The sequence below is a fragment of the Campylobacter helveticus genome (assembly GCF_002080395.1).
In the GTDB taxonomy this organism is placed as follows: Bacteria; Campylobacterota; Campylobacteria; order Campylobacterales; family Campylobacteraceae; genus Campylobacter_D; species Campylobacter_D helveticus.
The window spans coordinates 1,477,286-1,534,328 of record NZ_CP020478.1; the positions used below are offsets into that span (position 1 = coordinate 1,477,286).

Genomic DNA, 57,043 nt, shown 5'->3' on the forward strand with positions numbered 1-57,043 from the left:
TTTGAACTTAAAGAAAAATACTTGCACACATTTATCCAAAATTATCTGCCGCGTGAGCGTATTTTTATTTTTCCGCTTAAAAATATCAACATCTTTCACGCACATTTAAATCCCGGACTTGAAAGCATTATCGCAAAAAGTCTCGGTTGCACTAAGCTTGTCGTGGGACAAAATCACAGCGGACTTGGAATGTTTTATGATGCAAACCAACCTAAAAGCATACTTGATGAATTCTCAAAAGACTATGGCATAGAAACGATTATTTTGCCTGAATTTGTCTTTTGCGATGCGTGCAAAATGATAGTCTCAACACGATCTTGTCCTCACGGCACACATCATCATTTGCACTACAACGCCAATTCTTTGAAAGATTTACTAAGAGCGGGTATAATCCCCCCTGCAGTTTTTATGCGTAAGGAAATTTCAAGCCTTATTCTAAGCGCACTTTTTCCACAACGCTTAAAAAATTTGCAACAAATTTATCAAAATCTCTTCCCAACAGATGGGATTTTAGAATATAAAAGTGATGAGGAATTTTATCAAAAGCTTTTAGAAATTCATCAAATGACTTATATGGTGTGAAATGCAAAAATTTTATTTAACATTTTTTTATTCTGGTTGTGCTAAAAAAGCTCCTGGCACTTTTGGCACTTTAACGGCGATGATACCAGCCTTTTTTGTGCTTAGATACTTGGGTGAGCAAACGCTTTTTTTACTTTCCATTTTAATCTTCATCGCCTCCATACGCGTCATTGATGATTATGAAAAAAAGACGCAAAAACACGATGATAAGCACATCGTTATTGACGAAGTGGCTGGAGTGTTTTTAGCTTGTGCCATTGCTGCAAGTGCGCAAAATTCGCTTTTAAATTTTGTGTTAGCCTTTGTATTTTTCCGTCTTTTTGACATCACAAAACCCTCCATTATCGGCAAGATAGATAAAAAGGTCAAAGGTGGCTTAGGCGTAATGCTTGATGATATGTTAGCTGGGCTTTTTGCGGGGCTTTTATGTGCGGTGATTTATGGATTTTTACTCAAATTTAATCTACTTTCTTGGGACATTAATTTAGAAAGCTTGTTTTAATTTTTACTTAAATTCAGTCTATTTTAATTTTAATTTTATATAATTTGGACTTTAATTTTAAAAGAAGGAAATTTTATGGCAAATCATAAATCAGCCGAAAAAAGAGCAAGACAAACCATCAAAAAAACCGAGAGAAATAGATTTTATAGAACTAGACTTAAAAATATCACTAAAGCTGTGCGTGAAGCTGCTGCAAACAACGACAAAACAGCTGCTAGTGAAGCTTTTAAGATCGCAAATAAAAGCATCCACGCTATGGTTAGTCGTGGCTTCCTTAAAAAACAAACTGCCGCACGCCGCGTAAGCAGACTTGCCCTTTTAATCAACAAAATCGCATAAATGTTAGCGGAGAAATTACAGCCTTTCCTTAAACGCTATGAGGAGTTAAACACTCTTCTTAGCGATACAAATATTATCAGTGATATAGAAAAGATGACCGCTCTTTCCAAAGAGCAAAAGAATTTAGAACCCATAGTTTTAAAAACAAAAGACTATTTTAATACACTCACTCAAATCGAAGATAATAAAGCTCTTTTAAATGACGCAGAATTTAGCGAACTTGCCAAAGAAGAATTAAAAAATTTAGAAGAAGAAAAAATCAACTTAGAAGAAGAAATTAAAATTCTACTTCTTCCAAAAGACCCCAACGATGAAAAAAATATCTTCCTCGAAATTCGTGCAGGAACTGGGGGAGATGAAGCATCTTTATTCGTGGGAGATTTGGTAAAAGCTTATGCAAGATATGCGGATTTAAAAGGCTATAAGATAGAAATTGTCAGCTCAAGTGAGGGAAGTGCTGGGGGCTTTAAAGAGCTTATAATGCTTGTAAAAGGGGCTGGAGCTTACTCAAGACTTAAATTTGAAAGTGGCACACATAGAGTGCAAAGAATCCCACAAACCGAGTCGCAAGGTCGCATTCATACCTCAGCCATCACGGTGGCTATAATGCCAGAGGTTGATGATATAGAAATTCAAATCAATCCAAACGACCTTAAAATCGATGTTATGCGTTCCAGCGGACACGGGGGACAAAGTGTAAATACCACAGACTCAGCCGTTCGTATCACGCACATACCAAGTGGCTTGGTCGTTGTCAATCAAGACGGAAAATCCCAGCATAAAAACAAAGAAAGTGCGATGAAAATCCTCAAGGCAAGACTTTACGAAATGCAAGAAAACGAAAGACTTGCAAAAGAAAGCGAAGCGCGTAAATCTCAAGTGGGAAGTGGCGATAGAAGTGAGCGCATCCGCACTTATAATTTTCCCCAAAACCGCATTAGCGACCACCGCATTAACCTTACTCTTTATAGGCTTGATGCTATAATGGAGGGCGGACTTTTTGATGAGCTTATCGAGCCTTTAATCGCTCATCATCAAAGCGAAGCTTTGAAAGCAGAAGAGTTGTAGCTAAATCCTATAAACCCAATAAAACTTTGTTATATTTCAGCATTCTTTCTTGCAGAGCAACTTTATAGCGGATATTATCAGTATATTTTAAGACCACTTCATCGCCTATCAAATTATCAAGCGCTGCATCTTTATCTCTAAAATCAAGCTTTATCGCCTTTTTAGCATTCTTATCAAGGGTAAAGATTTTATGAGAATTTGCATCGATATAAATGAGATTTTGCCAATTATCAATCGCTTTTAGCGCATCAATATCCTTTGCATAATAAAATGGCACAATATGGTGGAGTTCAAAACATATATCTTTTTGCACTTCGTGTTGCTTAAAATATTCTTGCTTAATGATACTACTTCGTTTAAATGCGATATTTTCACCATTTATACTTGCCTTAAGCAATAATCTTTGTTTGTTCCTATCATATTCAAACAATGCCATTAAATCAAAGCTATCAAATAGCGTTTGTGTTTCATTTTTCCAATTATGAAAATCTCTTTTTTGTGTTTTATTTCCACTAAAATTTTTAGGCACACAAAATTCATTTACCACTTCTTCTACAACTTTCTGCCTAGCTTTCAAGCTTCTAAATTCATTGATAAAATCTATAATTGCATCTTTTGTTAGAATCTTTCCCTGATAATCTTTGCCTAAAAAACTTACAAAAAACATCATTTCACTTACGCTTATATATTGAGGACTAAGGGCATTGATTATATCTAGCATATCTTGTGCTATCCCACCAAAAACAAAATCTAATGCAATTCCTAAATGTCTTTGCTCTTCAAAAATATTTCTAGATTCTAAGAACTCTAAGCCCCTTTGTGTAATTTTCACATATCTATAATTGCGATAAGTTTTGCCAATATCGCAAAGTTTTTGCTTATGATTAAACCTATCAATAAGCCCCATTCTTTGCAAATTTACAAAAATAATTTTTCGCATACCCATATCTGTAATGCTTTTTTGGATTGTCAATAAATCCTTATTAACATTTTGGAGATATTCACAAAACTCTAGCTCATCGCCACTATATCTATAATCATCATAAATATCGCCTTGTGTGTGTAAGAGCAATTTATCTTTTGGTAAGTGCTTTAGCACAATTTTGATATATTCTACACTCCAGCGATAATGTTGCAATTTATGCAAACCCCTATAATCATCTCTAAGCACTCTGTGATAAAGAAACTTCAAACATTCTAAAGCAGGATTTATACCCAATAATGCACTTTTGAAATCAGTCATTTAACACTCCTTTATATTTAAACTAGAATCCACATATTCAATACTCTCTTCACAGCCGATAAAATTCCGCTCTAAATCCCTTGCCACTAGGCTTGTCATTCCACTTCCGCTAAATAAATCTAGCACTAAATCTCCCTTTTTAGAACTCGCCTTTATCATTCGCTCAATCATCTCTTTTGGCTTTATGGTTGGGTGGTGGAGCTTTTGCGTTTTGCCATTTACTTTTTGCTTGTGTCTTTGACTAGTGATTTCCCATACATCAGGGCAGAGTTTGCCATTTTCATTTGGATACCATCTTTTGCCATTTTTTAGGATTCCATTTTTTTTAGCGTGTTCTATGCGACTTGTTGATTCATAAGGCACACGGATAGATTCAGGATTAAAATAATAATTTTTAGAATCCATTGTGTAAAATAAAATAGATTCTTGGTTATTTACAAAGCGTTTTTTTGTATAACTTAAGCCGTCTTTTTTATACCAAGTGATGAAGTTTTGAAACACAGCTTTTTCTTGTAAGTAATGCAAAAATAATGCACAATGATAAGGGGTATTAAAGATATAAAAACTCCCGCTTTTTTTCATTTTAACTAGCATTAAATCTATCCATTTATAGCTAAATTCTAAAAATTCTTTTTCATCTTTAAAGCTATCCCAACTTGCTATTTTTAGATTATAAGGTGGGTCAATTATGGCTAAGTCAATGCTAGAATCTGCCAAAGATTCTAAAAAGCTAAAGCAATCTCGTATATAAATTTTATTGAGCATTTTCTTGCCCTTGTATTGCAAATAATCCAAGCTTTTCTTCAATCACGCTTTTGTAATGCGGATAAATCTCATAACCTATGAAATTCCGCCCTAGCTCCTTTGCCACTTTTAGCGTTGTCCCACTCCCAGCAAAAGGGTCTAGCACAATATCCCCTATAAAAGAGTAGAGTTTTTAATAAGGCGGTAAGGGATTGCCTCAGGCATAATAGCAGCGTGTTTGCCAAAGGCAGAATCTGCTTTATTTGGTATAGGTATATCCCAGATTTGCTTGGTAAATTGCACCCATTCTTTTTGAGTGAGTTTGCTTTGCTCTTTTAGCTCTTGTGGTGTGTTTTGCGGCTTGCCATCTTTGACATAGATAGTAATAAATTCGCTTGTATTTTGCGCGTAAAAATTGCGTGGGTAAGGGTAGCTACCAAACATCAATTTTTTAGTGGTATTGGTGCGATTCCATATATATAAATCAAGTAAAAAGAGAGAAGTAGATTCTAAAATGCTATGTTGTATATCGCTTTGTAAGTCAAAAATATGGCGATTATAATGCGTTCTCAAATCCTTTTTAAACATCGGCATTAAAGGCACATTGATGCACAGCTTGCCATTTGGCTTTAGCACCCGCTCACATTCACGCCATACTTTTAAAAGCTCTTTAATGTAGGTTTTGTAGTCTGTAAGACTACCTAAATCCCCCCCCCCCCGCAACTGCGGAGTGTTTTACATTTTGATAGCCATCTTTTGAGTAGTCTTTGATATTAAAATACGGCGGACTTGTGATGATTAAATCCACACTGCATTCACTCACTTCGCTCATATTTTGACTTGATTTATAAAAGATTGTATTCATATCAATTAAAAACCCTTTATCGTATTTACTGGTTACAAAACTCATATTCTAACATTCAAAACTAAATTTCCTCATAAATCTTTAGCACAAATTTTTTGCCCTCATAGTAGAAAAAAGCTGGAAATTCCTCATTAGAGCAAATGCGTAAAAGATTAAACTGCTCTCTTAAACTTTTATCTATGTCAAGCTTACTATCTTTAGCACTTCTTTTAGGGTAAAAACTCTCTTTTCCGCTTTGTTTTTGAGGCTTTAAATTTGGATAGAATTTTACAAATTCCTCACAAAGATCAAGACTAAATAAAGCTTGTTTTTGCCTTAACTCATCGTAAAGTTCATTGCCTCTAAGCTTAAGCGTTTTTTGAAGATAAATATCCCCACTATCCACCCCAGCACTTGCCTCAAAAAGACTAAATTCAATGGTATTTTTCCCCTCCAAAATTTGATGAAACATAGGCGACCAGCCCTTTCCTTGCGGAAGTTTAGAGGCGTGGATGACAAGGTTGTGTTTGTTGTGAGTGAGTAAATTAGGCGGGATAATTCTATGGTAAGATAAAATAAAAACAAGCTCATAGCCCCTCACTTTCTCATATGAGTCAAAAAAATCTGCCCCAAGTTTTTTAGCAAATTCCAAAGCCTCTTTATAAAACCACTGATTAGGTGAAGTAACAAGAGCGATTTTCACGAAGCCATCCTTAACGGAAGGCTACCCCCCCCCCCCCCCCGTGTTTTACAAACATAAAACATTTTTTCGTCCTCATTAACAATTTTAAATCCGCTTTTAAGATATAAATTTAAAGCCTTTTCATTTGTCTTAAGCACACAAGCCTTAAGCTTTTGCACCTTTAAATTTTCAAAAGCATAACGCATTATTTCACGCATTAAATCCGCCCCCACGCCTTTAACACCCGGTTTTGCATAAAGTCCAAATTCACAAGAGCTTGGCGTAATGTCAAATAGATGGATTACACCTACACTCTCATCATCTTTCAAAACTACAAAATACGCCTTACTTGCGTCATTTTTAAGCCTTTTTACAAAATCTAAATGTTCTTTTAAGCTTATATTTTGCGTTTTCATAAAACGCGCCACACTTTTATCATTACGCCATTTTAGCACCTCTTCAAGCTCGGCTTGATTTAAGGCTTTAAAATTCTTAAGGCTTATCATCGATACTCAACCTCATAGTCTTTTTCCAAAAGCCACTTAGCTATTTTTTCTTGATTTTTATGTGTGCAAATGGCTTTGAAATTTGCCTTTAAAAGTAAGGCTTCACTGACAAGGCTAGAAGCTTGAATGATAAGTTTTTTACTCTCGTTCATCGCCTTAGCAAAATGCTCCAAATCCACAGCTAGACTAATGTTTGGCGAATTTTGTGCTAAATGTTTTAAGGCTTTTAAATTTTTATTTGCACTTGTGGTGGCGATTAAAATTTTAAAACTTTTAGGGAAATCTAGAGCGATTTTAGCAGAGAAATTTTTAGAATCCGTGCCACCCATACAAATGAAAATATCCCAAATTTTCTTACGCTTTTTCTTCGCCTCTTCGTAAAATTCCTCCCTTATCAAAGCGTAAGAAAATCCACATCTAAGCTCACAATTAAGCGGAACTAAATTCTTATAAAGGGCAGGTTTGGCATAGGCATTGACATTAAGCAAAATATCGCAAAAATGCGGCTTTATCTCATCATCAAAGCTCAAAATTTGCACCTCACACATCGCCTTAATCGCCCTTTCATCTTGCTCACTAAAAGCATAATTATCAATGACCAAAAGCGTAAAACCCTCATCCTCGATAAGAGAGCAAAGCTCATTTAAACTTGAACTTTCAAGCAAAAAAACCTCATTAGGAATTTTTCCTATGATATTACCCTCAAGCTCCAAACACGCAAAGCTTACCTCGTGTCCCAGCCTTTCATACTGCTTGGCTAAAATAAGACAACGCTGTATATGCCCGTGTCCTATTTTAAAAGAACTATCCGCACGAATGAGAATTTTCATTAAAATCCTTATTTAAAATAAAAAGTCTTTTGGCAAATTCTAAATCTTGCGGCATATCAATATCACAAACCAAATTTCTAGGAAGCAAATATACGCCAGAATGGGGCTTAAACATAATAAAATCCTCTTCAAGCCACGCCGTTTTTTTACCAAAATAAAACGCCCCAGCATCGTGATACGCTTTTTTTAAATCCTGCGAACGCGCAAAATACTTACTTTCATCAAACATATGAATTCTTTTTTCATCATCCAAACAAAACGCCCTTTGGATAGGATAGTCAAATTCCGTAGCACTTAAGAGAAATTTAAATGCACCTTTTGCAAATTCCTCGTAAGCATTTTGCAAAATTTTAGCGTTGATTAAAGGGGCTGTTGCGTAAAGACAGCAGATATTTTCATAATCTTTCCCAATTTTTTGAATCACGCTTTGAATCACCTTTGTGCTTGAGCTATAATCATCGCTTAATTCCCTTTCTCTTAAAAGCACCTTCGCACCAAAATTTGAAGCAACTTGCAAAATTTCCTCATCATCACTAGAAACCACAACGCTCTCAAAAACACCGGAATTTAAGGCATTTTTGATGCTATAAGCTATAAGAGGTTTGCCACAAAAATCAACAATATTTTTACGCGGAATTCTCTTAGAACCCCCACGAGCAGGGATAATGCAAAGATTTTTCACTCCTACTCCAAAATTTCAGCGATTAGCTCGAGCGGACTTTTAAAAATCGCCTCGCTTTGATTTTGACTTAAGGCATTTGAAATTTGCATTCTACAAGCAGAACATTCCGCACTCACTACCCTAGCACCGCTCTCATCTATCATCTTGGCTTTTTTAAGCCCCACTTCTAAAGCCCTTTCATAATAATCACTTTGCATACTCACACCCCCAAAACCACAACAAGCATTAGAATCACTCATCTCAACAAAGCGGTAATTTGCCTTTAAAAGTTCTCTTGGCTCTTTAAACACCCCTTGCATTTTTTTTGCGTGGCAAGGGTCGTGGTAAGTCAGCACAAATTCTTTCTTGCCCTTAGTTTGCAAAAGCTTTAAAAGAGGCGTTTTTTCATAAAAATACCAAGTCGCAAGTTTAATTTTAGGGGCGATTTTCGCTGCTCTTTTCGCCCACTCCTCTTCTTTTATCATTGTGAAAAAATGCTCCAAATCCACACTAAGCATAGCCGAGCAAGTCGCTTCAGGCACGATGATATACTCTAAACTCTCAAGTTTTTTTTCAAAATACTCCACATTTTTCTTTGCTAAAATTTCAAGGCTTTTAAAATCTCCCGTAAAAAAATGCGGCGCTCCACAGCAAACCTGCCCCTTCATCAAATCCACATTAATTTTTAACTCTTTAGCGATTTTAAGCACGGCATTAGCTGTATCTGTATAAAAATAATTTGCCAAACAACCCACAAAAAAGCCCACGCTTTTCTCTCCGCCATTATCGATAAATTCGGCATTTTGATTTAAAAAACTTTTGTGATGAAAACGAGGTAAAAGTCTGCCTTTTTTGATGAAAGGTAAAGAAAATTTCGCCCTCATACCAGAATTTTGCAAAGAAAACGCACAACTTTGAAAAATAAAACCAAATTTCGCCGCTATATCAAGGGCTTTTCGTGTGCGTAAAAAATAAAATATAAGCTTTTTATACCACGCTATGCCAAATTTCTTAGCTATATCGTAACGCACCGCCTCAATGGCATTATCAACCCTAATGTGCGAAGGACAAACCTCCACGCAATTCGTGCATAAAAAACACGATTCAAAAACTTGCTTCGCTTCCTTATCAAGCTCCAAATTTCCCTCTTTATACGCAGCCAAAAGGTCTAAAAACCCACGCGGAGAATTGATTTCATCACGCTTTATTTGGTGTATCGTGCAGATTGGAATACATTTGCCACATTTTACGCAGCTTTGAGAAAATTTAGCAAAATCCATTAAAGCGTCTTTGAAAATACTTTTTTATCTTCACTGATGTTTTTTAAATACGCATCAAAACACATTGCGATATTTCTTATCAGCATAGAACCTGTTTCATTGACCCTTATAAAATCCTCATCAATGCTTACAAACTCGCTATACTCTTCAAGTGCTTTTAAATCTTCTTTAAAATACACCCTAAAATCAATCCCAAATTCGCGCTCAATCCCCCTAATGTCAAGCTTAAAATTCGCCATCAAAGCCATAATTACAGCCTTTCTAAGCTTGTCATCTTCGCTTAATAAAACCCCTCTTTCAAAAGGTAAAATTCCCCTTTCAATCGCCTCTTCATAGGATTTTAAATCCTTAAAATTTTGTGCATAATGCCCTTGTCCCTCGCCGATACTTGTAAGCCCAACGCCCACTAAATCCACTCCCCCCTTAGTCGTGTAGCCTTGAAAATTCCTATGCAAGGTATTATCCTGTAAAGCCTTAAAAAGCTCATCATCTTCTTTAGCAAAATGGTCCATTCCTATCATTTTGTAATGATTCTGCCCTAAAAATTTCTCACTATACTCTAAAATTTGAAGTTTTACATCAGGGCTTGGCAGGGTATTTTCGTCAAATTTTCTCATATTTTTCTTAAGCCAAGGCACATGAGCATAATTAAAAATAGCCAAGCGGTCAGGATTTAAAAGTATGATTTTTTCTAAAGTTTGCTTAAAACTTTGCAAATTTTGAAAAGGCAAGCCATAGATTAAGTCGATATTAACGGACTTTATCCCCCTACTTCGCATTTTCAAAAGGGCTTCTTTAGTAAGTTCGAAAGATTGAATCCTATGAATTTCTTTTTGCACCCTTGCGTCAAAATCTTGCACCCCAAAACTCACGCGGTTAAAACCATTTCGCACCATAACATCCGCCTGGGCGTCATCTAAAAAGCGCGGGTCAATCTCACAGCTAATTTCCGCTTTTGTGTCAAAATTTGGAAAAGTGCTTTTGATTTTTAAAATTAAATTTTCTAAATCCCCAGCGGAAAAAAAGGTCGGTGTGCCTCCTCCAAAATGCATTTGCACGACATTTTTTTGTGTGTCTAAAATCGTGCTTAAAATTTCAAGCTCTCTAAAAAGATATTTTAAATAGCGTTTTTTACTTTCCTCTTTTGCGGTATAAATGACATTACACCCACAAAAATAACACGCACTTCTACAAAAAGGCAAATGAAAATACAAAGAAAGCTCTCGTTTAGAATCTTTTAAACATCTTAAATACTCTTCATAAGTAAAATGTGTGCCAAATTCCACAGCCGTAGGGTAAGAAGTGTAACGCGGACCAGCCTTAGAATACTTCACAAAGGCTTTATAATCTTTCATTTTGCAAACTCTCCATCATCATATTCATATCGATAAACAAATTTGGGTATTTCCTTTTCAACTCGTCCATTAATCTATCTAAGTCCATATTAATCTCCGCTACGCCCGTTCTTTGTGAAGTTTTCTCAATGGTATCCATCGCTACAGCCCAAGCATCATTAAAATCCACAGGCATTTGCTGATAAATCGCCTTTTCAAGCTTAAGCTCAAAAATTTCTCTTTGATGTTTCCTAATGGTTTCAAGCAAATTACTAAGACTACGCAAGGAAATAAGTGCGTGAGTTTCCTTATTTTCATCGATGATAAACCAAGGCTCAACCCTATTTAATTTACTATTTTTAAGCCTTAAATTAAAAGTTGTTTTATCCTCATTAGGAAGCATTTCAAATATCGTCAAATCCTGCTTTTTCATACCTAAATACTTGCTAAAATCATTAATCTCAGCCACAGCATTTTTTGGTTTTTTTTCTACGCTTTTCTTCACTTCTTTCATCTTTTCTCCCTTTCTAAAAAACACAACAATGCCTTAACAACAAAAAGGCGGTTTCTCGCTTCTTCAAAAATCACCTCACTATGTGCCTCAAAAAGCTCTTCACTCACCTCATAACCCCTATAAGCAGGTAAGCAGTGAAGCAATATCGCATCTTTTTTAGCCACACTCATCGCCTCTTTATCGATGATAAAGCCCTCAAAATCCTTAAGCTTTTGTTCCTTTTGTCCCTCTTCACCCATAGAAATCCAAGTATCTGTAATCACCACTTCTTTATCTTTTATCGCTTCGAATTTATCATTTGTAAGCGTGATTTTTGCTCCGCTTTTTTCTGCACTTTTTTTAGCAAATTCTAAAATTTCAGGGCGGATATGATAATTCTTGGGCAAAGCTATGCTAATTTCAAATCCAAGTATCGAAGCGGCGATAAGCCAAGAATGACACATATTATTACTATCACCCACAAAGGCTATTTTACCCTCTTTTTGGAATTCTTGCATTGTGAGTAAATCGCCCAAAATTTGCGTTGGATGATACAAATCGCTTAAAGCATTTATCACAGGGGCTTTTGAGTATTTTGCAAATTCCTCCAAGCTTTCGTGGCGATTGACCCTAAGCATTACAAAATCAACCATCCCCCCAATCACCCTCGCCGTATCTTTAATAGGCTCTCCTCTGCTAAGCTGCAAGTCATTTGCACTCAAAAATAAAGCCTTGCCACCAAGTTGTGTTATGGCTAACTCAAAAGCCATTCTCGTGCGTGTGGAATTTTTTTCAAAAATCATCGCTAAAGTTTTATCCACTAAAAGCTTTTGGGGATTTTTCTTAAGAGCCGCAGCGTGGCTTACAAGAGCTAGAATTTCTTCTTTACTAAAATCTTTTAAGCTTAAAAAATGCCTCACGATTCTTTCCTTAAAATTTCTGCAAGTTCTTTAGCGTGATAAGTGATGATAAGCTTTGCTCCCGCCCTTTTAAAAGCTATCATTGTTTCCATTAGCATTTTTTCATAATCTATTACACCTGCCTTTTTTGCAGCTTGAAACATCGCATATTCTCCACTTACATTATAAACGCAAAGCGGTAAATTTGAATTTTGTGCGATTTCTTTGACTACATCTAAATATGCAAGGGCAGGTTTTACCATTAAAATATCCGCCCCCTGCACCTCATCTTCTAGGCTTTCCATTAGAGCCTCTTTACCATTGTGAAAGTCCATTTGATAACTTTTTCTATCTCCATAACTTGGAGCGGAATTTGCCACTTCTCTAAAAGGACCATAGTAACTTGACGCAAATTTGGTCGAGTAGCTCATAAGTGGTAAATTTTCATATCCTGCCTTATCTAAAGCCTCACGCAAGGTTGCGATAATGCCGTCCATCATTCCACTTGGCGCTATCATATCCACCCCTGCTTTAGCGTGGATTAGGGCTTGTTTGGCTGAAATTTCTAAAGTCGCGTCATTATCCACGCTTTTACTTTTTGGCTCTATAATGCCACAATGTCCGTGGTCGGTGTATTCACAAAAACACAAATCACTAATGATGAAAAGTTGCGGATAATCCTTTTTAATAGCCCTTATAGTCCTTGCGATAAGGCTATTTTCATCAAGCGCTTCACTCCCACAGCTATCCTTTTTCCCCTCTTCTATCACGCCAAAAAGAATAATGGCTTTTATGCCAAGTCCTACAAGCTCTTCACACTCTTTTAAAATCATATCTAAGCTCATTTGAAAAACGCCGTTCATCGAGGAAATTTCCGCTTTTACCCCACTCCCCTCAACGACAAAAAGAGGGTAAATTAAATCCTGAGTTTTTAAGGAATTTTCCCTTAACATTAGCCTTAAATTTTCATTCATTCTTAATCTTCTAAATCTTTTAAACATAATCTTGTCCTTTTTTTGTTAAAATCCAATTTTAACATAAATTAATTAAAGGTTATCAATGGATATTAAAATTTCAAAAGTTGCAAATTTACCAAGCAAATGGGGGCAGTTTCAAATTCAAAGTTTTAAAGAGGGAGAAAAAGAACATCTTTGCATTTTTAAGGGAAAGCCAAGTGATATTTTAAATTTAAGAATTCATTCAGAGTGCCTTACGGGTGATGGTTTGGGAAGTTTAAAGTGCGATTGCGGGGAGCAACTTGAATTTGCCCTAAAATACATCGAAAAAAACGGCGGTATGGTCATTTACTTAAGGCAAGAGGGGCGTAACATCGGGCTTTTTAATAAGGTCAATGCCTACGCCTTGCAAGATGAGGGCTTAAACACCATAGAGGCAAACGAGCATCTAGGCTTTAAGCCTGATGAGAGGACTTATGAGGTGGTGGATTTCATACTAAATTATTATCAAATTTCACAAATTAATCTCATTACAAATAATCCTAACAAGCTTAATTTTCTAAAAACAAAGCTTATTAAACGCATTCCTATACTTATCAAAAGTAATGAATTTAACGATGCTTATCTTAAAATCAAGCAAGATTCTATGGGACATTTAAAGTGAAATTTTTGCCAGATTATGACAAAAAACTTTTTGAAAAAAGGGTAGAAATTTATAAAAATTTACTTAAAAAATTTAATCAAATTCACAATCTCACCCATTTTAAAAACATCGATGAAAACATACAAGATAGCATAGAAATATTAAATTTCATCGACCTTACAAAGGCTCAAAATATCATTGATATAGGAAGTGGAGCGGGCTTTCCTGCCATTTTTTTAAGCTTTTTGCTTGATAGTCGTTTTTATCTTTTTGAGCCAAATGCCAAAAAATCTGCCTTTTTAAGAAGTGTAAAAGTAGAATGTGAGCTTAAAAATCTTACCATTTTTAAAGAAAAAGTTCAAAATCATAAAGCACAATTTAAGGCTGATTTTATCACATCAAGAGCCTTGATGAAGGCAAAAGATTTAGTCCAAATTTGTCAAAATTTAAGCGATGAAAACACAAGCTTTATCCTTTATAAAGGAAGCGAGGCTAAAAAAGAAATGCAAGACTTTAAGGATTATCAAATTTATGAAAATAAATGGCGTAAATACTGCGTTTTTACATTTAAAAATTTCACACGCAAAATTTAAAGTTTTTTTACAACTTTCTCATACGCCTTTTTTTGTTTCTCCTGCCATAACACCACGCTTTTTATACACTCTTTTTGGATAGCTTTGATAAAAGATTGCATAAAGTCAAAATCAATTTTATTATTTGTAATAGGTAATAAAATGATATGATTTTTTAAATCTTCTAATTTATATCCAGCTTGTTGCCCATCAAAGATTGACACAAATTTTTGAATATATGAAATAAAAAAATACATTACAAATTTATTTTTATTTTCAAATTTTGGCGTCAGCTTATTAATATTTTGAGAGCAATAATAAGGCTCTTTTTGTAATTTTACATATTTATATTGTCCTATTACCGTAGCTGTTATTGTATTTTCTACATTTGGTTCAAAATTTTGTTTTGCAATCTTTCCTTTCACTCCATTATTTTGATTAACTCTACCGACAAAATTTATACCCTCATCAACAAATTGAATTTTGTTTTCATCAAGTGATTTTGTGCCGACCACTTCAAACAACTCGCCGATTTTAAAGCTTTGCCACTCAGGATGAGGTGAGGATCCACACTCAAGGCAAAACGCTTCATACTCACTAAGGGTAAATGTTACCCCCCCCCCCCGTTAATCACGGCATCATAAGCTTTTAGCTTAGTCTCCCAGAAGGCATAAATTTTTTCTATGTGCTGTTTTTCTATGGCTTTGATGAAAGTTTCCATAAAGGTAAAATTTATCGTGCCAGAATTTAAAATAGGCAGCAAAACGCACACATTTTTTAAAACCCCCACATTAAAAGAGCTACTCCCCCAGCTAAAACTAGAAAAAGCCCTTTTCATCACAGCGATAAGAAAATTTGCTTTATATCTATCTAAATTACCCTTTTTAAAAGTAAAGATTTTGATTTTATCACCTGTAAAATAGGGGCTTGTTTGATAAAAAATCGTAGCCGTATCTTGCCCAAAGCTTATCGTATTTGCTTCGTTTAAAAAGGCTTCATCTTTATCAATATACCCACGAATTCCATTATTAGAATCCCCTCTTGCCACATAAGGATATTTTCCATTAAACCTAAGTTCATTAGCATTAAATTTTTTCTTAGGTGTGCTTACCTCAAACAACTCCCCAAGCTTAAATTCCCTCCACTCTATGCCATCTTTCGCACTGCTAGCTTCTAGCTCTTTAGCGCATAAGGTGCTTAAAGCGGCGTTAGCAAAGCCCTCCCACGAATTTTTAAGCGGCGCTTCGCACGCCGCGCCGCTTACTCTCTCTCTCTCTCTCTCGTTTGGTATGCTTAGATTCTCAAAAGCTTTTAGTGCGTCTTTTTCTTTTTGGCTTAAAGTATAATCATTTAAGCCTGTAACCTTAAGATAGGCTTCAAGTTCTTGAAGACGCTCGGCTTCAAGTTCCTTAATGTAGCTTTCCATAAAGTCAAAAGCAATTTGCTCGTTTAAAACGGGCAGAGAGATAAACTCCTTGGAAACCTTAGCCCAGCCTGATTTGTTGTTCCAGTTGTATTTTTGCAAGATTTTTTGCAAAAGTGAGGTAAGGTAAAGATAGCAAAGTGAGCTTAACTCCGCACCATCTTGCATAAATTCACTCCTAAAACGCAAAGCATACGCATCCTGCAAGATAGCAAATTCATGCGGCTGATAAAAGGCCGGCGCATCGCCATTTGCCGCCACTGAAATGACATTTTTTAAAATTTTAGCTCCCATTCGTGGCATATAGCAGGCTATGCCTTGATTTACACTTGTGCAAGTAATGGCGGGTAGGTCGCACTCTGCACTCGGCTCTGTGGGTAAATTTCCCTTCGCATAGCCGTGTTTTGTAGGCTTAATGTGCTCAAACAACTCTCCAAGCTTAAATTCCCTCCACAAGCCCCCGTTTTGCTTGAAGTCTTTTTCAAGCTTTGCTAAACGAGGGCTAAGGGCGTTTCCCTCCAGCCCACCTTGCATAGAATTTTGATTTTTTAGCACATTGCTTACTTCCCACGCGAGATACTCACTCACGCATTTTTTAAAGTCCGCTAAAGTGGGCGTTGTGTCTATCTTTTTGTGTTGAGAGTAAGTCCAGTCTCTGCCCTCTAAATTTATCGTGTCTTCTATATAAAAATCTTTATAGTAGTGAAGATAGCCGCTCCCATATAGCACAACATTGATAAGCTCTTCATATCTCGCTTTAGCGTTATCTGTGTCTTTGAGATTTGTGCTTGCTTTTGCCTTTTTGCGTGCGGCTCTTGTGTAGCCATCGCTAGAGAAATCAATAAATTTTACCATTTGCTTCACATTATGAGCCTTACCCACTTCAAAGACATAAATGGCTGTTTGCACACTGCTTTTCCCTGCAAACAAATCACTTGGCATTTTAATGCTTGCTAGTAGGGTGCTATGCTTTAAAATATCGGCAGTGTAGGGAAGTCCATTACCACTGCCTGCATTTTCTTGGATAATCACACACGCCCTGCCTTTGCTCATTTTCCTTAACGCCCTTTCCACAAAGATAAAGCCCTTGCCACTTGCAGAATAGGGGGGATTTAGCAAAAACACATCAGCGGGGAAACTCTGCCCCTTTTTATCGCCTTGCTCATAGCTTCCATTAAAATCTTTCAAGCTATCTTTATGCAAGAGATTCGCCGAGCCATCATCAAGCAAAATCATATTTAAGATACCAAGCAAGTAAATATCACTTCGCTTTTCTATCCCTAAAAGTTGATAGGCTTTGATGTGAGCGATTTTAGCTTCTATTTCTTTTGGGCTTTGCAGATTTTGTGCGTCTTTTATCATCGCATTCATAGCCGAGATGAGAAATGCCCCAGAACCAGTGGCATAATCCCACACAAAAGAATCTTTATTCACCCCTGTAAGAGAGACCATCATATCTACTACATAGCGAGGGGTTAGCACTACATCATTTTTTTCATTATCAGGGACTTCAAGCCATTTTGTAATGGAATTTAAAAAGCCTACCTGCGATGTCGGCAGTTTGAAGCTTTTTAACAAGGGGGAGGATATTATCAAGCACGATTTGATAAGTCTTTTTTAAAGGACTTTCATCACTACTATGGAGCAAGTTCTTTGTATAGGAGCTTGGTGTATGAAGCTTGGAGTGGATAAAGGCGGATTCTAAATCATTAATAACCATAGCGACTTTTTCTTGTGGGAGATTTTTCTCGCATAAAAAATCTTTGATTTTATTTAGGAAAATCTGCCCATCATTTGAGTTAGCCCCTTGCTCACATTTTAGCTCTTCTACTTTTAGGGGTGCGATTTTGCCTTTTACGCCTTGTGCTGCCATAATCATACCCACAAGCAAAGCTACGCGCGTGTTTGGATTGATATTTAAAAGCTCATCGTGTAAGAATTGATTGAGTGCGTTGAGCTTAGATTCTATATCGCTTTCTAAGTTTTCTATCGCATTTTCACGCTCTTTTTCGCTTAAAGATAAAGAATCTAGCTTTGTAATAAAACTCTCTAAATGCTCTTTAGAAAAGCAACTTAAATCGCTAAAATCGCCAATTTTCTTAGGGACGGAGAGATTTTTACGATTAAGATAATAAAAAGCATATTGAGTTTTTAGCTCACTGGCATCTTCATAGCCATTAATACCAAGTGCGATAACTTCATCATAGCTATGTGTATAATCTAAAATCGCATTTGCGTAATGCACTGCACCGTTAAGAGCATATTTATTAATATTATCATAATGTGGTTCGCCCTTATTGTTGATATTTTCTATTTCTCCATTTTTAAGCTTTTCTAATCTACCTTTTGTGCCTTTGACTTCTATCATCACGGGGATTTTTCGCCGTGTCTCTGTGGTAAGAAAAAGCTTAATATCTGGGTAATTTTTCCCACTACCACCACTTTTGCTAGGGTATTTAGCAAGGGCAGAATCTATATCACTATTAATGGATTCTGTCTTTGTATAGTAAGGTATGCCAAATTCTCCTAGCTGCTGCTTTGTCCTATCTTCTATGCGTTCTTCTATACTTGCCATTATTTTCCTTTAATATTTGCTTATTTTATAGCTCCCCACAAAAAAGTGGGGATTATCAAGGTTCAATGTCTTGCGAGGTAGTTTGTATCGTAGTTATTATCGATAAAATCGGGATTTTCCATCATAGAAAGATGAAAATCACGCGTAGTTTTAATCCCCCCAACGATAAGCTCATTTAAAGCCACTTTCATTTTAGAAATAGCCGTATTTCTATCCTCCCCCCACACGACAAGTTTGCCTATCATCGAATCATAATAAGGTGGCACCGCATAGCCCTCATAGCAGTGGCTTTCCATTCTCACATTACGCCCTGCTGGTGGGATATATTTGGTGATTTTACCCGGACTTGGTAAAAAGGTCTTAGAATCTTCAGCGGTAATACGACACTCTATACTATGTCCGCGTAGCTTAATGCTTTCTTGAGGAGGCAAGGCATAGCCCTCGGCAACCTTTATCATCAATTCTATGATGTCTATACCGCTTACCATTTCACTCACGCAATGTTCAACTTGCAAACGCGTATTCATCTCAATAAAATAAAAATCCAAATTTTTATCGACCAAAAATTCAAAAGTCCCAGCACCCTCATAACCTATGGCTTTTGCTGCTTTTACAGCCGTTTCGTGTAGTCTCGCCCTCGTGCTTTCATCAAGTAAAATCGCCGGACTTTCTTCGATAAGCTTTTGATGACGCCTTTGCATAGAGCAGTCTCTTTCACCTATGTGTATCACATTACCAAAGCTATCTCCCACAACTTGCACTTCGATATGACGCGGATTTTGGATATATTTTTCCATATACATCGTTCCGTCTCCAAAAGCCGTCATCGCTTCGCTTTCAGCCGACCAGTATGCTTTTTCTAAATCTTTTTCATTTTCCACCACGCGCATACCACGCCCACCGCCTCCAGCAGCCGCTTTTAAGATGACAGGATAGCCTATTTCTTTAGCAAGTTTTTTCGCCGCCTCAGCCCCGGCTAAAGCCCCATCGCTTCCGGGTATCACAGGCACACCAGCCCTTTGCATTACCTGCTTTGCTTTGCTTTTATCGCTCATTAAATTCATCGCCTCAACCGAAGGTCCTATGAATTTAATATTATGCTTGGCACAAATTTCGACAAAATTTTGATTTTCACTTAAAAAGCCATACCCCGGGAAAATCGCATCCGCCTCCGCAATCTCCGCCGCCGTGATAATCGCCGGGATATTAAGATAGCTTTCAGCACTTCTCGCCTTGCCTATGCAAATGTTTGCGTCCGCATACTTAAGATAAAGGGCGTCTTTATCCGCTTCAGAATAAACGCAAATCGCTCTTTTTCCCATTTCTTTAATGGTTCTTAAGGCTCTTAAAGCAATTTCACCGCGATTTGCTATTAAAATGCTTTTAATTTCCATTTATAGTTTCTCCACCGCAAATAAAGGCATACCAAATTCCACAGGCTGCCCATCAGCGACCAAAACTTCCACTATGCGACAATCAAATTCCGCCTCTATCTCGTTCATTATCTTCATCGCTTCAATAATGGCTATGGTATCGCCCTTTTTCACATTTGCACCCGCTTTGACAAAAGGCGCAGCACCCGGGCTTGGAGCTTGGTAGAAAGTGCCGACCATAGGGCTAGTAATGCTTGGTTGATTACTCTTGCTTGGACTATGGTGCGTTTCATTGACAACATTGACATTTATAGGCTGTGGTGTGGCAGGGGGAGGACAAACAGGAGCTGGAACATCGCAGCACATATCCCTTTCAAGCTCTATTTCAAAGCCATCTTGCTCTTTAATCTTAATCTTGCTGATATTTGCCTCAGCAAATAAATTCACAAGTTCTTTAATCTCTTCTTTAGTCATAAAAAATTCTCCTATATTTAAGACTTTAAAATGTTATTATATAAAAAAATTGTAATTTAAATTTAAAATTGAATTTTTTTGATAGAATTAAATATGTTTCATCGTAAGATGAGATAAATTTTTAAAGGAGGCACATATGAAGAAATTATTACTTTGTATGATTGCATTTTTAATGGTAGGGGCGAGTATGGCAGAAGCTAAGCCTAGGGTTGCTATTTTAGCCACAGGTGGAACGATAGCTGGTTCTATCGATAGTGCGGTGGCTACGACAGGTTATACAGCTGGAGTTGTGGGTGTCGATGTGTTGATTAAGGCTGTGCCTGAAATTCAAAACTTAGCGAAAATTGAAGGGCAGCAAATCGCAAATATCGATAGCTCAAATATGCGTGATGAAATTCAGCTCAAACTTGCAAAAGAGATTAATAAGCTTTTTGCGAGTGGCGTTGATGGTGTGGTTATCACTCACGGCACAGATACTATGGAAGAGACTGCTTATTTCTTAAATTTAACTATCAAAAGCGATAAGCCTGTCGTTTTAGTCGGTGCTATGCGTCCTAGCACAGCCATAAGTGCTGATGGTCCTAAAAATCTTTACAACGCAGTCGCTTTAGCAGCTGATAAAAATGCTAAAGGCAAGGGTGTAATGGTTTCTATGAATGATAAAATTCAAAGTGCTAGAGGCGTGGTAAAAACACATTCTTTAAATGTCGATGCTTTCTCTTCGCCTGATTTTGGGGATTTAGGCTATATCGTTGATGGTAAAGTTTATTTTTATAACAATGTCGCAAAAGCACACACTAAAAACGCACCTTTTGATGTGAAAAATCTTAAAGAATTACCAAAAGTTGATATTCTTTATAGCTATTCAAATGACGGCAGTGGCGTAGCGGCTAAGGCTTTGTTTGAAAATGGCACAAAAGGTATAGTAGTCGCTGGAAGTGGTGCTGGTAGCATACACGAAGCACAAAAAGAAGTTTTAAAAGAGCTTTTAACTAAGGGGCTTAAAGTTGCTGTAAGCTCTCGTGTAGTCGCTGGTCGTGTGGCAGTGAGTGAAGCGGATAATAAGCTAGGTTTCATCAGTGCGGAGGATTTAAACCCACAAAAAGCTAGAATTTTGCTAATGTTAGCTTTAACTAAGACTAACGATGTTAAGAAAATTCAAGAGTATTTCTTAAAATACTAAAACATAGGCTCTTTATGAGCCTTTCCTCTTTTCAAAGACTTCTTTTTAATCATAAAATGTATGGTGCATAAGGTAAAAAATTTGTAGATTTAAATGCGTTATAAATTTTTATAAGTTTTATCGTTTCTTTTATCGATTTTAATATTTGGATAATTTTAAATTCATTATTTTGGGTAATTCCATATTCTCCCAACGACAACAATTATCCTTAAGCCTTGCAAATGTTTGGCTACAATTCTTTTTTAAGAGTTATTTAAATCGTATTTAATACTCACTCCACATCAAATTTAAATAAAGATTTGATTTTCAAATGGGACAAGATGAGTGTTTAAAATATGGAAGAAAAAGGTCCAGAATGAAAAAAGCCCCTGGGGGCAGGGGCTGACCACCCAGCTAAAAGGGAGGGGGCTGGGTGGATAAATGGCATTATACCATAAATTTTAGAACTTGTAAAGAGCTTGAAGTCTTACAGTATCTTTTTTACCTTCGCCATTTTTATCTTGATCAACATTTAGGTAAGAATACCAAGCTTGGAAAGATAGTTTTGGAGAGTATTTATAATCTACTCTTGCAACGGCTTCCATTTTCTCACCGCCGTGAGCTCCAGAATTAGCTCCAACTGCTCCATTACCTGTTTTAGTTCCACCATAAACGAAATCTGCACCTAAACGCAATACTTCATTGAAGGTATAACCAGCAGTTAGGTAACCAAAAGTATTTTCACCAAGGTCGCCATTTAGGTGTGAACCTTCAGTGTAGAAAATTTCTTGACCAGCAAGAAGATGTCCTAAGTTACCTTGGTCTTCGATTACTGTTAATGTTGCTTGATCTTTATCACCATAGTATAAACCACCTAGGCTAGCGTCAAAGCCATTCCACTCCATAGTGCCTCTTAAGCCAAAGAAGTTACCATTTTCAATATCAGTTTTATCTAGGTAGTTTCCTAAATAAGCGGCATTAAGTTTCCAGTTGATGTCGTTGAAGATAGTTGTGCCATAAGCTAAATCTAAAGCATAAAAAGCACCTACCATATCCCAGTAAGCACCCCATAGTTGAGAGTCAAGTTGTCCGCCAAGAGCTTCGTAAGAACCGATAGCAGCACCACCATAAAGGTTACCCACATTGATGCTATTTAAGCCGAATTTCGCACCGGCAACTTTCTTAGTAAATAATCCTGTTATATCTCCAGCTTGCTCATCAAAATTATAGCTATCCACAGCAAAAGCTGCAAGAGTTAAGCCGTCAAAGCTGTTATTAACCACTTTGATACCTGTGCCAACAAGACCATCGATGCCATTGTCAGTCCAGATAGTGTTAAGCTGCTGCTTACCTGCGATAACGCTAGTTGCGAAGTCTTCATCAGTGTAAGTTAAGTAAAGTTGGCGAACACTTAAGCCTTCTTTTGTTACACTTTCATTGTCATTAACGGCATTGCCTTGATCATTTGTTCCATAGAGAGTGCCATAACCGCCATCTTTCGCACTATAATCTAATTGAACGAAAGCTTTGAAGTTATCAGCAATCGCAGCGTTGAAGTTGATTTGTGCTCTGTATTGGTGCATTTGCTTATCAGTGATAAGACCTGACTGATTAACAAGACCAGCTTTATCTTTGTCATCGATATTACCAGCTCTATAGCGGTATCTTAAAACACCTGATACATCGATATCTTTAATCGCTTCTTCTAGTGGAGTAGCATTAGCCACTGAGAAAGCACCCGCAGCAAGAGCTGCAACTAAACTAAGTTTAACTAGTTTCATGAGAATTCTCCTTAAAATTAAGATAAAAACGACGGAATTATAGCATATAAACGCGTTTTTTTACTTAAATAAGACTTAAATTAAAAGAAATATGGAGAAAATCAAAAGGTGAAATAAAGCCCCAGCTCTTAAAACTAGGGCTTTTAAGGAGTTCTTATGAATGTTTAATTTACACGATGAAATGATAAATTTAAAGGTTTAATGATAAGTAAATAAGCCTATATTTTGCGAATAAGTATCTCATCATCTTTCGCCTCTATGCAAATTTCATCATTAAGGCTTAGCGCATCGCTTAAAATCATATCGCTTAATTTATCTTCTATCTTATCATATATGGCTCTTCTTAGAGGTCTTGCTCCAAAGTCAGGGTCAAAGCCCTCTTTGGCGATGAGTTTGGCGGCTTCATCGCTTAAAGTCGCTTTTAAGCCTTTGTTTTCTAGGCTTTTTTGCAAGTCTTTGAAAAGTAATTTCACTATCTCATATGCCTCGTTTTGCCCTAGTGGGTTAAAGGTGATGATGTCATCGAGGCGGTTTAGAAATTCAGGCTTAAAAAAGCTTTTAAGCTCGGCTTTTACCGCTTCTTCTTGTTCTTTTCCTTTTAAATTCATAATGGCATTTGAGGCGATGTTTGAGGTTAAGATGATGATGGTGTTTTTAAAATCTACACTCACGCCCTTGCTATCAGTCGCCCTTGCGTCATCTAAAATTCCTAAAAGTATGTTGAAAACATCTTTGTGTGCCTTTTCCACCTCGTCAAATAAAATCACACTATAAGGCTTTCTTCTCACGGCTTCAGTAAGCTCTCCGCCCTCTTCGTGTCCTATGTAGCCCGGAGGCGCACCAAGAAGACGGGAGACGCTATGCTTTTCCATAAATTCACTCATATCAAAACGAATCATCGCCTTTTCATCGTCAAATAAAAACTTCGCTAAAGCTTTGGCGGACTGCGTTTTACCCACTCCTGTAGGACCTAAGAATAAAAAGCTTCCTATGGGTTTGCTGCCCTCGTTTAACCCTGCTTTGTTGCGTTTTATGGCTTTTGCTAGGGCGTTTAGGGCTTCATCTTGTCCTATGACGCTTTCTTTTAAGTGCTTTTCGACTTCTAGGAATTTTTGCTTTTCGCTTTTTAGCATTTTTTGCACACTAATGCCTGTCCATTTACTTAAAATTCCTGCGACTAAGTCTTCATCGACTTTATTTTTAAGCAAAGTGCCGTTTTGGCTTAGAAGCTGCCATTTTTCTTCAAGAGCGGAAACTTCTTTTTCTAGACTTGGGATTTTGCCATATTCTAGCTCGGCGGCTTTTTGGAATTCGCCTTTGTTTTTAGCGAGGGTGGCTTCGCTTTTTAGGGTGTCGATTTCTTTTTTCTTTAAGCTTATGCTATCAAAAACGGCTTTTTCGTTTTCAAATTGTGCGTTTAGGGCGTTTTGCTTTTCCTTTAAATTTGCAAGTTCTTTGGCTATTTCGTCTAATCTTTTGGCGTTTTTTTCATTTTCTTCCATTTTAAGCGCTTCTTTTTCGACTTCTAAGGTTTCTAGCTCTTTTCTTACCTTTCTTAAAGAGCTTGGCTCACTTTCTATTTGCATTTTAAGCTCGGCGGCGGCTTCGTCGATTAAATCAATGGCTTTATCGGGTAAAAATCTATCATTAATATAACGCTTAGAAAGCTTGGCGGCGGCGACTAGGGCGGAGTCTGTAATGCTTACATTATGATGAATTTCAAGCTTTTCTTTAATGCCCCTTAACATCGCTAAGGCTTCATTGACACTTGGCTCATTCACACTTACAGGCTGAAAACGGCGTTGCAAAGCGGCGTCTTTTTCAAAATACTTGCGGTATTCTTTAAGCGTAGTCGCTCCTATGGTGTGAAGTTCGCCTCTTGCTAGGGCTGGTTTTAAGATGTTTGCCGCGTCCATACTACCCTCACTCGCCCCTGCTCCAACAATGGTATGAATTTCATCGATAAATAAAATCACATTTTCGCTTTTAATGACTTCATCGACCACGCTTTTAAGCCTATCTTCAAATTCGCCTCTATACTTTGCCCCTGCGATTAAGGCACTCATATCAAGGGCGATGAGGCGTTTATTTTGTAAAGAAGTGGGGACATCTTTTTTCACTATCCTTTGTGCTAGGGCTTCCACAATAGCTGTTTTACCAACGCCTGGCTCACCTAGTAAGATAGGATTATTTTTACTTTTTCTAATGAGAATTTGCATTGTTCTTTCTATCTCTTCTTCGCGACCTATAATGGGGTCAAGCTTGTTTTGAAGAGCCTTTTCGGTCAGGTCGATACCAAATTTATTAAGAGAATCTAGCGTTTCATCGCCGCTTTTGCTTTCTATCTTACGCCCTTTTCTTAAAAATTCAAGCTCTTTTTTTAGCTCGTTTAAATCCATAAATTTAGCCAAAAGCTCTTTGATAGGGGAGCGAGAGCTTTCTGCGATGAGCCAAGTATCGACACTTAGATAATTATCACCATTTGCACTCATCAAGCCTTTAGCATTTTCTAAAGAGTTAATAAAATCGTTAGAAAATCTTATATTTTCTTTACTGACATTAGAACTTGTCGCTAGGGTGGAAATTTGACTTTTAATTTCAAGCTCTAGGGCTTCTTTTGAAATGTTTAATTTATTACAAATTTGACTGAGCAAACTAGAGCTATCTACCGCTAAAGCCCACAAAAGGTGTAGAGGCACGACCTCGCTATTTTTAGAATGTATCGCTAAGGACACTGCACTTTCGACATTTGAAAGCATAGAATCTGTGAGAAAATCTTGTAAATTTGCCATAATGTTTCCTTTTAGTTTTATATGAGGGGTATTATATAACTTTAGTCTATTAATGTCAAGTTTTTTTAATAAATTTTTTTAATTTACTTTACAAACATATCAATAGCCTTATTTAAATCCTCTAAACTTTTGTGATTATTATCTTCTAAGGCGTGTATGAGGCAATGCGATAAATGCTCTTTTAAAATGGCGGTGGCGGTGTTATTGACGGCGGATTTTACGGCGGCAAGTTGGATTAAAATTTCACTGCAATCTTTATCGTTTTCTACCATTTTTTTAATCGCCTCTAAATGCCCTATGGTTTTGGCAAGGCGGTTAGAAATTTGCTTGATGTGTTTGGCGGAGTGATGATGTTTATCCATAAAAACAACTTTCATTTGAGATTTTTGGCATTTTAACATAAAATAAAAAATTTACTTGTATTTACAAATTTTTATTAAAATTCCGCTTTAAATTTAATGAGGAGTTAGGATTGAAAAATAAACGATTTCTCGCTGCTTTAGCGGGGGTAATGGGAACATTAATTTTAAGCTTTAGTCTTGTAAATGCTTTGTATGCTGATAATAAAGCTGAAGAAATGCAAAAACGCCTTGAAGCCTTAGAGAAACTTACAAAAACGCTTCAAATCGTCGAGCAGTATTATGTCGATGAGCAAAATATTAGCGATTTGGTCGATAAATCACTCTCAGGACTTTTAACGAATTTGGACGCACATTCTTCTTTTTTAAATGAAAAAGATTATGATGATATGAAAATGCAAATGAGTGGCGAATTCGGCGGACTTGGCATCACTGTGGGGATGAAAGATGGGGCATTAAGTGTCGTTTCTCCCATAGAAGGCACCCCTGCGGATAAAGCGGGGATTAAATCAGGCGACATTATCCTTAAAATCAACAATGAAGCAACTTTAGGTATGAACTTAAATGATGCCGTAGATAAAATGCGTGGAAAGCCTAGCACCAAAATCACCCTAACCATTTTTAGAGAGGGGGCGACTAAGCCTTTTGATGTGAATTTGATAAGAGAAATCATAAAAGTCGAAAGTGTTTATAGTAAAAAAATAGAAAATGAAGAAATTTTATATCTTAGAGTTACAAGTTTTAATAAAAATATCGTTGAGGAAGCGAGAAAAGAGCTTGAAAAATATCCTAATAATAAGGGCGTGATTTTGGATTTAAGAAATAATCCGGGGGGGATACTTAACCAAGCCATTGGATTAACAAATTTATTTGTCGATAAGGGCGTTATCGTCTCTCAAAAAGGTAGAAATGAAAGCGAAAATAAAGACTATAAAGCCGACCCTAAAAACAAAATTTCCAACTCTTCTCTTGTCGTTTTGGTCAATGGCGGAAGTGCGAGTGCAAGTGAGATAGTCAGCGGAGCTTTGCAAGACTTTAAAAGGGCGATTATCGTGGGAGAAAATACCTTTGGTAAGGGTAGCGTGCAGCAAACCATACCGCTTAATAAAACTGAAGCCTTAAAGCTTACCATAGCAAGATACTATCTTCCAAGCGGACGCACCATCCAAGCTGTGGGTGTAAAGCCTGATATAGAGGTTTTTCCGGGAAAAGTCCCAACTAAAGAAGATGGCTTTAGCATTAAAGAGAGTGATTTAAAGCAGCATTTAGAGGGTGAGCTTGAGAAATTAGAGAAAAAAGAAGATAAAAAAGATACAAAAGAAGATAAAAACCTCATCACCCAAAAGCAAATTTATGAAGACGCACAGCTAAAGGCGGCGATTGATAGCATTAAAATTTTAAACATTAAAGAAGGAAAGTAAAATGGAAAAGGGAGAACTGCTTTATGAGGGCAAGGGCAAGAAAATGTTTAAAACCGATGATGAATTTTTACTCATCACGGAATTTAAAGATGATTTAACCGCTTTTAATGCAGAAAAAAGGGGTAATGAAGCGGGTAAGGGGGCGCTTAATTGTAAAATTAGCACCGAGCTTTTTCACCTTTTGGAAAAAAATGGTATTCAAACGCATTTAGTTAAGACCCTAAGCGAAAACGAACAACTTGTAAAAAAATGCCAAATCGTGCCGATTGAGGTGATAGTGCGTAATGTCGCCACAGGCTCTTTGACCAAAAGACTGGGAATTAAAGAAGGCACAAGCCTACCTTTTGCTTTAGTTGAGTTTTGCTTAAAAGATGATGCTTTGGGAGACCCGTTTATCAATGATGAGCATTGTTTGCTTTTAAATTTAGTCAAAGATAAAGCACAAATCGAAGAGATAAAAGAAATGGCAAGGAAAATTAACTCCATACTTTTAAACTTTTTTGATAAGAAAAATTTAAGACTGATAGACTTTAAAATCGAACTTGGTATCGATAAAGACGGCAAATTAGTCCTAGCTGATGAGATAAGTCCTGATAGCTGCAGATTTTGGGATAAAGCGACAAATGAAAAGCTTGATAAAGATAGATTTAGGCAAGATTTAGGCAATGTTAAAATGGCTTACGAGGAAGTGCTAAAAAGAATTTTGAGTTAAGGGGCGAAAGTGCAAATAACTATCAATGTATTTTTAAAAAATGGCGTTTTAGACCCACAGGGTAAAGCTTTAGAAAAGGCTTTACACTCTTTAAATTTCTCTGGGGTTAAAGAAGTGCGTGTGGCAAAGCAAATCAAAATCAACCTAGAGGAAAATGACACAAAAAAAGCTAAAGAGCTTGTTGCTAAGATGTGCGAGGAACTGCTGGTTAATAGCGTGATAGAAGATTACGAAATTCTACTTTAAGAAGAAAAGATGAAAGTTGCGATTATAAGATTTTTAGGGACAAACTGCGAATTTGACACTCAATATGCTTTTGAAAAACTTGGTGCTAAGGTGCAGCTCATTTGGCACGAGGAAAGAGATTTTGAGGCGGATTTGGTGGTTTTGCCCGGCGGATTTTCTTATGGAGATTATCTGCGTTGTGCTGCTATTGCAAAACTTTCTCCTGCAATGCAAGGCGTTTTAAAACACGCCAAAAAAGGCGGTTTCATACTTGGAATTTGCAATGGCTTTCAAATCTTGCTTGAGGCTGGGCTTTTAAAAGGTGCGATGAAACATAACGAAAACTTAAGTTTTATCTCTAAAAATCAAAATTTAAGGGTCGTTTCTAACAACAACGCTTTTTTAAAAAAATTTAAAAATGATGAAGTCATTAATTTGCCTATCGCACACGGCGAAGGGAATTACTACGCAGATGAAGCCACGCTTAAGTATTTAGAAGATAAAGACCTCATCACTCTAAAATACGAAAATAATCCAAACGGCTCTTGTAAAGATATCGCAGGAATTTGCGATGAAAATAAAAAAATCTTTGGACTTATGCCACACCCAGAGCGTGCTTGTGAAAAACTTTTGGGTAATGATGTGGGGCTTAAGATGTTTGAGGGATTTTTATCTTGAAAATTTTAAGCTTTTTACTTTTACTTTGCGTTAGTTTATGGGCGGAGACTTCTGTTTTTGACGGACAACAAAAAGTCATTTCTAAAGAACTTTATCAAAATATCGCCCCAAGCGATGAAAGCACAAATTATGAAAAAAATACTTATGAAACCTTTGTGGCACGCTCGACTTTAGTGCTAACAAGCGAAGAATACGCGCAAAATTTTTACATAGGAGAGGTTTTTAGCATAGAACTTTATGCCAAAACTTTAGAAGATACGGAATTTGACTTTAACATTTCCCTAATTAAAAATGAAAGCTTAAATTTTTTAAACCCAAAAAGTCCATTTGAAAAAATTTCTAACGATACTTATAAAAATACGCTATGGTTTGAAGCTAAGGACGCTAATGCAAATTTAGAAGAAATCATAGTGGAAATGCTAAGAAATGAGCAAGTTTTTCAAAAAGCTAGTCTTAAAATCAATCCTATCCGTTTTCATAGTCCCAAAAAAGATAATATTTTTTCTCATATCGTAGCAAGTTCTTTGGAGGTTAAGCAAGTTAAGACAAGTTATTTTGACGAAAAAAATGTCATTATGATGCTTGAACTAAATGCAACAAATGCAAATCTTAAAGGCTTTTTTGTAAATGGGGTGCAAAAGCAAGGTATTGAAAATTATAAGGGAGATTTTAATGTTTCAAAAGCATTTTATTATGCTATTTTCCCTGCAAATAAAGACCATTTCGAATTTTCTTATTTTAATAAAGAAGATAAAAAACTCGAAAGCTTTGACATTAAGCTTCAAATTAGCGATGATGAAATCAGCACTCAAAGCGACTTAAATCCCACAAATAAAGATTTTAACGCTTATAAACAATATGCTTTATGGGCTTTGGCTTTTATCTTAGCACTCTTTTTCGTTTTTAAAAGGAATTATTTCATCTTAGCTTTTGCCCTGCTTAGTTTTGCGTTGAGTTTTTTGGTTGATACGAACACGCACAATGGGCTTTTAAAAGCAAATGCGAGAATAAAAATTTTACCGACTGAGCCATCGACTTATTTTTACACAACAAGCACTCAAGAAGAAGTAGAAATTTTAGGAAAAAGAGAAAATTACATTAAAATTTTACTTAGAAATGGCAAAATAGGCTGGGCTAATGAAGTGGATTTACTCAAAAATTAGAGCTTTAATTTTTTGGATTTTCTTTATTTTTAGTGTAAGTGGCGTCATCATAGCCTTTTGCTTTACGCAAAATCAAAATACAATTTGGAAAATTCGCCGTCTTTGGGCTAAAACGCAAAAGCCCATACTTTCCTATAAAATCGAACTTTTAGGCGAATTTGATGAAGAGGCACAGATGATTATAATGAATCATCAAAGCGCCCTAGATATCATCGCACTAGAAAGCATTTATCCTAAAAATTTATGCTGGATAGCCAAAAAAGAACTCGGTGAAATTCCTGTTTTTAAAATCGCCATTAAAAAGCCTAAACTACTTTGTATAGATAGGAAAAATCCAAGAGATTTAGTGCGTGTTTTAAAAGATGCAAAAGAAAGGCTTGAAGCGGGAAGAATTTTAGCAATTTTTCCTGAAGGCACACGCTCAAAAAATGAAAAAATGCTTAAATTTCAAAGTGGGGCTAAGATTTTAAGCGAAAAGCTTAATTTGAAAGTTCAGCCCGTTCTAATCGTAGATTCTGCTAAAATTTTGGATACAAAAAATTTCAGTGCAAGAAGCGGAGTTTTAAAACTCATACCCCTACCGCTTGTAGATTTAAATGATGAAAATTGGCTAGAAAATACGAGAAAAACAATGCAAGAACGCTTAGAGCAAGAAAGAGCTTAATTTTATTGTAAAAATTTTGTTACAATGCGAAAAATTTTTAAGAAAGGATAAACAATGCAGTTTCAAACTGAAGTCAATCAACTCTTGCAACTTATGATACATTCTTTATACTCCAATAAAGAAATCTTTTTACGCGAACTTATCTCAAATGCTAGCGATGCTTTGGATAAACTTAATTTCTTAAGCGTAAGTGATGATGCTTACAAAAGCTTAAAATTCGAACCTAAAATCGAAATCAAACTCGATAAAGAGAAAAAAACTTTAATCTTAAGCGATAATGGTATAGGGATGAATAAGGAAGATTTAATCAATCACCTTGGAACAATCGCTAAAAGTGGCACAAAAAGCTTTTTGGAGAATTTAAGTGGAGACGCAAAAAAAGACTCGCAGCTCATAGGGCAATTTGGCGTAGGATTTTACTCGGCTTTTATGGTTGCAGATAAGATAGAGGTTTTAAGCAAAAAGGCTTTAGAAGATAAGGCGTATTTATGGACTTCTGATGCAAGCGGCTATGAGATAGAAGAGGCACAAAAAGACACGCAAGGCACAAGCATCACGCTTCATCTTAAAGACGAAGAATTTTTAGAGCCTTACAGGATAGAAAATATCATAGAAAAATACTCTAATCACATTCAATTTCCTATCTTTATGGAAAAAGAAGAAATTGTTCCTTTAAGCGAAGAAGAACAAAAAGAAAATAAAGAGCCAAAAAAAGAACTCGTAAGCTCACAAATCAACAAAGCAAACGCCCTTTGGACTATGCAAAAATCAAGCTTAAAAGCAAAAGATTATGAAAATTTTTACGAGCAGAATTTTCACGACACTAATAAACCTTTACTTTATATCCATACAAAAAGCGAGGGTAAGCTGGAATACAATTCTTTATTTTTTATCCCGCAAAATGCCCCGTTTGACTTATTTCGCGTGGATTATCAAAGTGGCTTAAAACTTTATGTCAAGCGCGTATTTATCAGCGATGATGACAAAGAGCTTTTGCCGACTTATTTGCGTTTTGTAAGAGGGATTATCGATGTGGAGGATTTGCCTTTAAATGTAAGCCGTGAAATTTTACAAGAAAATGCCATTTTAAAGGGCGTGAAAGAGGCAAGTGTTAAGAAAATTTTAGGTGAGCTTGGCAAACTCAAAGAAAAAGATAAGGAAAAATATCTAAGCTTTTTCAAAACCTTTGGAAGAGTCTTAAAAGAAGGGCTTTATGGCTTTAGCACAGAAAAAGAAAATTTATTGAAATTAATGTATTTTAAAAGCTCAAAAGGGACAGATTTAAGAAGCTTAGAAGAGTATAAAAATGACTTGCAAAATGAACAAAAAGAAATTTTTTATATTATCGGCAATAGTGAAAGTTTGCTAAGAAATTCGCCATTGCTTGAAGATTATAAGGCTAAAAATATCGAAGTTTTACTACTTGATGATGAAATTGACAGCTTAATTATGCCTATGATAGGCGATTTTGAGGGCTTAAAATTTACAGCCATTAATCAAGTCGAGGATAAAAACGAACTCAGTGAAGAAGAAAAACAAAATTTTGCACCTTTCCTCGCGAAATTTAAAGAACTTTTAAAAGACGAAGTGGAGGATGTGAGGCTTACTTCAAGACTTAAAGATAGTCCAAGCTGCATAGTGTATGATAAAAATAAGCCTGATTTTGCAATGCAACAAATCTTAAAACAAATGGGGCAAGAGCAAAATATCAAGCCTATCTTGGAGCTAAATCCTAAACACGCCATATTTGCAAGGCTGAAAGAAAATGAAAGCTTCTTGCCAGACATCGCCATTTTAACCTTAAATATGGCAAAGTTAAGTGAGGGTATGGGTGTAGAAAATGCAAACGAATTTAACGCAAGTCTAAGCAAAATCATCACTAAGGCTTTAGCGTGATAGAGCATATCTCCCCAGAAATTTGGAACGAAAACCTAAACTCTTATCAAATTTTTGATGTGAGAACGCCAAATGAATGGCAAGAGGGGATTATTAGTAATGTAAAATGTGTTGCCTTACTTGACAATGCTGGACTTTTAAATGCAAATTTCATAGAAGAATTTAAGGCAAAATACCAACAAGATGGCAAAGCCTTAGCCTTTATCTGCCGTAGCGGACACAGAAGCGAAATGGCGGCTAGAATGGTGCTAGATGAGCTTGAAATCAAAGGCGTAAATTTAGACGGAGGCATTTTAGCTTATAGGGGAGAATTTGTAAGGTGATAGGCTTTTATCTTTTAATCGCGGCACTGAGCTTTTTGGCGCTTTATTTTGCGGTCAAAAAACTTACGCTTAATATCGATGAAAACAAACTTTTAGAGCCGATAAAAGCGGAGATTTATCCTAAATTTTGCGACCACATTGATGAAGAAATAAGAGCTTTAAAAGAGGGTGTAGAAAGCGAAAAATTAGAGCTTGTAGAAAACGATAAAAAAGAGGAATTTTTGGAGCTACTTGGTGATTTAAGTAGGGAATTAACTTTTATACAAACGATGAATTTAAGCAAGAAAAACGATAAAATATGGCAAAGTGAGCTTTTTGACTTTTTAAAGGAACTTGAAAACTTAATCTTACGCTATCTTAAAAATGCAGAAACTTTAAGCGATGATTTAAGAGAAAGATTAATGGACGCATTTGAAAAGCTAAAAGCCTAAAGGAAGTAATTTGCAAGAAGAAAATAAACGCGATTTAAGATATTTAAAACAAATTATAGCCATAATTTTCATCTCCATTTTAACCTACATACTCATCGTTTATGATGAAGTGGCAAATATCTTAGCTGGTGTTGCTATCTTGCTCATTGGTATGATGAATTTAAGCGGAGGGTTTAAGACTTTTAGCGGTGGTTTGCTTGAGAAAATTCTAGCTAAAAGCACAAACACTACACCAAAAAGCGTTATTTTTGGCACAATTAGCACTATTATTATGCAGTCTTCCTCTCTCGTTTCCATCATTACCATTTCTTTTCTTTCGGCTGGGCTTATCTCTTTACTTCAAGGTATCGGCATTATTTTTGGAGCGAATTTGGGAAATAGCGCTGGTTCTTGGCTCATCGTGGGTATCACGAGCATTAAAATTTCAACATTTGCTATACCTATGCTCATTATCGGGGTTTTGCTTTTTTTTCAAAAAGATGTAATTTTTAAAGGAATTGGACAAATTCTCATCGGTATAGGATTTTTCTTTTTGGGGGTGGATTACATTAAAAGTGGATTTGAGGAGGTGAAAGAAATTTTCAACCTTTCGCGTTTTAATGTGGAGGGTATGAAAGGCGTTCTTGTATTTACAGCACTTGGAGCGATTTTAACAGGTGTGATACAATCTTCCCACGCCACTTTAGCCATCATCATCTCAGCCCTTCTTTCAAATCAAATTTCTTACGAAAATGCTCTAGCAGCAACCTTAGGAACTAGCGTTGGTGGAGTGGTAACAGCACTACTTGCTTCCCTTAGCACAAACATCGAAGGGAAAAAACTCGCCCTCGCAAATTGCATTTTTAATTTTGGCATTGCATTGATTGTTTTGGTTATTTTTCCTTATTTTGTCATTATGGTTGATTTTATCGCCAAATTTATAGGCATTAGCCCTGATAATTTTGCCCTTAAAACTGCTGTCTTTCATACACTTTTTAACCTCATAGCGGTTATTTTATTTAGTCTTTTTATCAAAAATATTGTCCATTTTTTAGATAAATACATTAAAGCTGCAAAAGATAAAAACAAAGATAAAGCCCTCTATCTAGACCCTAATCTCACACGCTATCCGGACACAGCCATTGAGGCTTTAAGAAAAGAAAGTGAGCATCTTTATAATAATACTTATGCAATCATCGCCCACACCATAGGTTTTAACCGCAGAGACATTCGTTCAAATTTAAGCTTTAGTGAAATCATTAAAACAAAAAAATGGTTTAAACAAAATGTGGATTTAGACTATCTATATCAAACAAGAATTAAAGTGCTTTTTGAAGCCATTATGGAATTTTCCGCAAAAGCTCAACTCCATATCAAAGATGAGGAAAAAAACGAACGCATTTTTGCTTTTAAAATCGCCGCTAAAAACCTCACGGAAGCCACGAAAAATCTCAAAATCATTCAAGCTAACATTAAAAGAAATTCCGCTTCTAAAAACGAAAATTTAGCGAATGAATACAACACAATAAGAAAAAATTTAGGGGAACTTTTAAGAAGTGTCGAAGAACTTCGTTTGGTGGAAGATGAAAAAGCCTATCTTATCATAAAAAATTTCGCTAAAGCAAAAGAAATATTAAAAGAAATCGACAATGAAGCTCTTAAAAAAATAGAAACTCTACTCGCAGAAAACAAAATCACCACAGCGGAGGGCATTTCTATACTTAATGACACGGCTTTTATCGCTAAAATTGCTGAGGAAATTATCGAGGCTGTTGAAATTATCTTTGCCAAGGAGGATATTAAGAAAAAAGAAGACGAAAAACAAGAAACAATTTAAGCTTCGTGAAAAACTCGAAGTATTAGAAAGATTAGAAATTGAAATGAAAGGAAAACAATGAAAAGATGTTTAAGTTTGGTTTTAGGCGTTAGTGCGATTAGCTTGTTGACTTCTTATGGCTTTGCTAAAGAACAAGTTGTTAAAAGTATGAGGACACTGAGAATAAAACTTGGAGTTATTATAGAGCAAATATGCCTGAGATGAGACAAAAAGCTGAATGGTGTATTAAGAAAAGTGGAATTACAAAGGCAAATGGTGGAAATGTTCTTAAATATAATCAAAAGAGTTTTACATTTACCAGAATTGATGCTAGAGTGGGGACTATTTTAAACCATTTGTTAAAATCAATTTACCCTATATCTTCCTGATGGTGAAACTTTAAAGATAAGTTATTTGGATTATCAAAATTGTAAAAACGCACTTCATCTTTACTTTACTGAAAAAGCAATTAAATTTGGTGGCTATGAAAAACCTCCTCTTGCAGAGTAGTAAAACAAAAACTAGAATAGGTGGGGTGTGGGTATTTTCCCACGACTTCACTTATCTATACTTTTAAAGAAATGATTTAAATTAATTGCCAAATAAAGCAACAAACTCATCATCACATAAATAAATACCACTAAACTCATCACCCCAACATTATCTACATTAAAAAGCACATATTCTATTTGGTTTGGCAAGTCAAAATAATAAAGCATTACATTTAAGCCAAAACCTAGAAAATTAATAAGCACGAACCATAAAACAAAGCTTTTAAATGCTTTTTTTCATTTTTATTTTAGATATATTTTGAGTTTTTAGAAGAAAGAATGCTCGGTGTTAATGTAAATTACTTTCATTTTTATCTTTTGGAAAACCAACCATATAAGCATTGACACAATCTTGACTAATAATAGCTTTATCGCGGCACTCTAAGGACCTTTGTTTGGCTATTTGAGGATTTTGCTTATAATACTCAACAGATTTAGTTTGCTCACAAGCAACAAAAAATAAAGAAGCACTTAATAGGAAAAAATTTTTCATCAATCCTCCTTATAAGAAAAAATAGGCAAAGACCACTGATATTTAATCGCCAAAAGCCTCGCACTAACACCAACAAGAAGTGTGATAATGGTGCAAATTAGTGCATCAAGCTGCACCCAAACCTCCAAAGCATAATAAAGCGCACCAGCGATAATCGCAATGCCCGCATAAATTTCTTTTTGAAACACTAAAGGAATTCGCATACATAAAATATCACGCAAAATCCCTCCAAATACACCCGTAATCACAGCAGCAGAAATCGCAATAATCCACCCATAATCCTCACTAATGGCAATTTGCGCCCCAAGTATGCTAAAAACAACAAGCCCCACCGCATCAAGAGTTAAAAAAAGACTCTCAAGCCTTGTTACAATACGCGGAATGCGTGTAGCGATGAGCGCACAAAAGCAAATTAAAATAATATATTCAGGATGCTTAACCCAAGTGAGTGGATAATGCCCCAAAAGCACATCTCTAATACTCCCACCTCCAATAGCCGTTACCAAAGCGATAAAAATCACCCCAAACAAATCCATTCTATGTCGCCCAGCCGCCAAAGCCCCCGTCATACCCTCAGCCGAAATTCCTATAATATAAAGCGTGGTTAAAAGCATTAAAAAGCTTCACAAGAAATTTTATAAGCTACGATGTTTTCATCATCAACATTATGATTTGGCACTTTATAGCATTCTTTGTAATTTTTAGTTTTAAAAATTTTGATGTAAAAACTAGGGATAGCGATGTGATTTTTAATGCGTTTAGGGTTTTCATTATAAAGTATGAGATTTAAAACATCCAATTTTTGAAATTTAAGGGCAAGTTTTCTTTCTCTTTTTTCTATATCATTCCAAATTTTATTATTAATTTGAAAATTTTGTGGGGTAATATTACTCATCAAAAATACAGCCTTTTGCGAAGCAACGGAGTAGCTAAAAGAGGCGTTTGGCGCTATATGTCCTCTACTATAAGAGCTATTTTTATAATCTTCCCACCGACTTCTATATTTTTTAGCAAGAGCAAAGTCCTCTTCAAATCTTGGTCTTTTTTTGATTTGCTCTAGTTTTAAATTTTCTGCTTTCACTTCATATGCTAGGGCTTTTGAACCCTTTAAATTATAATCGTAACAATTAATATAATAAAATTTATCCAAAATAATAGAGCAATTTAGTTGATTAAAATAGCCCTTAAATTCCTCATCTAGCTCATATTTTGCAAAAAGGCTAAGGGTAAAAATGGTTAGTAAAATTAAAATTCTCATTCCTTTTCCTTTAATTTTTTATCTTTACTTTTGCAAAGCTCGTATAAAAAACACAGATGACACAAAGGATTTTTAGCCTTGCAAGTATAACGCCCAAAAAGCACCATAGCTTGATGAAGATAATTTAAATTATCTTTAAAAATTCGGCTTAAATCCTCCTCCGTAGCCTCCGGAGTTTTTGCTTTGCTTAAACCTAAGCGATGTGAAACGCGAAAAACATGTGTATCCACAGCCATAAAATTCGCCCCACACCACTCAATCAAAACCACATGAGCTGTCTTTTGCCCTACGCCTGCTAAACTTTTTAAATCTTTCTCGTTAAGCGGAATTTCACCATTAAAATTTTCACAAACTGCTTGAGCCATTTTGATAAGATTTTGCGCCTTATTATTAAAAAAAGAGCAACTTTGTATATAGCTTTTAACACTAGCCAAATTTGCTTTGGCTAGACTTTTTACACTTGGAAAAGCCTTAAAAAAAGCTGGGGTGATAAGATTAACCCTTTTATCCGTGCATTGAGCAGAGAGCATCACGCAAACTATCAGCTCATAAAGATTGGAAAACTTAAGTTCAGTAACAGGTTTATCAAATTTTTCTAAAAAAAGTTCTTTAATGGCTAAATTTCTTTTCATTTTTTTATTTTAGTTAATTTATTTTAAACCAAGTTTATATATAATCACTTCATCAATCAATTTTCCAAAAAGGATATTCTATGAAAAAATTTTCTTTAGTTGTAGCTACTTTAGTGGCTGGTATAAGTTTAAATGCTGCTACTGTGGCAACCGTGAATGGTGAGAAAATCAGCGATACAGAAGTAAGCGAATTTTACGCACCTATGCTTAGAGGGCAAGATTTTAAAAAGCTACCTGAAGCTCAACAAAAAGCTTTAATACAACAATACATTATGCAGGATTTAGTTCTAAAAGATGCAAAAAAACAAAATTTCGAAAAAGACCCTATGTATATTAAAGGGCTTGAGCGTGCGAAAAATGAACTTTTATTAAGTCTTTATCAAAATAAGATAATGAAAGATATCAAAGTTGATTCTGATAAGGTAAAAGCATTCTATGAGCAAAATAAAAATAAATATATCAAACCAGCGAGAGTAAAAGCTAGACATATTTTGGTCGCAAGTGAGCAAGAAGCTAAAAATATCATTAGCGAACTTAAAGGTTTAAAAGATAAAGAATTAGAGAAAAAATTCGCTGAAATCGCAAAAGCAAAGTCAATGGACACAGGCTCAGCGGCTAATGGAGGTGATTTAGGTTGGTTTGATGAATCAACTATGGTTAAGCCTTTTACAGACGCAGCTTTCTCTCTTAAAAAAGGTGAAATAACTAAAACACCTGTTAAAACAAATTTTGGTTATCACATTATCTTAAAACAAGATGCAAGAGCAAAAGAACAAATCGCATTTAAAGATATGAAACAAGGTATAGAAAATCAGTTTAAATTCGAAGAATTCCAAAAAAGAATCAATCTTAAAGGACAAGAACTTTATAAAAATGCAAAAGTGGAAATTCAATAATGGGACTCTTAGACATCGTTAAAGCAGGCGTTATAAGTGGAGATAAGCTTAATCTCGTTTATAACTATGCTAAAAGCGAAAATTTTGCTATCCCTGCGGTAAATGTCGTGGGGAGTAGCTCTATCAATGCCGTTTTAGAAGCGGCAAGAAGAGTTAATTCTCCTGTTATTATTCAATTTTCTAATGGTGGAGCAAAATTTGTCGCGGGAAAGAACTGCCCAAATGGCGATGTTTTAGGTGCTATTAGTGGGGCTAGACATGTGCATTTGCTTGCTAAAGCTTATGGTGTGCCTGTCATTTTACACACTGACCACGCTGCAAGAAAATTACTCCCTTGGATAGATGCTCTTATTATCGCTAACACTGACTTCAAACGAAATCACGGACACGCTCTTTTTAGCTCTCATATGTTGGATTTAAGTGAAGAAGACTTAGAGGATAACCTCCACACTTGCGAAGCTTATCTTAAAATACTTAGTGAGCTAGGAATTTCCTTAGAAATTGAGCTTGGCTGCACAGGTGGCGAAGAAGATGGAGTGGATAATACAGGCATTGATAATGCCAAGCTTTATACCCAACCAGAAGATGTTGCTCTAGCTTATGAAAGATTGATGAAAATCAGTCCAAATTTCTCTATTGCGGCAAGTTTTGGTAATGTGCACGGAGTCTATAAACCCGGCAATGTAAGCTTAGAGCCTGAAATTTTAAAGAATTCCCAGAATTTTGTGAAAGAAAAATTTAAACTTACAAACGAAAAGCCTATCCATTTTGTTTTTCACGGCGGAAGTGGGAGTGAATTAAAAGATATCCAAGAAGCAATTAGCTATGGTGTGGTTAAAATGAACATTGATACCGATACGCAATGGGCTTTTTGGGACGGGGTGCGTGCATACGAGGCAAAACACAAAACCTTTTTACAAGGGCAAATAGGCAATCCAGAAGGTGATGACAAGCCAAATAAAAAATACTACGACCCACGCGCTTGGCTTAGAGCTGGGGAGGAAAGTATGATAAAAAGACTTGAGGATGCCTTTGAGCATCTAAATTGCATTAATAAAAATTAAAAACCAACCCCTTATAGGTTGGTTTTATTTTGAGGATTTTGTCCTTAAAATAAAACTTATTTACAAGGCTCTTTTATGGAATTAAAATCGCAAGAATTTTCCGATTTAGTTTTACCAGAAAGCAAAGAAAAAAAAGGCTATTTAGTTTATCTCAAAATCATTCTTGTGCCTACTTTTCTCTATGCTTTTGTCGTGCTTGGCTATTTAAAACAAATCAATTTTCAAGTCGAATTTCACACGCTTATAATGACTGGAGTTATTTATCTTACCGCTTTGATTTTTGCAAGACATAGTGCAGAATACGCCTATAATATCTTCGAACAACAAAAAGATGAATTTAAACAAGCCTTAAAACGCCACATTATGAAGCACTTTCTTAGCATAGGCAAGGATACAAAGTCTAATGCCAATTTTGACGACTTTGCCAACGCCTACATCAAAGGCACACGCAACGAAAATTTTGCTTCAGTAGGCTCTGCTATCTTTCCTATGATGGGAATTTTAGGCACATTTATTAGCATAGCTCTTTCTATGCCAAATTTTAATTCCTCTAACACAGAAGCACTAGAACAAGAAATCGCCCTACTTTTAAGTGGGGTGGGAACGGCTTTTTATGTTTCTATTTATGGAATTTTCCTTGCTTTGTGGTGGATATTTTTTGAAAAATTAGGTTCAAGTAAAATTCAAAGGCTTTTAAATCGTCAAAAAAACTCCACAGCAGGTTTCTTTTGGACCAAAGAGGAACTTGATTTAAAATATTTAAGCGAAAGTTTGCAGCATTTTGACAAGATAGGGACAATTTTTAAGCAAGTTAGTAGTGATGATTTTTTTAGTGAGCTTGATAATACCATAGAGCGCAAATTTGGTTTGTTTCAAGATATGTTAAATATCGAAGAAAAGGCGATTAGGCTTAGTAGTGAGCATATTAAACAAAGTATGAGCGAAATCGCTAAAATGCAAAGAGACCAAAGAGATTTAGGTAAGCTTTATAGTGAAATGCTAAACGGCGTAGGTTTGCTGAATCAAAATTTAAAAGAAGTTAGCACCAGAATGAGTGAACAATACAACAGGCTTCTTAATATAAGCTCCGAAAAAATTACTCATCTCGACAAAACTTTAGAAAATTTCGATGATAAAATCGAACGCTTTGCTAAGAATTTTGAACTTTACGAAAAAGCAATGTTAGAAAGTCAAGAAAAGGTCTTTAATGGCTTTAAGACGAGTCTTTTTGAAGGTATGGAAAAATTCAAAGAAATTTATGAAGAAGAAAAAAATATCGATGAAAAGATAGAGTTGATGAGCGAATTTAAAAAAGAACTCAACGCCTTAGACGGCGAAACAAAAGAAATCATCGCTAAGCTTGAAGGTAAAGATAGCTTAGAAAAACCACAAGGTGAAGAAAACAACGAAGAAAAAAATGATGAAAAACAATAAAGAAGAGGGGAATTTCTGGATTGCTTATGCTGATTTAATGGCTGGGCTACTTTTTATTTTTATCCTTTTAATCGGTGCCATAGTTGTCAAATATGTGCTTACGCAAAATGATTTAAGAAAAATAAAAGAAAATCTAAACACCCAAGAAGCAAATTTAGAACTTAGCAAACAAGCCTTAAAAGATAAAGAATTTATCGTTTTTCAACTCAGTAAAGAATTAAATTCCACAGCAAACACACTCAATCTTATCCACACTCAAAAAGCAGAACTTGAAAATAATATCAGCGTTTTAAGTAAGGATTTAAAAAATAATATCGATGAAAAAGACAAACAAATTCTTATCTTACTCAATCAAATTGAACTCAAAGAAAAAGAGCTAAAATCACTACAAAAAGACTTTAAAGAAGCAAAAGAAAGGGTGGAAAATCTAAGTCTCATAAGAGAAAATTTAAGCAAAGAACTTCAAAAAAAACTTGATGAAAATATCAGCATAGACCAAAAAACAGGTGCGATTTCACTGCCCGCAGAGGTGCTTTTTGATAAAGATTCTTTTATCTTAAAAGATGAGGCTAAACTAAGCCTTAAGAGAATTTTGAGCGGATATTTAGCGGGGATTTTAGAAGATGAAAATATCAGCAAAAATATAGAAAATATCATCATTGAAGGACATACCGATAGCGATGGTTCTTATATCTATAATCTTGATTTATCACAAAAAAGAGCTTATGAGGTGATGAGCTTTATCCTAACTTTTTATAAAGATGAGAGACTGCAAAAGCTTTTGATGGCAAGTGGGCGTTCTTTTTCCGTGCCTATTTTGAAAAATGGCATAGAAGATAAAGATTTAAGTCGTAGGATAGAGATAAAATTTAGCCTTAAAAATGACGCAGCATTTAAGGAACTTGAGAACTTTTTTGAATTCCGCTAGTATGCTCGAAAAGCTTCATTTTATAGGGCTTGAGTTTTATCTCAAACGCGATGATTTGCTAGGTGAGCTTAATGGTAATAAGGCAAGAAAATTAAGCTTTTATCTCAAACAAAACTATCCTAAAAATCAACGCTTTATAAGCTATGGAGGCTCTCAAAGTAATGCCCTAGCCGCCCTTAGCATTTTTGCAAAAAATTATAAATTCATATTTGTATGTGAAAAAATTTCAAATTTTTTAAAACAAAATCCTTGCGGAAACTACGCCTTTGCTCTTCAAAATAATGCAGAAATTTTAGAAAATTTACATTTTTCAAGCCATAGGGAGATGGCATTAAGTTTATGTGAAAAAAACGATATATTTATCGAAGAGGGTATCGCAAATCAAAATGCCGAACTTGGCTATATGGAACTTGCGAAAGAATTAAAAGAACACTCCAAAGAGCTTGGTGTAAAATTTGATATTTTCCTACCCTCAGGCACAGGCACTTCAGCAACTTTCCTAGCAAAACATAGCGAATTTAGAGTTTTTACCTGTGCTTGTGTGGGAGGAAGTGCTTATCTAAAAAAGCAAATTTTAAAGCTTAACTCAAAGGAAGATTTTTCTAATCTTTTCATTTTAGAACCCCCAAAGAAATATCATTTTGCCAAGCCTTACAAGGAATTTTACACCCTTTATAAGGCTTTAAAGCAAGAATGTGGGGTAGAATTTGACTTGCTTTATGATATGGTTGGTTTTAGCACCCTAATGCATCATAAAGATAAACTTAAGAACATCCTCTACATTCATCAAGGTGGCACTTTGGGTAATGAAAGTATGCTTTTAAGGTATCAATTTAAAAAGTTTAATTAATCATACCAAAATAAAAAATCACGAGGATTATCAAAGGCACGACAAATTTAACATAATAAAACCACACGCCAAGCCACATACTTTTTAATTTACCCTCATTTGAAAGTTCTTTTAGACACTCTTCTTTTTTTAGCACCCAACCCACATAAATACAGCACAAAAATGCCGTCAAAACAAAAAGTACATTTCCACTAACAAAATCAAAAGTATCAAAAATGTTTTTGCCCTTTATCAAAACTACATCACTTAAAGGTCCATAGGTCAAAATGCAAGGTAAATTTCCCAAAACAAAAATCACGCCTAAAGTAAGGTTAATAGCCGTATTTTTCTTAAGCTTAAATTTTTCTTCCAAAACGCTAATAATTACCTGATAAATAGGCAAACTAGTCGTAAGTGCGGCGATTAGTAAAAGCACAAAAAACAAAGCACAAATGAGAGTGCCAAAATGGATATAAGAAAAAGCTATGGGTAAGGTCTCAAACACTAAAGACGGACCTTTATCGGGCTCTAAATGTGCCGAAAAAAGTGCAGGAAATATCATAAATCCAGCTAAAACAGCAATGAGAGTGTTTAGAACTCCCGTATAAACGGCTGTTTTTATCATATTTTCTTTTTTATTAAGATGGGAAGAAAGCGTTATCATCACACCAAAACCAAGCGAAAGGGCGAAAAATACCTGCCCCAAAACATCGATGAAAAGTTTGGGGCTAAGTTTTGAAAAATCAGGCAAAAGATAAAATCTTATCCCCTCCATAGCACCATCAAGACTTAAATTTCTCCCCACAACTAAAACAAGGCAAATAAAAAGCATAGGCATTAAGAATTTCACAGATTTTTCAATCCCATCGATAATTCCACGCCTTAAAATAATATAATTAACTATCACAAAAATCGTTGTGAAAATTCCTATCCCAAGAGGATTAAGGGCAATATTTTGCGTGTAAAATTCGTGGGTATATTCTTTACTAACAGGATTTGCAAGGTCAAAATTTCCAAATAGCAAAGAAAAAATATAGACCAAAACAAACCCTCCAAGCACCATATAATAAGCCATTATCCCAAAGCTCCCCAAAAGCCCCATATAGCCTACACTCTGCCATTTTCCTTTAAAAGCATCGACGCTATTTTTCATCGATTTTCTACCGATAACATTTTCAACCAAAATCACAGGAATTCCAATGAAAATCATAGCAATGCAAAAAGCCAAAACATAAGCTCCACCGCCATTTTCTCCCACCAAGTAAGGAAAACGCCAAGTCGCTCCAAAGCCTATGGTTGCACCTGCAACTGTTAAAATGTAGGTTAGGGTATTACTCCAAGTTTGTCTTTGCATTGCTTTATCCTTTTATAATTTTTGCATATAACTCATATCATATTGATTTTTAAGCCTTAAATCAATACTTTTTTGCCAGTTTTGACTCAAAATGTCTCTAAGTTTTTCTATTTTCTCTTTAAAATTTAAATTTTGACTCAAAAAGTCTTTAGGTTTGTAAAAAAATCGATTTAAGTCCATAATGCTAAGTTTTGCCGAATTTTTTTCCAAAATTTCAAGTTTTTCGCCCACTTTGCAAGTCCCCTCTTGCAAAACTCTATAATACCACCCGCTTAACCCGCTTTCAAAAATTTCTGCACAAAAATCACTTTTTTGATGAACTTTTGAAATTTTTACACAGGGTAAGCGTGGCTCACTCACTTGCAAAATGACACTTCCTAAACGATGGATATCTCCCACACAAACACTTTTTTCATCAACTCCACTCAAGCTTAAATTTTCTCCCATAGCTCCATAATTAAGCTTTTTTCCTAGAAATTTTTCCCAAATTTCATAATGACTTATAGCATTCGCAAAAACAGCCTTTTGCGAACCTCCGTGATTTTTCATATCGGCTATTTCATTTTCACTAAAGCCTAAAATTCCTACAAAGGCATTTTGTAGATAAATATCCTTAATGAAAGCACTTTTAAATTTCTTGTAATCTTTAATCTTTCCCACCTGCATACTAACTAAAAGCATTCTCACAAATCCTTTTTTAAAAGCATATCTGCCTCAATATAGCCTGTGATTTTTTCCTGTCTTTCGCCACGATGAAAAAAGATAAGAACGGGCGGAGCAAAAACCTCAAATTCTTTCATTATTTTAAGCTGCGTAGGGCTATTTTCACTCACATCAATTTTAATTTTTTCATAATCCGCAAAGCTAGAAACAACCCTCTCGTCCTTAAAAACTTTTGAATCTAAAAGCTTACAATACTCACACCAAGAAGCCGTAAAATAAAGCAAAACTTTCTCTTCATTTTTTATTTTTTCTTTGATTTGGTTTAAATCTTGCAATTCTTTAAAAACTAAACCTTGTTTTTTTGTCTCTTTTGCACTTAAATTTAGAGGACTAGAAAACGATTTTGCCCCCAAAACACCCCCAACAAAAAGCATTAGGCTATAAGTTAAAACTAAAATCAAAAGAGCTTTTTTAATTTTTTGTATCACATTAAAAGCTGTGTCAAAAAGTCCCATAAAAACGACAAAAAATACGCCCAAAATACCATAGGCTATAAGTATGTAATTCAAAGGCACGACACGAGAAAGTATCCAAAGTGCCATAGCAAGCATTACAAAACCAAAGAAAATTTTAATCTTATCCATCCAAAATCCGGGTTTTAAAAAACCAAGTCCAAGCCCCACAAAAAGCAAAGGCACACCCATACCAAAACTTAGCACGAAAAGTGCCATTGCCCCTAGTAAAGGCGAACCTGAATTTGCAAGATAAAGCAAAGCTCCAGCCAAAGGAGCCGCCACGCAAGGACCTACGATAAGAGCAGATAAAAAGCCCATTAACGCAACGCCCACAACACCTTTTCTTTTATTTGTCTTTTGCTGGATGAAGCTTTGCAAAGCTTTAGGCAACTCAAAATTAACATTACTAAAACACACAAAAGCAAAGAAAACAAAAAGTAAAGAAAAGCCTATCAAAAGCCAAGTTTGCTGTAAAAACGCTTGAACACTCGCCCCCAAAAAACTAGCCAAAACCCCCGCTAAAGCATAAGCTAAAGACATAGAAAAAACATAAATGAAAGAAAGTAAAAATGCCGTTTTTTTACTCGGTTTTTCTGTATTTTTTGCAACAATGATGGAAGATAAGATGGGAATCATCGGCAGAGTGCAAGGGGTTAAAGAAAGCAAAAGTCCATAAGTAAAAAAACTAAACAAAACAAAAGCCAAATTCTCACTTTTCAAAGAAAAGGCGATTTGCTCTTCTTCGCTTTGCGTTTTTTGATATGAAGTTACTTCATAAATTTTACCCTTTTTATAAAGTGTAAATTCACGCTTTTGCGGAGCATAACATAAACCATCATTTGAACAACCTTGATAAGAAAGTGTCAATTTGGAAGTATTTTTAACATAATCATTTAACATCAAATTTGATAAAGCGATTTCAAGGGAGTGCAAATAAACCTTTTGATTTTGCTTAATTTCCCCTTGCGGGTAATTTAAAAAAGCTGAGACATCCTTATCGTCAATTTTAATTTTAAGTTGATTATGATAAAGAAAAGTTTTATCCGCTATATCAAATTTCAAAAGCAAGGCTTGCTCACTAGAGAAAATGTCAAGCTTAAAGGCTTCTTTAACACTCAAAACATTAGCAAAAGAAAATTGCAAAAAAAGCAAGGCTAGGACAATAAATCGCATTTTTACCTTATAAGTAATGATTTTTAAGCTTAATTCTAAGTTATTATGGTAAATTTAAACTAAACACCCACAAAGGAGTTAAGATGTCAAAAGAACACAACGAAGAAGAGTATGTAGAAGTCAAGGTAAAAAAAAGCACCTTAAAATATGAAAAAGACTTGGAAAATCTTCAAATCGAGCTTTTGAAATTTCAAAATCATGTCAAAGCTCAAGGCTTAAAAATTCTCATCATTTTAGAAGGACGCGATGGTGCAGGTAAGGGAGGGAGCATTAAAAGGCTAACTGAGCATTTAAATCCTAGAGGTTGTCGCACGGTCGCACTTGGAAAACCAAATGCCGTAGAACAAACGCAGTGGTATTTTCAACGCTATGTAAATCACTTGCCATCAGCAGGCGAAATCGTCATCTTTGACCGCTCTTGGTATAATAGAGCCGGAGTTGAATATGTAATGGGCTTTTGCACCCCAGAACAACACGAGCAATTTTTAAGAGAAGTGCCGCTTTTTGAACATATGATACATAAAAGTGGAGTAATGTTTTTTAAAATTTATCTTTCCGTCTCCAAAAAACAACAACAAAAACGCTTTAAAGAACGCCTTAAAAATCCTCTTAAACAATACAAACTTTCTCCAGTTGATCAAAAATCACAAGAATTATGGGGCAAATACACCATAGCAAAATACTCTATGCTCTTAGCATCTAACACAGAGGCTTGTCCTTGGACGATTATCGATTCAAACGATAAGAAAAAAGCAAGACTTAATCTTATACGCTTTATCCTTTCGAAAGTAGAATATCCGGGCAAAAAAGAGGGTAAATTTTCTAAAATTGACTCGAATTTAGTTAGAAGTGGCGAGGAAGAAATCTTTAAAATGGAAGCTGAAGCCGGGCAAAATAAAGACATAGAAAATGCCGAAAATGGTGGATATGAAGAGGAGCTTGATGATGCAACAAATTTTAAGCAAGATTGAAAACCTTACGCAAAAATACTATGCTGATATAGTGGAGCTTAGACACGCTATACATATGCACCCTGAGCTTGAATTTGAAGAGGAAAATACAGCAAATTTACTTTGCGAAATTTTAGACAAATATAAGATAAAATACAAAAGAAACATCGCCAAAACGGGCATTTTAGCACAGATTGATGGAGAATTAAACGCCCATAAAAAATGTGTGCTTTTAAGAGCAGATATGGACGCTTTGCCCGTGCAAGAAGAGACAAATTTGCCCTACGCTTCCAAGATAAAGGGCAAAATGCACGCTTGCGGACACGATGGACATAGTGCGGGACTGATGGGGGCCTTGCTGATCTTAAACGAGCTAAAAAGCGAATTTAGTGGGAGTGTGAAATTTATGTTTCAACCTGCTGAGGAGGGCAGTGGGGGAGCCAAGCCCATGATAGAGGCGGGGATTTTGGAAAATCCTAAGGTGGATGCGGTTTTTGGCTGTCATTTGTGGGGTGAGGGTCTGGAAAATACGGCGCAAATCATGAGCGGGGAGATGATGGCGGGGGTGGATGTTTTTGACCTAGAATTCATCGGCAGGGGCGGACACGGCGCGCATCCTCACACTACGATAGATCCCATCGTGATGGCGGCGAAATTCATCAGTGATATTCAATGTGCTATTTCAAGACGCTTAAGACCTGTAGATGCAGGTGTGATAACCATAGGAAGCATCCACGCAGGAACAACCTTTAATGTTATCCCACAAAATGCCCTTTTAAGCGGAACTGTGCGTTTTCTAAGCGAGGAAAATCAAGCTCTTTTACAAAAAGCTATCGAAAATACCGCCAAGGCTGTCGCTTTAGAATTTGGCGGAGAATTTAGACTGGATTATAAAAGAGAATATCCTCCCCTCATCAATGACGCGAAAATGGCTCTGCTTGCAAGGAGGGCCTTTGCGAAGGTTTTGGGCGAGGACAATGTGATAAGCGACGCCAAGCCTACGATGGGGGCGGAGGACTTTGCCTACCTCACGCAGGCGAGGAAGGGGGCTTACATTTTTGTGGGAATTTCTAAGGATCTGAAAAATCCTACCAGACATCATAGCAGCACCTTTTGCTGGGATGATGAAAATTTAAAGGTCCTGATGCAAGGGGACGCCTTGATGGCTTTGGAATTTTTAAATCAAGCTTAAATAATACCTTAAGATTAATTCTTAAGGTATTCTATATTTAATTTAGAACGAAGTTTATCAAAATAGTCTTGAATATAATTTTGTCTTTGTTCGTTAAAATAAACATTCATCACGCTATCTTTGATTTGCTCAAATTCAGGGACATTTGCTCCGCTTTTCGCCCTTACCTCATAAAGCTCGAAACCATTTCTAGAATTTAACACAGAGGAAAATTCACCGATTTTAAGTTGAGATAAAAGAGCTAAAAGTCTTGGGTCGGCATTATTGACATTTAAATTCACATTTTCACCCTTTAATGCAACCTTTTTTTCCGCTTTCATTTTCTCTAAAATATCTTGTTGATTAGAGCGGTAAATTTTAACATCGATAGAGGTGTAAAGGATAAATTTTTCTTTATTTTCTTCAAAAAAATTCTTTGCACTTTCCTCGCTAAAATCCGTCTTATTCATACTGGCTATTTTTTCATAAAGCTTTCTTTTTTCTAAATCCTTTTTAAGATTATGGCGGAAAAGCTCATAGCTTTGCCCTCTAGCTTTTAAAGAATTTTTAAACTGCTCCAAATTCATTTTATTTTGCGAAAGAATTTTAGAGACAGCCGCATCAACCTCAAGCTCATTAACAACAATGGCAAATTGCTTCATTTGAGAAAGTTCCATTTTTTCATTAATAAGCACCGCCAAAGCTTGCTCTCTTGGCACTTTTAAAACCTTCATCGTTTGCTCTATATCATAATTTGTAATAGGCTCTTTCTCTACAATAAGAGCGACAGAATTTAGCACTTTTGCATTTAAAACACCCACTAAAAATAACAAAATCATCAAAAATTTTCTCATCAAAAAACCTTTATTTGCGTGATAAAGCCAGATTATAACAAAACTAAGAAAATAAATGCCCTTAACATTAAGAAATTTCAATTATAATTTTCGGCATTAAATTTAAAGGTTAAATATGCAAGAAATTCTCACAACGCGTTTTGCCCCCTCCCCTACTGGATACCTACACATAGGGGGTTTAAGAACGGCACTTTATAACTATTTATACGCAAGAAAAAACAAGGGGAAATTTTTACTTCGCATTGAAGATACAGATTTGAAAAGAAATTCTAAAGAAGCCACAGAGGCGATACTTGAAGCCTTTAAATGGTGTGGTTTGGACTATGATGGCGAAGTAGAATATCAATCACAAAGAAGTGAAATTTATAAAAAATATATTCAAAAACTTCTTGATGAGGGCAAGGCATATTATTGCTATATGTCAAAAGAAGAGCTAGAAGAATTAAGACAAAGTCAAGAAGCTAAAAAAGAACGCCCAAAATATGATGGTAGATATAGAGATTTTAAAGGCACTCCCCCTCAAGGAATCGCTCCTGTCGTGCGTATCAAAGCGCCGCAAAATGGAGAAATCACCTTTAAAGATGGCATAAAAGGCAGGGTGGAATTTAAGGCTGAAGATATACTAGATGACTTTATCATCGCAAGAAGTGATGGAAGTGTAACTTATAATTTTTGCGTTGTCATTGATGATGCCTTAATGGGAGTAAGCGATGTGATAAGAGGCGATGACCATCTTTCAAACACTCCTAAACAAATCGTGCTTTATGAGGCACTCGGCTTTAAAATCCCTAAATTTTTCCATGTGGCAATGATACACGGAGAAGACGGCAAAAAGCTCTCCAAAAGACACGGGGCAACCGATGTAATGGAATATAAAAATATGGGAATTTTACCCCAAGCCTTGCTTAATTTTCTTGTGCGTTTGGGTTGGAGTCATAATGATGATGAAATTTTTTCTTTAGAAGATTTAAGAAAACTTTTTGACCCACATCACATCAACAAAGGTGCTTCCTCTTATAATTTTAAAAAGCTCGAATGGCTCAATGCTCATTATATCAAAACCCTACCTTTTGAAGAAATCAATTTTCAGCTTAAAGAACTTGGTTTTGACTTAAGTAAGGTGCAAAAGGCGGGATTTTTGCTTGATTTATTAAGAGAAAGGGCAAAAACCCTACTTGACATCATAAATTCAGCAAAAAGCATTTTAGAAGCACCGAAAAGCTACGATGAAACTGCGATTTTAAAATTCGTTAATGATAGCAATCTAAATTTGTTAAAAAACTTCGCCAACTCCCTTAACGCACAAAATAACGCAAAAGAATTTGAGGAATTTACCAGCAACTTCTTGGAGCAAAACGAAGCAAAATTAAAAGACTTAGCCCAGCCCCTACGCATAGCCCTAACAGGCGGTGCAGTAAGTCCTAGCATATTTGAAGTTTTAGAATTCTTAGGCGTTAAAGAGTGTAAAGAACGCATACAGGCATTTTTGAAATATAAGGAAAAATAATGAATTTAAAAGAAGAAGCTCTTAAATACCACCTAGGCGGTAAAATCAGCATACAGCCTAGCAAAGCCTTAAATACAAGCTATGATTTAAGCCTTGCCTATAGCCCCGGTGTCGCAGAGCCTTGCCTTGAAATCGCTAAAGATGAAAATTTAGCCTATACTTATACCAACAAATCAAATTTAGTCGCCGTAGTTAGCGATGGCTCGGCAGTGCTTGGACTAGGCAATATAGGCGCTATGGCTAGTAAGCCCGTGATGGAGGGAAAGGCGTGTTTATTTAAAAAATTTGCAAATATTGACGCTTTTGACCTAGAAATTAATGCACATAGCGTAGAAGAGATTGTAGCCTTTTGTAAGGCTTTAGCACCGAGTGTTGGGGGGATTAATTTAGAGGATATCTCCGCACCAAAATGCTTTGCCATAGAGGCAGCCTTGCAAGAGCTTGGCATTCCTGTTATGCACGATGACCAGCACGGCACGGCTATTATCTCTACTGCTGGTTTAATGAACGCTATGGAAATTAGCAATAAAAACTTTAAAAATATCAAAGTTGTCATCAGTGGGGCTGGAGCAGCAGGGATTGCCAGTGCGAAAATGTATAGAAATTTAGGCGTTGAAAATATTGTTTTAATCGACAGCAAAGGTGTTGTGAGTAAAGATAGGGCGGATTTAGGTATAGAAAAACTTGAATTTGCAAGGGATACAAAGGAAAGAACTTTAAGGGACGCTATGAGGGGTGCTGATGTATTTTTGGGACTTTCAAAACCTAATATTATCGATGAGGAAATGTTAAAGTCTATGGCACAAAATCCTGTTATTTTTGCTTTGGCAAATCCTGTGCCTGAAGTAATGCCGGAACTCGTCAATCAAATCCGTAAAGACGCCATAGTCGGCACGGGTAGGAGTGATTATGCTAATCAAATTAATAATGTCTTAGGCTTTCCTTTTATCTTCCGCGGTGCGCTTGATGTTAGAGCGAGTAAAATTACAGAAAATATGAAAATTTCAGCCGCAAAAGCTTTGGCGGATTTAGCCAAACTTCCTGTTAGCGAGAAAGTTAAAAAAGCCTACGCAATCAGCCATTTAGAATTCGGCAAAAACTATGTCATACCTAAACCTTTTGATGTGAGGGTTAAAGCTCTTGTTAGCACGGCTGTGGCAAAAGCTGCGGTAAAAGACGGGGTGGCAAAAATAAAAGAATTTGACGAAAAAGCCTATTTTCAAAGTTTGCAAGGATAGATGATGATTTTTGGAAAGATTGACTACATCAATCTTCTGCCCCTCCACATTTATCTTAAAAAATACCCCCTACCAAGTGGTATAAAGGCAAGTTTTGAGCGTAAAAAAGGCGTCCCAAGTAGGCTTAACCGCGCCCTTTACAAAAGGCAAATTGACGCAGCTATCATTTCAAGCATAGAGAGTGTTAAAACAAAATATCAAAATCTAAATCTTGGAATTTGTGCCAACAAACAAGTTTTAAGTGTTTTGGTGGAGAAAAAAACGCCAAATCAAAAAGATTCAAGCTCGGCAAGTTCCAATGCTTTAGCTACAATTTTACAACAAAAAGGCAAAGTTGTCATAGGCGATAAGGCATTAAAACTTTACTTAGAAAATAAAGAAAATTTCATAGACCTATGCGAAGTATGGCACAAAAAGACGAATTTGCCTTTTGTTTTTGCGCGTTTTTCTTGCACACAAAAAAAGGCACTTTATAAAAAAATTTTACTTCCTTTTGCAAAAAAAAGGATTAAAATTCCAAGCTACATACTGGAAAATTACGCCAAAACAAGAGAGATAAATAAAAAAGATATTTTATTTTATTTAGAAAAAGTGATTTATTATAAACTTGGAAAAAAGGAAAAAAAGGCTTTAGCAAAATTTACTAAAGCCGTGCGTTTTAAAACGAAATTTAGGACTTGAAATAAGTCTCTTTATCTAAAGCATTTAAATTCTTAGCCGTGCAAAGTGCTGAAGTCATCGCCCCTGAGACATTACTCGCCGTCCTTGCCATATCTACAATAGGGTCGACCGCCAAAACAAGACTTAAAAGCATAAAATTATCCCCAAAACCAATGCCCGCTAACATTATCGAAGCTGCCATAGTCGCACTGCCAGGAACTCCAGCTATGCCTAAAGAACCAAGAATTGCCACTAAAACTATCATCAAAATAAAGCCAAAATCAAGTTCCACGCCTAATATATGTGCTACAAAGACCGCTGCCATAGCAGGAAAATAACCCGCACAACCATTAAGTCCCGTAGTTGTGCCAATAGAAGCCACAAAATTAGCTACGGCTGGGGATACGCCAAGTCTTTCTTGTAGGGTAGAGATACTTAAGGGTAAAGTTGCAACGCTTGAACGAGAGCTAAAAGCAAAAAGCCAAACAGGGAAGGCTTTTTTAGCATAAATCAACGGATTTAAGCCTTGAGAAAGTAGCATTAAAAAATGCACTCCAAACATTAAAATCATAGCCACATAAGTGAGTATAATAAAAAGTCCTGCTGTCTTAATCGCTTCAAAGCCATTGCTTAGAATTACATTTGCCATCATACAAACTACCGCATAAGGCATAAAGCGAATCACAGTCGCTGTCATATTCATCATAATGCCATAAAAACTTAAAATAAGCTTTTGAAAGCTTTCAAAAGGCTGTGCGTATTCTTCTTTTTGACTAATATTTTTCGCACAAAGTCCAATAAAAAAGGCAAAAAGAACTATGGCAATGATATTTTCCTTACTCATAGCATTAACGATATTGCTAGGGATTAAATTTTGTAAAATACTTGTGAAAGTTGCGATTTCTCTAATTTGTCTAGTCCCTTCATTGACACTTAAACCCTCGCCTAAGCCAAAATTAAGTGCTAAACTAACACCTAAAATAGCCGCTAAAGCTGTGCTAAAAAGTATCCAAAAAAGACTAGTGCCAATCAAAGAACTAACCTTAATGTCTTGATTAATTTCTATAATGACCTTAATGATACAAGCAAAAATAAGAGGAATAACAAGCATTTTAATGAAGGCTACAAAAACAGAACTAAAAAAACCAAACCAATGTTTCGCCTCGCTAAACCAAATGATATTCTTAGCTTCATCACCGCTAGGATAAGCGGCTAAATGTTGCAAAATAAAGCCTAGTAAAATACCGATAAAAAGTGCGAAAAGCATTCTTAAAGAAAAATTAATTTTCTTATCACGCATCTTTTTAAGCGTAAAAAATGTAGCGAAAAGCACAGCAAAAATGACGAAAATTTGCCAACTTGAAAATCGTAAGAAGTGAGTAAAAAATTCCTGATTCATAAAAAGTCCTTTGAGAAATTATATTTTGAAAGGTATATTTTCATATTTATATACCTTGAAAGTGATTATGACAGCTTTTTGATTAAAATAGGATAAAAAAACTACGATTTATAAAATTTTAATCTTGCATACAGTGTTCAAAAATAAAGCGATGCTCATCAGGCAGTGCTTCAAACATAGTCCTCGCTAAAGCCCTTATCTCCCATAAAGCCGATTTTGAACTTCGCAAAGATAAGAAATTTTGCAAACTTCTAGCATTAATGCTAAAGGTAAGTTCTGTTTTATAGCTTTCAGGGAGGCAGTATTTAGCCAAATCAAGACTAATGCTTGTTTGCAAAATCACGCGTAAATTTTCAAGTGCTTTAATGCTAGCATTATCCACCGCCTCATTACCGCAAAGCACCAAATAACGCCTAGCGTTTTCAAAATCATTTTCCTTAAATTCACTTTCATTTCTAAGCTCTTTTAAGGTATAGCGCGTGCTTTTGACACTAAAACTCGCATGCCTATGACGGGCTAATTCTTGCAAACAAGCCCTTGAAATTTCTTGGATATAAAAATTATAATTTAAATGTTCCAAAGTCGAAGCGTGTTTAAATTTATTTCCCACTCTGTCAATTAATTCTTTATCCTTTTCTCCACCACAATCGCCCTTTTCAAAACTCTGCCAACAAGTGCGTGTGGCGTGAGAACAAACACTAAGAGGGGTATGAAAAAGTAGAGTTACTTGCATTATTTTCCTTAAAATTTTTTTCGAATTCTAGCTACTTTTTCTTTCCATTTTGTAATTTTCTCTAGCAAATTTCTCTTTTTTAGCTCGTTTTCTAACGGCTTAAGATTATTTTGAAGAGAGCTTTTTTGCCTCTTAATTGAAACTAAAACAAGACTTAACCACCGCAAATAAAGCCTTACTAAAGCTAGAATTTTTTGCCTTTTTTGCTCTTCACTTTGAGGCTGCAACACAAAAATTTGCATAAACTCAAGCTCAAAGCTATGCAAACTAGGACGCAAAATTTCAAGTAAAGCCCTAGTTTTAAGGATATTTTCTTTCAAATCATCAAGCTCAATGCTTAAAATTCTTAAAGCCTCATTATCTAAATTTTCATAATTTAAATTCCCAAAAAGCGCCTTAAGCCTTTCCTCCACTTTTTCGCAATTTTTTACCGCATTAAAAACTTTTGCAAAAGCTTTTAATAAAAGCTCATCTTGCTTATTTTTACTTAAAGGCTTTAAATTTGGCAAAAATTTTTGTGATTTTTCATTTAAAAACTCTTCGCAACACTCCCTAAAAGGCTTTTCTATCGCTCCTTTTATCCTCGCCCCACCCTCAGTAGCGTTATATACTCTTATCCCATTCTTTAAAGCCCTAGTGATAAAAAGCTCCAAAACTTGCTTAAATAAAAGCCAAATTCCGTGAGTCTCAACTTCTCCCTTGCCTCCATAAGCCTCCGCACTAAGCTTCTTATACATATTACTTTCAAAGGTGGAAGAATTTAAATAATCTTTAGGATGCGAATTCCCCTGTTTGTCAAATGCTAAATCCTGCCCTATAAAAATGATATTCTCAAATTTTAAATCACAAGCTAGATTAAAAGCCATATGTGCCACACTAGGACAATCTTCTATATAATCAAATTCCTTAAAATCACAATAATAAGCAAAGTCATAGTAGCGTGGAACTAAGATGTAAGAACGCTTGTTTTTTTCTAAATACTTAATAGCATTAGGATGCACAACAGCAGCAAGGATAAAAAGTATATCTTTATCAAATTCTTTAAAGTCATTATTAAAAAATTCCGCTGTTAAATCGATGCGTTCTAGCATAAAAACAAAATCTGGCTTAATGCCCTCTTTCGCAAGTATAGGGTAAGCACTATCGGCTGCGAAAATAACGGCTTTATCACTATAAGCTTTTAAAAGAGAAAGTTGCATCGATGCGTTCTAGCATAAAAACAAAATCTGGCTTAATGCCCTCTTTCGCAAGTATAGGGTAAGCACTATCGGCTGCGAAAATAACGGCTTTATCACTATAAGCTTTTAAAAGAGAAA

General features: G+C 35.7%; 57 protein-coding genes and 3 pseudogenes (2 of these 60 cut by a window edge). 27 read left to right on the forward strand and 33 right to left on the reverse strand.

Annotated elements, in window-relative coordinates; all coding sequences use genetic code 11:
- The 4 genes from CHELV3228_RS07795 to prfA all read left to right on the forward strand — a co-directional run.
- Window positions 1–582, forward strand: the 3' portion of a protein-coding gene (locus CHELV3228_RS07795) for a sulfate adenylyltransferase (RefSeq protein ID WP_082200451.1). 576 nt of this gene lie to the left of the window's left edge; the window shows 582 of its 1,158 coding nt (coding positions 577–1,158); the start codon falls outside the window, past its left edge; its stop codon occupies window positions 580–582.
- Window position 583: 1 nt separating this feature from the next.
- On the forward strand, window positions 584–1,084 hold the full coding sequence (locus tag CHELV3228_RS07800; RefSeq protein ID WP_082200452.1) for a phosphatidylglycerophosphatase A family protein: 501 nt from the start codon (window positions 584–586) through the stop codon (window positions 1,082–1,084).
- Between the two features lie 75 nt (window positions 1,085–1,159).
- A complete protein-coding gene (gene rpsT, locus CHELV3228_RS07805) occupies window positions 1,160–1,423 on the forward strand; it encodes a 30S ribosomal protein S20 (protein WP_082200453.1) in 264 nt (87 codons plus the stop codon).
- Window positions 1,424–2,491 (forward strand): peptide chain release factor 1, encoded by a 1,068-nt coding sequence (gene prfA, locus CHELV3228_RS07810; protein WP_082200454.1) that lies wholly within the window; start codon window positions 1,424–1,426, stop codon window positions 2,489–2,491.
- Window positions 2,492–2,498: 7 nt separating this feature from the next.
- Here the strand turns inward: prfA and CHELV3228_RS07815 are convergent, their stop codons facing one another.
- The 12 genes and pseudogenes from CHELV3228_RS07815 to hemB all read right to left on the reverse strand — a co-directional run bounded on the left by CHELV3228_RS07815 (window position 2,499) and on the right by hemB (window position 13,008).
- Window positions 2,499–3,734: a hypothetical protein gene (locus tag CHELV3228_RS07815; protein WP_082200455.1), complete on the reverse strand. Its 1,236-nt coding sequence runs from the start codon at window positions 3,732–3,734 to the stop codon at window positions 2,499–2,501.
- Window positions 3,735–4,499 carry a DNA-methyltransferase gene (locus tag CHELV3228_RS07820; RefSeq protein ID WP_082200456.1) on the reverse strand — a complete coding sequence of 255 codons (765 nt, stop codon included), beginning with the start codon at window positions 4,497–4,499 and terminating at the stop codon, window positions 3,735–3,737.
- Window positions 4,489–5,349: pseudogene (locus CHELV3228_RS07825) on the reverse strand (DNA-methyltransferase). Before CHELV3228_RS07825 ends, CHELV3228_RS07820 begins: the two are co-directional and overlap by 11 nt.
- 55 nt (window positions 5,350–5,404) lie before the next feature.
- Window positions 5,405–6,025, reverse strand: a complete 621-nt coding sequence (locus CHELV3228_RS07835; protein WP_082200457.1) for a formyltransferase family protein — start codon at window positions 6,023–6,025, stop codon at window positions 5,405–5,407.
- A complete protein-coding gene (gene pseH, locus CHELV3228_RS07840; RefSeq protein ID WP_082200458.1) occupies window positions 6,022–6,510 on the reverse strand; it encodes a UDP-4-amino-4,6-dideoxy-N-acetyl-beta-L-altrosamine N-acetyltransferase in 489 nt (162 codons plus the stop codon). The genes CHELV3228_RS07835 and pseH overlap by 4 nt, the downstream gene beginning before the upstream one ends.
- Window positions 6,507–7,340, reverse strand: a complete 834-nt coding sequence (gene pseG, locus CHELV3228_RS07845) for a UDP-2,4-diacetamido-2,4,6-trideoxy-beta-L-altropyranose hydrolase (protein WP_082200459.1) — start codon at window positions 7,338–7,340, stop codon at window positions 6,507–6,509. Before pseG ends, pseH begins: the two co-directional genes overlap by 4 nt.
- Window positions 7,315–8,022: a pseudaminic acid cytidylyltransferase gene (gene pseF, locus CHELV3228_RS07850; protein ID WP_082200460.1), complete on the reverse strand. Its 708-nt coding sequence runs from the start codon at window positions 8,020–8,022 to the stop codon at window positions 7,315–7,317. The genes pseG and pseF overlap by 26 nt, the downstream gene beginning before the upstream one ends.
- A gap of 2 nt (window positions 8,023–8,024) precedes the next feature.
- Entirely contained in the window at window positions 8,025–9,281 is a 1,257-nt protein-coding gene (locus CHELV3228_RS07855) for a (Fe-S)-binding protein (protein WP_082200461.1), read from the reverse strand.
- A complete protein-coding gene (gene hemN / locus CHELV3228_RS07860) occupies window positions 9,281–10,636 on the reverse strand; it encodes an oxygen-independent coproporphyrinogen III oxidase (protein ID WP_082200462.1) in 1,356 nt (451 codons plus the stop codon). Before hemN ends, CHELV3228_RS07855 begins: the two co-directional genes overlap by 1 nt.
- Window positions 10,623–11,129, reverse strand: a complete 507-nt coding sequence (locus CHELV3228_RS07865; protein ID WP_082200782.1) for a DUF2603 domain-containing protein — start codon at window positions 11,127–11,129, stop codon at window positions 10,623–10,625. The genes hemN and CHELV3228_RS07865 overlap by 14 nt, the downstream gene beginning before the upstream one ends.
- On the reverse strand, window positions 11,126–12,028 hold the full coding sequence (gene argF, locus CHELV3228_RS07870; protein WP_082200463.1) for an ornithine carbamoyltransferase: 903 nt from the start codon (window positions 12,026–12,028) through the stop codon (window positions 11,126–11,128). Before argF ends, CHELV3228_RS07865 begins: the two co-directional genes overlap by 4 nt.
- Complete coding sequence (gene hemB, locus CHELV3228_RS07875) at window positions 12,025–13,008, reverse strand: porphobilinogen synthase (RefSeq protein WP_082200464.1); 984 nt, start codon at window positions 13,006–13,008, stop codon at window positions 12,025–12,027. Before hemB ends, argF begins: the two co-directional genes overlap by 4 nt.
- A gap of 58 nt (window positions 13,009–13,066) precedes the next feature.
- Here hemB and ribA point away from each other — a divergent pair, with 58 nt between their 5' ends.
- Both ribA and rsmG read left to right on the forward strand, forming a co-directional pair.
- Window positions 13,067–13,627, forward strand: a complete 561-nt coding sequence (gene ribA, locus CHELV3228_RS07880) for a GTP cyclohydrolase II (protein WP_082200465.1) — start codon at window positions 13,067–13,069, stop codon at window positions 13,625–13,627.
- Window positions 13,624–14,199: a 16S rRNA (guanine(527)-N(7))-methyltransferase RsmG gene (gene rsmG / locus CHELV3228_RS07885; protein WP_082200466.1), complete on the forward strand. Its 576-nt coding sequence runs from the start codon at window positions 13,624–13,626 to the stop codon at window positions 14,197–14,199. Before ribA ends, rsmG begins: the two co-directional genes overlap by 4 nt.
- Here rsmG and CHELV3228_RS07890 read toward each other — a convergent pair.
- The 5 genes and pseudogenes from CHELV3228_RS07890 to accB form a co-directional block, all read right to left on the reverse strand.
- A pseudogene (locus tag CHELV3228_RS07890) lies at window positions 14,196–14,717 on the reverse strand (restriction endonuclease subunit S); the annotation flags it as partial. The gene rsmG and the pseudogene CHELV3228_RS07890 overlap by 4 nt on opposite strands.
- Before the next feature lie 71 nt (window positions 14,718–14,788).
- Window positions 14,789–17,179, reverse strand: a complete 2,391-nt coding sequence (locus tag CHELV3228_RS10625) for a restriction endonuclease subunit S (RefSeq protein WP_234980973.1) — start codon at window positions 17,177–17,179, stop codon at window positions 14,789–14,791.
- Window positions 17,112–18,176: a VRR-NUC domain-containing protein gene (locus CHELV3228_RS10630; RefSeq protein WP_234980972.1), complete on the reverse strand. Its 1,065-nt coding sequence runs from the start codon at window positions 18,174–18,176 to the stop codon at window positions 17,112–17,114. The genes CHELV3228_RS10625 and CHELV3228_RS10630 overlap by 68 nt, the downstream gene beginning before the upstream one ends.
- Window positions 18,177–18,238: 62 nt before the next feature.
- On the reverse strand, window positions 18,239–19,570 hold the full coding sequence (locus CHELV3228_RS07905; protein WP_082200468.1) for an acetyl-CoA carboxylase biotin carboxylase subunit: 1,332 nt from the start codon (window positions 19,568–19,570) through the stop codon (window positions 18,239–18,241).
- A complete protein-coding gene (gene accB, locus CHELV3228_RS07910) occupies window positions 19,571–20,023 on the reverse strand; it encodes an acetyl-CoA carboxylase biotin carboxyl carrier protein (protein ID WP_082200469.1) in 453 nt (150 codons plus the stop codon).
- Window positions 20,024–20,195: 172 nt separating this feature from the next.
- Between accB and CHELV3228_RS07915 the strand changes: the two genes are divergently transcribed.
- On the forward strand, window positions 20,196–21,206 hold the full coding sequence (locus tag CHELV3228_RS07915) for a type II asparaginase (protein WP_171051436.1): 1,011 nt from the start codon (window positions 20,196–20,198) through the stop codon (window positions 21,204–21,206).
- A gap of 440 nt (window positions 21,207–21,646) precedes the next feature.
- Here CHELV3228_RS07915 and CHELV3228_RS07920 read toward each other — a convergent pair whose 3' ends face one another.
- The 3 genes from CHELV3228_RS07920 to CHELV3228_RS07930 form a co-directional block, all read right to left on the reverse strand.
- Window positions 21,647–22,966 (reverse strand): major outer membrane protein, encoded by a 1,320-nt coding sequence (locus tag CHELV3228_RS07920; protein WP_082200471.1) that lies wholly within the window; start codon window positions 22,964–22,966, stop codon window positions 21,647–21,649.
- Window positions 22,967–23,184: 218 nt separating this feature from the next.
- Entirely contained in the window at window positions 23,185–25,758 is a 2,574-nt protein-coding gene (locus CHELV3228_RS07925; protein ID WP_082200472.1) for an ATP-dependent Clp protease ATP-binding subunit, read from the reverse strand.
- A gap of 83 nt (window positions 25,759–25,841) precedes the next feature.
- A complete protein-coding gene (locus tag CHELV3228_RS07930) occupies window positions 25,842–26,120 on the reverse strand; it encodes a metal-sensing transcriptional repressor (RefSeq protein ID WP_082200473.1) in 279 nt (92 codons plus the stop codon).
- A gap of 149 nt (window positions 26,121–26,269) precedes the next feature.
- Here CHELV3228_RS07930 and CHELV3228_RS07935 point away from each other — a divergent pair, with 149 nt between their 5' ends.
- The 10 genes and pseudogenes from CHELV3228_RS07935 (at window position 26,270) to CHELV3228_RS07980 (ending at window position 35,446) form a co-directional block, all read left to right on the forward strand.
- Window positions 26,270–27,538, forward strand: a complete 1,269-nt coding sequence (locus CHELV3228_RS07935) for a S41 family peptidase (protein WP_115588795.1) — start codon at window positions 26,270–26,272, stop codon at window positions 27,536–27,538.
- Window position 27,539: 1 nt separating this feature from the next.
- Window positions 27,540–28,250 carry a phosphoribosylaminoimidazolesuccinocarboxamide synthase gene (gene purC / locus CHELV3228_RS07940; RefSeq protein ID WP_082200475.1) on the forward strand — a complete coding sequence of 237 codons (711 nt, stop codon included), beginning with the start codon at window positions 27,540–27,542 and terminating at the stop codon, window positions 28,248–28,250.
- Between the two features lie 9 nt (window positions 28,251–28,259).
- Window positions 28,260–28,496: a phosphoribosylformylglycinamidine synthase subunit PurS gene (gene purS, locus CHELV3228_RS07945; protein ID WP_082200476.1), complete on the forward strand. Its 237-nt coding sequence runs from the start codon at window positions 28,260–28,262 to the stop codon at window positions 28,494–28,496.
- Between the two features lie 9 nt (window positions 28,497–28,505).
- A pseudogene (purQ, locus tag CHELV3228_RS07950) lies at window positions 28,506–29,187 on the forward strand (phosphoribosylformylglycinamidine synthase subunit PurQ).
- On the forward strand, window positions 29,150–30,316 hold the full coding sequence (locus tag CHELV3228_RS07955; RefSeq protein WP_082200478.1) for a hypothetical protein: 1,167 nt from the start codon (window positions 29,150–29,152) through the stop codon (window positions 30,314–30,316). The pseudogene purQ and the gene CHELV3228_RS07955 overlap by 38 nt, the downstream one beginning before the upstream one ends.
- Window positions 30,291–30,980 (forward strand): lysophospholipid acyltransferase family protein, encoded by a 690-nt coding sequence (locus tag CHELV3228_RS07960; RefSeq protein WP_082200479.1) that lies wholly within the window; start codon window positions 30,291–30,293, stop codon window positions 30,978–30,980. Before CHELV3228_RS07955 ends, CHELV3228_RS07960 begins: the two co-directional genes overlap by 26 nt.
- A gap of 54 nt (window positions 30,981–31,034) precedes the next feature.
- On the forward strand, window positions 31,035–32,876 hold the full coding sequence (gene htpG, locus CHELV3228_RS07965) for a molecular chaperone HtpG (protein WP_082200480.1): 1,842 nt from the start codon (window positions 31,035–31,037) through the stop codon (window positions 32,874–32,876).
- Window positions 32,873–33,199, forward strand: a complete 327-nt coding sequence (locus CHELV3228_RS07970; RefSeq protein WP_082200481.1) for a rhodanese-like domain-containing protein — start codon at window positions 32,873–32,875, stop codon at window positions 33,197–33,199. The genes htpG and CHELV3228_RS07970 overlap by 4 nt, the downstream gene beginning before the upstream one ends.
- Window positions 33,196–33,630: a hypothetical protein gene (locus CHELV3228_RS07975; protein WP_082200482.1), complete on the forward strand. Its 435-nt coding sequence runs from the start codon at window positions 33,196–33,198 to the stop codon at window positions 33,628–33,630. Before CHELV3228_RS07970 ends, CHELV3228_RS07975 begins: the two co-directional genes overlap by 4 nt.
- Before the next feature lie 10 nt (window positions 33,631–33,640).
- Window positions 33,641–35,446, forward strand: coding sequence for a Na/Pi cotransporter family protein (locus tag CHELV3228_RS07980; protein ID WP_082200483.1), 1,806 nt, complete (start codon window positions 33,641–33,643; stop codon window positions 35,444–35,446).
- Between the two features lie 536 nt (window positions 35,447–35,982).
- Here CHELV3228_RS07980 and CHELV3228_RS07985 read toward each other — a convergent pair.
- From CHELV3228_RS07985 to nth, 5 genes are all read right to left on the reverse strand, one after another.
- Window positions 35,983–36,180 carry a hypothetical protein gene (locus tag CHELV3228_RS07985; RefSeq protein WP_082200484.1) on the reverse strand — a complete coding sequence of 66 codons (198 nt, stop codon included), beginning with the start codon at window positions 36,178–36,180 and terminating at the stop codon, window positions 35,983–35,985.
- Window positions 36,181–36,265: 85 nt separating this feature from the next.
- Window positions 36,266–36,469: an EexN family lipoprotein gene (locus tag CHELV3228_RS07990; RefSeq protein WP_082200485.1), complete on the reverse strand. Its 204-nt coding sequence runs from the start codon at window positions 36,467–36,469 to the stop codon at window positions 36,266–36,268.
- Window positions 36,469–37,083 (reverse strand): trimeric intracellular cation channel family protein, encoded by a 615-nt coding sequence (locus tag CHELV3228_RS07995; protein WP_082200486.1) that lies wholly within the window; start codon window positions 37,081–37,083, stop codon window positions 36,469–36,471. The genes CHELV3228_RS07990 and CHELV3228_RS07995 overlap by 1 nt, the downstream gene beginning before the upstream one ends.
- Window positions 37,083–37,727 carry a DNA/RNA non-specific endonuclease gene (locus CHELV3228_RS08000; protein WP_082200487.1) on the reverse strand — a complete coding sequence of 215 codons (645 nt, stop codon included), beginning with the start codon at window positions 37,725–37,727 and terminating at the stop codon, window positions 37,083–37,085. Before CHELV3228_RS08000 ends, CHELV3228_RS07995 begins: the two co-directional genes overlap by 1 nt.
- The gene (nth, locus tag CHELV3228_RS08005) at window positions 37,724–38,359 is read right to left on the reverse strand and encodes an endonuclease III (protein ID WP_082200488.1); all 636 of its coding nucleotides are present in this window, start codon (window positions 38,357–38,359) and stop codon (window positions 37,724–37,726) included. Before nth ends, CHELV3228_RS08000 begins: the two co-directional genes overlap by 4 nt.
- A gap of 80 nt (window positions 38,360–38,439) precedes the next feature.
- On the opposite strand from nth, the gene CHELV3228_RS08010 reads away from it, so the two are divergent.
- The 5 genes from CHELV3228_RS08010 (at window position 38,440) to CHELV3228_RS08030 (ending at window position 43,531) form a co-directional block, all read left to right on the forward strand.
- The gene (locus CHELV3228_RS08010; protein WP_082200489.1) at window positions 38,440–39,255 is read left to right on the forward strand and encodes a peptidylprolyl isomerase; all 816 of its coding nucleotides are present in this window, start codon (window positions 38,440–38,442) and stop codon (window positions 39,253–39,255) included.
- On the forward strand, window positions 39,255–40,319 hold the full coding sequence (gene fbaA, locus CHELV3228_RS08015) for a class II fructose-bisphosphate aldolase (RefSeq protein ID WP_082200490.1): 1,065 nt from the start codon (window positions 39,255–39,257) through the stop codon (window positions 40,317–40,319). The genes CHELV3228_RS08010 and fbaA overlap by 1 nt, the downstream gene beginning before the upstream one ends.
- A 75-nt stretch (window positions 40,320–40,394) precedes the next feature.
- Window positions 40,395–41,753 (forward strand): MotA/TolQ/ExbB proton channel family protein, encoded by a 1,359-nt coding sequence (locus CHELV3228_RS08020; RefSeq protein WP_082200491.1) that lies wholly within the window; start codon window positions 40,395–40,397, stop codon window positions 41,751–41,753.
- A complete protein-coding gene (locus CHELV3228_RS08025; RefSeq protein ID WP_082200784.1) occupies window positions 41,740–42,681 on the forward strand; it encodes an OmpA family protein in 942 nt (313 codons plus the stop codon). The genes CHELV3228_RS08020 and CHELV3228_RS08025 overlap by 14 nt, the downstream gene beginning before the upstream one ends.
- A gap of 1 nt (window position 42,682) precedes the next feature.
- The gene (locus tag CHELV3228_RS08030; RefSeq protein ID WP_082200492.1) at window positions 42,683–43,531 is read left to right on the forward strand and encodes a 1-aminocyclopropane-1-carboxylate deaminase/D-cysteine desulfhydrase; all 849 of its coding nucleotides are present in this window, start codon (window positions 42,683–42,685) and stop codon (window positions 43,529–43,531) included.
- Here the strand turns inward: CHELV3228_RS08030 and CHELV3228_RS08035 are convergent.
- The 3 genes from CHELV3228_RS08035 to dsbD are packed head-to-tail and all read right to left on the reverse strand — an operon-like array spanning window position 43,524 to window position 47,215.
- Window positions 43,524–44,864 carry a sodium-dependent transporter gene (locus CHELV3228_RS08035; RefSeq protein WP_082200493.1) on the reverse strand — a complete coding sequence of 447 codons (1,341 nt, stop codon included), beginning with the start codon at window positions 44,862–44,864 and terminating at the stop codon, window positions 43,524–43,526. The two genes, CHELV3228_RS08030 and CHELV3228_RS08035, sit on opposite strands and share 8 nt — an antisense overlap.
- A 12-nt stretch (window positions 44,865–44,876) precedes the next feature.
- Window positions 44,877–45,545, reverse strand: coding sequence for an MOSC domain-containing protein (locus tag CHELV3228_RS08040; protein WP_082200494.1), 669 nt, complete (start codon window positions 45,543–45,545; stop codon window positions 44,877–44,879).
- A 2-nt stretch (window positions 45,546–45,547) separates the two neighbouring features.
- A complete protein-coding gene (gene dsbD / locus CHELV3228_RS08045; protein WP_082200495.1) occupies window positions 45,548–47,215 on the reverse strand; it encodes a protein-disulfide reductase DsbD in 1,668 nt (555 codons plus the stop codon).
- Window positions 47,216–47,298: 83 nt separating this feature from the next.
- Between dsbD and ppk2 the strand changes: the two genes are divergently transcribed.
- Window positions 47,299–48,186 (forward strand): polyphosphate kinase 2, encoded by an 888-nt coding sequence (gene ppk2 / locus CHELV3228_RS08050; protein ID WP_082200496.1) that lies wholly within the window; start codon window positions 47,299–47,301, stop codon window positions 48,184–48,186.
- Window positions 48,161–49,357, forward strand: coding sequence for a M20 metallopeptidase family protein (locus tag CHELV3228_RS08055; RefSeq protein ID WP_082200785.1), 1,197 nt, complete (start codon window positions 48,161–48,163; stop codon window positions 49,355–49,357). The genes ppk2 and CHELV3228_RS08055 overlap by 26 nt, the downstream gene beginning before the upstream one ends.
- A 14-nt stretch (window positions 49,358–49,371) precedes the next feature.
- On the opposite strand, the gene CHELV3228_RS08060 is transcribed toward CHELV3228_RS08055, so the two are convergent.
- Window positions 49,372–50,190, reverse strand: a complete 819-nt coding sequence (locus CHELV3228_RS08060) for a peptidylprolyl isomerase (protein WP_082200497.1) — start codon at window positions 50,188–50,190, stop codon at window positions 49,372–49,374.
- Between the two features lie 115 nt (window positions 50,191–50,305).
- On the opposite strand from CHELV3228_RS08060, the gene gltX reads away from it, so the two are divergent.
- From gltX to CHELV3228_RS08075, 3 genes are read left to right on the forward strand one after another with little or no spacing between them, the layout of a single operon-like run.
- Window positions 50,306–51,697 carry a glutamate--tRNA ligase gene (gltX, locus tag CHELV3228_RS08065; RefSeq protein ID WP_082200498.1) on the forward strand — a complete coding sequence of 464 codons (1,392 nt, stop codon included), beginning with the start codon at window positions 50,306–50,308 and terminating at the stop codon, window positions 51,695–51,697.
- Window positions 51,697–52,935 (forward strand): malic enzyme-like NAD(P)-binding protein, encoded by a 1,239-nt coding sequence (locus CHELV3228_RS08070; protein WP_082200499.1) that lies wholly within the window; start codon window positions 51,697–51,699, stop codon window positions 52,933–52,935. The genes gltX and CHELV3228_RS08070 overlap by 1 nt, the downstream gene beginning before the upstream one ends.
- Window positions 52,936–52,938: 3 nt before the next feature.
- The gene (locus CHELV3228_RS08075) at window positions 52,939–53,616 is read left to right on the forward strand and encodes an MqnA/MqnD/SBP family protein (RefSeq protein WP_082200500.1); all 678 of its coding nucleotides are present in this window, start codon (window positions 52,939–52,941) and stop codon (window positions 53,614–53,616) included.
- On the opposite strand, the gene CHELV3228_RS08080 is transcribed toward CHELV3228_RS08075, so the two are convergent.
- From CHELV3228_RS08080 to CHELV3228_RS08095, 4 genes are all read right to left on the reverse strand, one after another.
- Window positions 53,606–54,994 carry a cation:dicarboxylate symporter family transporter gene (locus CHELV3228_RS08080; protein ID WP_082200501.1) on the reverse strand — a complete coding sequence of 463 codons (1,389 nt, stop codon included), beginning with the start codon at window positions 54,992–54,994 and terminating at the stop codon, window positions 53,606–53,608. The two genes, CHELV3228_RS08075 and CHELV3228_RS08080, sit on opposite strands and share 11 nt — an antisense overlap.
- A gap of 118 nt (window positions 54,995–55,112) precedes the next feature.
- On the reverse strand, window positions 55,113–55,727 hold the full coding sequence (gene thyX / locus CHELV3228_RS08085) for an FAD-dependent thymidylate synthase (RefSeq protein ID WP_082200502.1): 615 nt from the start codon (window positions 55,725–55,727) through the stop codon (window positions 55,113–55,115).
- An 8-nt stretch (window positions 55,728–55,735) separates the two neighbouring features.
- Window positions 55,736–56,926 (reverse strand): motility associated factor glycosyltransferase family protein, encoded by a 1,191-nt coding sequence (locus CHELV3228_RS08090; RefSeq protein WP_082200503.1) that lies wholly within the window; start codon window positions 56,924–56,926, stop codon window positions 55,736–55,738.
- Window positions 56,898–57,043, reverse strand: partial view of a 6-hydroxymethylpterin diphosphokinase MptE-like protein gene (locus CHELV3228_RS08095; RefSeq protein WP_159445015.1) — the final stretch only. 196 nt of this gene lie beyond the right edge of the window; 146 of the gene's 342 nt are visible here — the last part of the coding sequence; its start codon lies off the right edge, out of view; it ends in the stop codon at window positions 56,898–56,900. Before CHELV3228_RS08095 ends, CHELV3228_RS08090 begins: the two co-directional genes overlap by 29 nt.

What these genes read in the sequence shown, in the direction of transcription:
- CHELV3228_RS07800 (WP_082200452.1), top strand. Translation starts at nt 584, where the DNA reads ATGCAAAAATTTTATTTAACATTTTTTTATTCTGGTTGTGCTAAAAAA.
- rpsT (WP_082200453.1), top strand. Translation starts at nt 1,160, where the DNA reads ATGGCAAATCATAAATCAGCCGAAAAAAGAGCAAGACAAACCATCAAA.
- prfA (WP_082200454.1), top strand. Translation starts at nt 1,424, where the DNA reads ATGTTAGCGGAGAAATTACAGCCTTTCCTTAAACGCTATGAGGAGTTA.
- CHELV3228_RS07815 (WP_082200455.1), bottom strand. Translation starts at nt 3,734, where the DNA reads ATGACTGATTTCAAAAGTGCATTATTGGGTATAAATCCTGCTTTAGAA.
- CHELV3228_RS07820 (WP_082200456.1), bottom strand. Translation starts at nt 4,499, where the DNA reads ATGCTCAATAAAATTTATATACGAGATTGCTTTAGCTTTTTAGAATCT.
- pseH (WP_082200458.1), bottom strand. Translation starts at nt 6,510, where the DNA reads ATGATAAGCCTTAAGAATTTTAAAGCCTTAAATCAAGCCGAGCTTGAA.
- pseG (WP_082200459.1), bottom strand. Translation starts at nt 7,340, where the DNA reads ATGAAAATTCTCATTCGTGCGGATAGTTCTTTTAAAATAGGACACGGG.
- CHELV3228_RS07855 (WP_082200461.1), bottom strand. Translation starts at nt 9,281, where the DNA reads ATGGATTTTGCTAAATTTTCTCAAAGCTGCGTAAAATGTGGCAAATGT.
- hemN (WP_082200462.1), bottom strand. Translation starts at nt 10,636, where the DNA reads ATGAAAGATTATAAAGCCTTTGTGAAGTATTCTAAGGCTGGTCCGCGT.
- CHELV3228_RS07865 (WP_082200782.1), bottom strand. Translation starts at nt 11,129, where the DNA reads ATGAAAGAAGTGAAGAAAAGCGTAGAAAAAAAACCAAAAAATGCTGTG.
- hemB (WP_082200464.1), bottom strand. Translation starts at nt 13,008, where the DNA reads ATGTTTAAAAGATTTAGAAGATTAAGAATGAATGAAAATTTAAGGCTA.
- ribA (WP_082200465.1), top strand. Translation starts at nt 13,067, where the DNA reads ATGGATATTAAAATTTCAAAAGTTGCAAATTTACCAAGCAAATGGGGG.
- CHELV3228_RS10630 (WP_234980972.1), bottom strand. Translation starts at nt 18,176, where the DNA reads ATGGCAAGTATAGAAGAACGCATAGAAGATAGGACAAAGCAGCAGCTA.
- CHELV3228_RS07905 (WP_082200468.1), bottom strand. Translation starts at nt 19,570, where the DNA reads ATGGAAATTAAAAGCATTTTAATAGCAAATCGCGGTGAAATTGCTTTA.
- accB (WP_082200469.1), bottom strand. Translation starts at nt 20,023, where the DNA reads ATGACTAAAGAAGAGATTAAAGAACTTGTGAATTTATTTGCTGAGGCA.
- CHELV3228_RS07915 (WP_171051436.1), top strand. Translation starts at nt 20,196, where the DNA reads ATGGTAGGGGCGAGTATGGCAGAAGCTAAGCCTAGGGTTGCTATTTTA.
- CHELV3228_RS07920 (WP_082200471.1), bottom strand. Translation starts at nt 22,966, where the DNA reads ATGAAACTAGTTAAACTTAGTTTAGTTGCAGCTCTTGCTGCGGGTGCT.
- CHELV3228_RS07925 (WP_082200472.1), bottom strand. Translation starts at nt 25,758, where the DNA reads ATGGCAAATTTACAAGATTTTCTCACAGATTCTATGCTTTCAAATGTC.
- CHELV3228_RS07930 (WP_082200473.1), bottom strand. Translation starts at nt 26,120, where the DNA reads ATGGATAAACATCATCACTCCGCCAAACACATCAAGCAAATTTCTAAC.
- CHELV3228_RS07935 (WP_115588795.1), top strand. Translation starts at nt 26,270, where the DNA reads ATGGGAACATTAATTTTAAGCTTTAGTCTTGTAAATGCTTTGTATGCT.
- purC (WP_082200475.1), top strand. Translation starts at nt 27,540, where the DNA reads ATGGAAAAGGGAGAACTGCTTTATGAGGGCAAGGGCAAGAAAATGTTT.
- CHELV3228_RS07960 (WP_082200479.1), top strand. Translation starts at nt 30,291, where the DNA reads ATGAAGTGGATTTACTCAAAAATTAGAGCTTTAATTTTTTGGATTTTC.
- htpG (WP_082200480.1), top strand. Translation starts at nt 31,035, where the DNA reads ATGCAGTTTCAAACTGAAGTCAATCAACTCTTGCAACTTATGATACAT.
- CHELV3228_RS07990 (WP_082200485.1), bottom strand. Translation starts at nt 36,469, where the DNA reads ATGAAAAATTTTTTCCTATTAAGTGCTTCTTTATTTTTTGTTGCTTGT.
- CHELV3228_RS07995 (WP_082200486.1), bottom strand. Translation starts at nt 37,083, where the DNA reads ATGCTTTTAACCACGCTTTATATTATAGGAATTTCGGCTGAGGGTATG.
- CHELV3228_RS08000 (WP_082200487.1), bottom strand. Translation starts at nt 37,727, where the DNA reads ATGAGAATTTTAATTTTACTAACCATTTTTACCCTTAGCCTTTTTGCA.
- nth (WP_082200488.1), bottom strand. Translation starts at nt 38,359, where the DNA reads ATGAAAAGAAATTTAGCCATTAAAGAACTTTTTTTAGAAAAATTTGAT.
- CHELV3228_RS08010 (WP_082200489.1), top strand. Translation starts at nt 38,440, where the DNA reads ATGAAAAAATTTTCTTTAGTTGTAGCTACTTTAGTGGCTGGTATAAGT.
- fbaA (WP_082200490.1), top strand. Translation starts at nt 39,255, where the DNA reads ATGGGACTCTTAGACATCGTTAAAGCAGGCGTTATAAGTGGAGATAAG.
- CHELV3228_RS08020 (WP_082200491.1), top strand. Translation starts at nt 40,395, where the DNA reads ATGGAATTAAAATCGCAAGAATTTTCCGATTTAGTTTTACCAGAAAGC.
- CHELV3228_RS08025 (WP_082200784.1), top strand. Translation starts at nt 41,740, where the DNA reads ATGAAAAACAATAAAGAAGAGGGGAATTTCTGGATTGCTTATGCTGAT.
- CHELV3228_RS08030 (WP_082200492.1), top strand. Translation starts at nt 42,683, where the DNA reads ATGCTCGAAAAGCTTCATTTTATAGGGCTTGAGTTTTATCTCAAACGC.
- CHELV3228_RS08035 (WP_082200493.1), bottom strand. Translation starts at nt 44,864, where the DNA reads ATGCAAAGACAAACTTGGAGTAATACCCTAACCTACATTTTAACAGTT.
- CHELV3228_RS08040 (WP_082200494.1), bottom strand. Translation starts at nt 45,545, where the DNA reads ATGCTTTTAGTTAGTATGCAGGTGGGAAAGATTAAAGATTACAAGAAA.
- dsbD (WP_082200495.1), bottom strand. Translation starts at nt 47,215, where the DNA reads ATGCGATTTATTGTCCTAGCCTTGCTTTTTTTGCAATTTTCTTTTGCT.
- ppk2 (WP_082200496.1), top strand. Translation starts at nt 47,299, where the DNA reads ATGTCAAAAGAACACAACGAAGAAGAGTATGTAGAAGTCAAGGTAAAA.
- CHELV3228_RS08055 (WP_082200785.1), top strand. Translation starts at nt 48,161, where the DNA reads ATGCAACAAATTTTAAGCAAGATTGAAAACCTTACGCAAAAATACTAT.
- CHELV3228_RS08060 (WP_082200497.1), bottom strand. Translation starts at nt 50,190, where the DNA reads ATGAGAAAATTTTTGATGATTTTGTTATTTTTAGTGGGTGTTTTAAAT.
- gltX (WP_082200498.1), top strand. Translation starts at nt 50,306, where the DNA reads ATGCAAGAAATTCTCACAACGCGTTTTGCCCCCTCCCCTACTGGATAC.
- CHELV3228_RS08070 (WP_082200499.1), top strand. Translation starts at nt 51,697, where the DNA reads ATGAATTTAAAAGAAGAAGCTCTTAAATACCACCTAGGCGGTAAAATC.
- CHELV3228_RS08075 (WP_082200500.1), top strand. Translation starts at nt 52,939, where the DNA reads ATGATTTTTGGAAAGATTGACTACATCAATCTTCTGCCCCTCCACATT.
- CHELV3228_RS08080 (WP_082200501.1), bottom strand. Translation starts at nt 54,994, where the DNA reads ATGAATCAGGAATTTTTTACTCACTTCTTACGATTTTCAAGTTGGCAA.
- thyX (WP_082200502.1), bottom strand. Translation starts at nt 55,727, where the DNA reads ATGCAAGTAACTCTACTTTTTCATACCCCTCTTAGTGTTTGTTCTCAC.
- CHELV3228_RS08090 (WP_082200503.1), bottom strand. Translation starts at nt 56,926, where the DNA reads ATGCAACTTTCTCTTTTAAAAGCTTATAGTGATAAAGCCGTTATTTTC.